This window comes from Ensifer sp. NPDC090286 (assembly GCF_044769565.1).
Taxonomy (GTDB): domain Bacteria; phylum Pseudomonadota; class Alphaproteobacteria; order Rhizobiales; family Rhizobiaceae; genus Ensifer.
Window position 1 is genome coordinate 1003366 of sequence record NZ_JBIVYF010000001.1, and the last position, 54939, is coordinate 1058304.

At 63.0% G+C, this 54939-nt stretch carries 54 protein-coding genes and 1 riboswitch (1 of these 55 only partly in view); of the genes, 26 read left to right on the forward strand and 28 right to left on the reverse strand.

All coding sequences use genetic code 11. From position 1 onward, the window contains the following. From ACIQUG_RS04920 to ACIQUG_RS04930, 3 genes are all read right to left on the reverse strand, one after another. Positions 1 to 122: the beginning of a cobyrinate a,c-diamide synthase gene (locus ACIQUG_RS04920; protein ID WP_402318021.1), read on the reverse strand. 1183 nt of this gene lie to the left of the window's left edge; 122 of the gene's 1305 nt are visible here — the first part of the coding sequence; the start codon lies at positions 120 to 122; its stop codon lies off the left edge, out of view. Next, on the reverse strand, positions 119 to 961 hold the full coding sequence (cobA, locus tag ACIQUG_RS04925) for a uroporphyrinogen-III C-methyltransferase (protein WP_402318024.1): 843 nt from the start codon (positions 959 to 961) through the stop codon (positions 119 to 121). The genes ACIQUG_RS04920 and cobA overlap by 4 nt, the downstream gene beginning before the upstream one ends. 127 nt (positions 962 to 1088) lie before the next feature. Continuing rightward, a complete protein-coding gene (locus ACIQUG_RS04930; protein WP_402318027.1) occupies positions 1089 to 1553 on the reverse strand; it encodes a cobalamin biosynthesis protein in 465 nt (154 codons plus the stop codon). Positions 1554 to 2012: 459 nt separating this feature from the next. Here ACIQUG_RS04930 and ACIQUG_RS04935 point away from each other — a divergent pair, with 459 nt between their 5' ends. Next, positions 2013 to 2798: a TSUP family transporter gene (locus ACIQUG_RS04935; protein ID WP_402318030.1), complete on the forward strand. Its 786-nt coding sequence runs from the start codon at positions 2013 to 2015 to the stop codon at positions 2796 to 2798. Positions 2799 to 2978: 180 nt separating this feature from the next. Here ACIQUG_RS04935 and ACIQUG_RS04940 read toward each other — a convergent pair whose 3' ends face one another. Then, positions 2979 to 3479, reverse strand: a complete 501-nt coding sequence (locus ACIQUG_RS04940; protein ID WP_402318033.1) for an HD domain-containing protein — start codon at positions 3477 to 3479, stop codon at positions 2979 to 2981. 784 nt (positions 3480 to 4263) lie between these two features. Between ACIQUG_RS04940 and ACIQUG_RS04945 the strand changes: the two genes are divergently transcribed. Then, a complete protein-coding gene (locus ACIQUG_RS04945; RefSeq protein ID WP_402318036.1) occupies positions 4264 to 4857 on the forward strand; it encodes a methyltransferase family protein in 594 nt (197 codons plus the stop codon). Between the two features lie 18 nt (positions 4858 to 4875). On the opposite strand, the gene ACIQUG_RS04950 is transcribed toward ACIQUG_RS04945, so the two are convergent. The 8 genes from ACIQUG_RS04950 to ACIQUG_RS04985 all read right to left on the reverse strand — a co-directional run bounded on the left by ACIQUG_RS04950 (position 4876) and on the right by ACIQUG_RS04985 (position 16923). Next, positions 4876 to 6336 carry a hypothetical protein gene (locus ACIQUG_RS04950; protein ID WP_402318040.1) on the reverse strand — a complete coding sequence of 487 codons (1461 nt, stop codon included), beginning with the start codon at positions 6334 to 6336 and terminating at the stop codon, positions 4876 to 4878. Between the two features lie 275 nt (positions 6337 to 6611). Further along, positions 6612 to 7982: a hypothetical protein gene (locus tag ACIQUG_RS04955; RefSeq protein WP_402318043.1), complete on the reverse strand. Its 1371-nt coding sequence runs from the start codon at positions 7980 to 7982 to the stop codon at positions 6612 to 6614. 165 nt (positions 7983 to 8147) lie between these two features. Further along, positions 8148 to 8573: an EamA family transporter gene (locus ACIQUG_RS04960; RefSeq protein ID WP_402318046.1), complete on the reverse strand. Its 426-nt coding sequence runs from the start codon at positions 8571 to 8573 to the stop codon at positions 8148 to 8150. After that, on the reverse strand, positions 8573 to 9217 hold the full coding sequence (gene cobO / locus ACIQUG_RS04965) for a cob(I)yrinic acid a,c-diamide adenosyltransferase (protein ID WP_043617391.1): 645 nt from the start codon (positions 9215 to 9217) through the stop codon (positions 8573 to 8575). Before cobO ends, ACIQUG_RS04960 begins: the two co-directional genes overlap by 1 nt. 135 nt (positions 9218 to 9352) lie before the next feature. Continuing rightward, entirely contained in the window at positions 9353 to 13135 is a 3783-nt protein-coding gene (gene cobN / locus ACIQUG_RS04970; RefSeq protein WP_402318049.1) for a cobaltochelatase subunit CobN, read from the reverse strand. Positions 13136 to 13237: 102 nt separating this feature from the next. After that, the gene (gene cobW, locus ACIQUG_RS04975; RefSeq protein WP_402318052.1) at positions 13238 to 14302 is read right to left on the reverse strand and encodes a cobalamin biosynthesis protein CobW; all 1065 of its coding nucleotides are present in this window, start codon (positions 14300 to 14302) and stop codon (positions 13238 to 13240) included. A 3-nt stretch (positions 14303 to 14305) separates the two neighbouring features. Continuing rightward, positions 14306 to 14830, reverse strand: coding sequence for a bifunctional adenosylcobinamide kinase/adenosylcobinamide-phosphate guanylyltransferase (gene cobU / locus ACIQUG_RS04980; protein ID WP_402318054.1), 525 nt, complete (start codon positions 14828 to 14830; stop codon positions 14306 to 14308). 134 nt (positions 14831 to 14964) lie between these two features. Beyond that, a riboswitch (cobalamin riboswitch) is annotated at positions 14965 to 15419 on the reverse strand. Between the two features lie 331 nt (positions 15420 to 15750). Continuing rightward, positions 15751 to 16923, reverse strand: a complete 1173-nt coding sequence (locus ACIQUG_RS04985) for an MFS transporter (protein ID WP_402318057.1) — start codon at positions 16921 to 16923, stop codon at positions 15751 to 15753. Positions 16924 to 17024: 101 nt separating this feature from the next. Here ACIQUG_RS04985 and ACIQUG_RS04990 point away from each other — a divergent pair, with 101 nt between their 5' ends. Continuing rightward, on the forward strand, positions 17025 to 17555 hold the full coding sequence (locus ACIQUG_RS04990; RefSeq protein ID WP_402318060.1) for a CGNR zinc finger domain-containing protein: 531 nt from the start codon (positions 17025 to 17027) through the stop codon (positions 17553 to 17555). A gap of 25 nt (positions 17556 to 17580) precedes the next feature. Here the strand turns inward: ACIQUG_RS04990 and ACIQUG_RS04995 are convergent, their stop codons facing one another. Both ACIQUG_RS04995 and ACIQUG_RS05000 read right to left on the reverse strand, forming a co-directional pair. Next, a complete protein-coding gene (locus ACIQUG_RS04995; protein ID WP_402318063.1) occupies positions 17581 to 18201 on the reverse strand; it encodes a class I SAM-dependent methyltransferase in 621 nt (206 codons plus the stop codon). Between the two features lie 155 nt (positions 18202 to 18356). Further along, positions 18357 to 19814, reverse strand: a complete 1458-nt coding sequence (locus ACIQUG_RS05000; RefSeq protein WP_402318066.1) for a cobyric acid synthase — start codon at positions 19812 to 19814, stop codon at positions 18357 to 18359. A gap of 250 nt (positions 19815 to 20064) precedes the next feature. Between ACIQUG_RS05000 and ACIQUG_RS05005 the strand changes: the two genes are divergently transcribed. The 4 genes from ACIQUG_RS05005 (at position 20065) to ACIQUG_RS05020 (ending at position 24237) form a co-directional block, all read left to right on the forward strand. Beyond that, entirely contained in the window at positions 20065 to 20208 is a 144-nt protein-coding gene (locus ACIQUG_RS05005) for a hypothetical protein (protein WP_089044242.1), read from the forward strand. A gap of 786 nt (positions 20209 to 20994) precedes the next feature. Continuing rightward, positions 20995 to 21993, forward strand: a complete 999-nt coding sequence (locus tag ACIQUG_RS05010) for an ABC transporter substrate-binding protein (protein WP_043617415.1) — start codon at positions 20995 to 20997, stop codon at positions 21991 to 21993. A 293-nt stretch (positions 21994 to 22286) separates the two neighbouring features. After that, entirely contained in the window at positions 22287 to 23198 is a 912-nt protein-coding gene (locus tag ACIQUG_RS05015) for a proline/glycine betaine ABC transporter permease (RefSeq protein ID WP_043612801.1), read from the forward strand. Beyond that, positions 23191 to 24237 carry a glycine betaine/L-proline ABC transporter ATP-binding protein gene (locus tag ACIQUG_RS05020; RefSeq protein WP_192446390.1) on the forward strand — a complete coding sequence of 349 codons (1047 nt, stop codon included), beginning with the start codon at positions 23191 to 23193 and terminating at the stop codon, positions 24235 to 24237. Before ACIQUG_RS05015 ends, ACIQUG_RS05020 begins: the two co-directional genes overlap by 8 nt. A gap of 159 nt (positions 24238 to 24396) precedes the next feature. Here the strand turns inward: ACIQUG_RS05020 and ACIQUG_RS05025 are convergent, their stop codons facing one another. Beyond that, on the reverse strand, positions 24397 to 25248 hold the full coding sequence (locus ACIQUG_RS05025) for a D-alanyl-D-alanine carboxypeptidase family protein (protein WP_371742513.1): 852 nt from the start codon (positions 25246 to 25248) through the stop codon (positions 24397 to 24399). A 380-nt stretch (positions 25249 to 25628) separates the two neighbouring features. Here ACIQUG_RS05025 and ACIQUG_RS05030 point away from each other — a divergent pair, with 380 nt between their 5' ends. Both ACIQUG_RS05030 and bmt read left to right on the forward strand, forming a co-directional pair. Next, entirely contained in the window at positions 25629 to 26987 is a 1359-nt protein-coding gene (locus tag ACIQUG_RS05030) for an O-antigen ligase family protein (RefSeq protein WP_402318071.1), read from the forward strand. Between the two features lie 65 nt (positions 26988 to 27052). After that, positions 27053 to 28069, forward strand: coding sequence for a betaine--homocysteine S-methyltransferase (gene bmt / locus ACIQUG_RS05035; RefSeq protein WP_043624801.1), 1017 nt, complete (start codon positions 27053 to 27055; stop codon positions 28067 to 28069). A gap of 90 nt (positions 28070 to 28159) precedes the next feature. On the opposite strand, the gene ACIQUG_RS05040 is transcribed toward bmt, so the two are convergent. From ACIQUG_RS05040 to ACIQUG_RS05050, 3 genes are all read right to left on the reverse strand, one after another. Next, positions 28160 to 30127, reverse strand: coding sequence for an acyltransferase family protein (locus ACIQUG_RS05040; protein WP_402318075.1), 1968 nt, complete (start codon positions 30125 to 30127; stop codon positions 28160 to 28162). A 167-nt stretch (positions 30128 to 30294) separates the two neighbouring features. Continuing rightward, positions 30295 to 31425 carry an aminotransferase class I/II-fold pyridoxal phosphate-dependent enzyme gene (locus tag ACIQUG_RS05045; RefSeq protein WP_402318077.1) on the reverse strand — a complete coding sequence of 377 codons (1131 nt, stop codon included), beginning with the start codon at positions 31423 to 31425 and terminating at the stop codon, positions 30295 to 30297. Between the two features lie 105 nt (positions 31426 to 31530). Further along, positions 31531 to 32166 (reverse strand): transcriptional regulator, encoded by a 636-nt coding sequence (locus tag ACIQUG_RS05050; protein ID WP_402318080.1) that lies wholly within the window; start codon positions 32164 to 32166, stop codon positions 31531 to 31533. 235 nt (positions 32167 to 32401) lie between these two features. Here ACIQUG_RS05050 and ACIQUG_RS05055 point away from each other — a divergent pair, with 235 nt between their 5' ends. Then, positions 32402 to 32749 (forward strand): hypothetical protein, encoded by a 348-nt coding sequence (locus ACIQUG_RS05055; protein ID WP_402318083.1) that lies wholly within the window; start codon positions 32402 to 32404, stop codon positions 32747 to 32749. Between the two features lie 336 nt (positions 32750 to 33085). On the opposite strand, the gene ACIQUG_RS05060 is transcribed toward ACIQUG_RS05055, so the two are convergent. The 3 genes from ACIQUG_RS05060 to ACIQUG_RS05070 all read right to left on the reverse strand — a co-directional run bounded on the left by ACIQUG_RS05060 (position 33086) and on the right by ACIQUG_RS05070 (position 36631). Beyond that, a complete protein-coding gene (locus tag ACIQUG_RS05060) occupies positions 33086 to 35248 on the reverse strand; it encodes a von Willebrand factor type A domain-containing protein (RefSeq protein WP_402318086.1) in 2163 nt (720 codons plus the stop codon). Between the two features lie 2 nt (positions 35249 to 35250). Next, a complete protein-coding gene (locus ACIQUG_RS05065; protein WP_402318088.1) occupies positions 35251 to 35778 on the reverse strand; it encodes an RNA polymerase sigma factor in 528 nt (175 codons plus the stop codon). A gap of 103 nt (positions 35779 to 35881) precedes the next feature. Beyond that, positions 35882 to 36631, reverse strand: a complete 750-nt coding sequence (locus ACIQUG_RS05070) for a phosphodiester glycosidase family protein (protein ID WP_402318091.1) — start codon at positions 36629 to 36631, stop codon at positions 35882 to 35884. 156 nt (positions 36632 to 36787) lie between these two features. Between ACIQUG_RS05070 and ACIQUG_RS05075 the strand changes: the two genes are divergently transcribed. Next, entirely contained in the window at positions 36788 to 37174 is a 387-nt protein-coding gene (locus tag ACIQUG_RS05075) for a hypothetical protein (RefSeq protein ID WP_402318094.1), read from the forward strand. A gap of 51 nt (positions 37175 to 37225) precedes the next feature. On the opposite strand, the gene ACIQUG_RS05080 is transcribed toward ACIQUG_RS05075, so the two are convergent. The 3 genes from ACIQUG_RS05080 to ACIQUG_RS05090 all read right to left on the reverse strand — a co-directional run bounded on the left by ACIQUG_RS05080 (position 37226) and on the right by ACIQUG_RS05090 (position 40293). Further along, entirely contained in the window at positions 37226 to 37753 is a 528-nt protein-coding gene (locus ACIQUG_RS05080) for a hypothetical protein (protein ID WP_402318097.1), read from the reverse strand. 153 nt (positions 37754 to 37906) lie between these two features. After that, a complete protein-coding gene (locus ACIQUG_RS05085; protein ID WP_402318100.1) occupies positions 37907 to 38611 on the reverse strand; it encodes a ferredoxin in 705 nt (234 codons plus the stop codon). Positions 38612 to 38718: 107 nt separating this feature from the next. Beyond that, a complete protein-coding gene (locus ACIQUG_RS05090; protein WP_402318103.1) occupies positions 38719 to 40293 on the reverse strand; it encodes a trimethylamine methyltransferase family protein in 1575 nt (524 codons plus the stop codon). Positions 40294 to 40627: 334 nt separating this feature from the next. Here ACIQUG_RS05090 and ACIQUG_RS05095 point away from each other — a divergent pair, with 334 nt between their 5' ends. Continuing rightward, the gene (locus ACIQUG_RS05095; protein WP_034788208.1) at positions 40628 to 41323 is read left to right on the forward strand and encodes a B12-binding domain-containing protein; all 696 of its coding nucleotides are present in this window, start codon (positions 40628 to 40630) and stop codon (positions 41321 to 41323) included. Positions 41324 to 41491: 168 nt separating this feature from the next. Here the strand turns inward: ACIQUG_RS05095 and ACIQUG_RS05100 are convergent, their stop codons facing one another. Next, positions 41492 to 41650 carry an entericidin gene (locus ACIQUG_RS05100; protein WP_205238593.1) on the reverse strand — a complete coding sequence of 53 codons (159 nt, stop codon included), beginning with the start codon at positions 41648 to 41650 and terminating at the stop codon, positions 41492 to 41494. 39 nt (positions 41651 to 41689) lie between these two features. Here ACIQUG_RS05100 and ACIQUG_RS05105 point away from each other — a divergent pair, with 39 nt between their 5' ends. The 13 genes from ACIQUG_RS05105 to ACIQUG_RS05165 all read left to right on the forward strand — a co-directional run bounded on the left by ACIQUG_RS05105 (position 41690) and on the right by ACIQUG_RS05165 (position 52085). Beyond that, positions 41690 to 42310: a DUF1638 domain-containing protein gene (locus ACIQUG_RS05105; protein ID WP_402318107.1), complete on the forward strand. Its 621-nt coding sequence runs from the start codon at positions 41690 to 41692 to the stop codon at positions 42308 to 42310. Between the two features lie 99 nt (positions 42311 to 42409). Further along, on the forward strand, positions 42410 to 43411 hold the full coding sequence (gene dmeF, locus ACIQUG_RS05110; protein WP_402318109.1) for a CDF family Co(II)/Ni(II) efflux transporter DmeF: 1002 nt from the start codon (positions 42410 to 42412) through the stop codon (positions 43409 to 43411). Between the two features lie 21 nt (positions 43412 to 43432). Beyond that, complete coding sequence (locus ACIQUG_RS05115; protein ID WP_043619696.1) at positions 43433 to 43708, forward strand: metal/formaldehyde-sensitive transcriptional repressor; 276 nt, start codon at positions 43433 to 43435, stop codon at positions 43706 to 43708. Between the two features lie 48 nt (positions 43709 to 43756). Then, a complete protein-coding gene (locus ACIQUG_RS05120; protein WP_402318112.1) occupies positions 43757 to 44530 on the forward strand; it encodes a pyrroline-5-carboxylate reductase in 774 nt (257 codons plus the stop codon). A 190-nt stretch (positions 44531 to 44720) separates the two neighbouring features. Further along, positions 44721 to 44900, forward strand: a complete 180-nt coding sequence (locus tag ACIQUG_RS05125) for a hypothetical protein (protein WP_043623762.1) — start codon at positions 44721 to 44723, stop codon at positions 44898 to 44900. Between the two features lie 45 nt (positions 44901 to 44945). Then, the gene (locus ACIQUG_RS05130) at positions 44946 to 45749 is read left to right on the forward strand and encodes a formyl transferase (RefSeq protein ID WP_402318115.1); all 804 of its coding nucleotides are present in this window, start codon (positions 44946 to 44948) and stop codon (positions 45747 to 45749) included. Positions 45750 to 46089: 340 nt separating this feature from the next. After that, entirely contained in the window at positions 46090 to 46392 is a 303-nt protein-coding gene (locus ACIQUG_RS05135; protein WP_060520592.1) for a virulence factor, read from the forward strand. After that, positions 46385 to 46987 carry a methylenetetrahydrofolate reductase C-terminal domain-containing protein gene (locus ACIQUG_RS05140; RefSeq protein WP_402318118.1) on the forward strand — a complete coding sequence of 201 codons (603 nt, stop codon included), beginning with the start codon at positions 46385 to 46387 and terminating at the stop codon, positions 46985 to 46987. The genes ACIQUG_RS05135 and ACIQUG_RS05140 overlap by 8 nt, the downstream gene beginning before the upstream one ends. Beyond that, positions 46984 to 48075 (forward strand): methylenetetrahydrofolate reductase, encoded by a 1092-nt coding sequence (locus ACIQUG_RS05145; protein ID WP_043623773.1) that lies wholly within the window; start codon positions 46984 to 46986, stop codon positions 48073 to 48075. Before ACIQUG_RS05140 ends, ACIQUG_RS05145 begins: the two co-directional genes overlap by 4 nt. A 95-nt stretch (positions 48076 to 48170) precedes the next feature. Next, positions 48171 to 49136, forward strand: a complete 966-nt coding sequence (locus ACIQUG_RS05150; protein ID WP_192446417.1) for a methyltetrahydrofolate cobalamin methyltransferase — start codon at positions 48171 to 48173, stop codon at positions 49134 to 49136. 38 nt (positions 49137 to 49174) lie between these two features. Next, positions 49175 to 49477, forward strand: coding sequence for a hypothetical protein (locus ACIQUG_RS05155; RefSeq protein ID WP_402318121.1), 303 nt, complete (start codon positions 49175 to 49177; stop codon positions 49475 to 49477). Positions 49478 to 49524: 47 nt separating this feature from the next. Next, on the forward strand, positions 49525 to 49857 hold the full coding sequence (locus tag ACIQUG_RS05160) for a hypothetical protein (RefSeq protein ID WP_402318124.1): 333 nt from the start codon (positions 49525 to 49527) through the stop codon (positions 49855 to 49857). Between the two features lie 155 nt (positions 49858 to 50012). Then, a complete protein-coding gene (locus tag ACIQUG_RS05165; protein WP_402318127.1) occupies positions 50013 to 52085 on the forward strand; it encodes an ASKHA domain-containing protein in 2073 nt (690 codons plus the stop codon). Positions 52086 to 52193: 108 nt separating this feature from the next. On the opposite strand, the gene ACIQUG_RS05170 is transcribed toward ACIQUG_RS05165, so the two are convergent. Next, a complete protein-coding gene (locus tag ACIQUG_RS05170; protein WP_402318130.1) occupies positions 52194 to 52580 on the reverse strand; it encodes a hypothetical protein in 387 nt (128 codons plus the stop codon). 378 nt (positions 52581 to 52958) lie between these two features. On the opposite strand from ACIQUG_RS05170, the gene ACIQUG_RS05175 reads away from it, so the two are divergent. Next, positions 52959 to 53270 (forward strand): hypothetical protein, encoded by a 312-nt coding sequence (locus ACIQUG_RS05175; protein WP_402318133.1) that lies wholly within the window; start codon positions 52959 to 52961, stop codon positions 53268 to 53270. 114 nt (positions 53271 to 53384) lie between these two features. On the opposite strand, the gene ACIQUG_RS05180 is transcribed toward ACIQUG_RS05175, so the two are convergent. Together ACIQUG_RS05180 and ACIQUG_RS05185 are read right to left on the reverse strand one after the other, a co-directional pair. Beyond that, positions 53385 to 53630 carry a hypothetical protein gene (locus ACIQUG_RS05180; RefSeq protein ID WP_402318136.1) on the reverse strand — a complete coding sequence of 82 codons (246 nt, stop codon included), beginning with the start codon at positions 53628 to 53630 and terminating at the stop codon, positions 53385 to 53387. Positions 53631 to 53720: 90 nt separating this feature from the next. After that, positions 53721 to 54665, reverse strand: coding sequence for a hypothetical protein (locus ACIQUG_RS05185; protein WP_402318139.1), 945 nt, complete (start codon positions 54663 to 54665; stop codon positions 53721 to 53723). Positions 54666 to 54939: the final 274 nt, after the last annotated feature.

Here is a 54939-nt window from a genome sequence, read left to right on the forward strand (position 1 = left end):
TCCGGCCCCGCCTTGCCGGGCGCGATCGCCACGCCGCGCTTCTTCAGTGCGCGCATCAGCCCGAGCGTCACCGTCGTCTTGCCGGAGCCGGACGATGGGGCGGCAATCAGCAATCCGCTCATGCCGGGTTCCTGAGAATGCGATTGGCGAAGGGGTCGGCAGCGAGCTTGCGCCCGTCGAGCGCGCCGATCCAGTCGAGTGCTGCGCGCAGTCGCACCACCTCGCCGACGACGACGATCGCCGGCGGCTCCAGGCCTGCCGCCGCGACATCGGCCTCGGCGCGCGACAGCGTCGTTTCCAGCACTGTCTGCTCCGGCGTTGCCGCGTTGCAGACGAAGGCGACCGGCTCTTCCGGCGAGCGACCGCCGGCAATGAGGTTGGCGGTGATGGCGCCGATATGCTTCATCGCCATGTACATGACGATGACGGGCGAGCCGCTGGCGATGCCCTGCCAGTTGATGCGGTCCGGCACCAGGCCGGAGGAATCATGGCCAGTCAGGAACGTGACGGCGTGGTTGACCTCGCGGTGGGTCACCGGAATGCCGGCATAGGCAAGGCCGCCGATGCCGGCGGTGATGCCGGGCACGATGCGGAAAGGAACCTGATGCTCGACCAGCGTCAGCGCCTCCTCGCCACCGCGGCCGAAGACGAAGGGATCGCCGCCTTTGAGGCGCAGCACCCGGTTGCCGGCGCGCGCGAGTTCGACGAGGCGAAGCGAGATGTCGCGCTGCTTCGGCGACGGCTTGCCGCCGCGCTTGCCCGCAAACTCCAGCACGGCACCCGGCCGCGCGAGCTTCAGGCAATCCTCGTTGACCAGCGCATCGTGCACGATCACATCCGCCTGGCGCAGCGCATTGGCCGCATGCAGCGTCAACAGGCCGGGATCGCCCGGGCCGGCGCCGACCAGCCAGACCGAACCTTTTTCGAGCGCCGGCAACCCGGCAAAGAGGTTGTCGATCATGCGTGCTGTCCCACCTGTATTTCGGCGCCGCCCAACGACGCGCCTGACGCGATCTCTAAAGAACCGGATTCCATTCCTGAGCAAACCCGGACAAAAGATTGATTCAATTCAACAACATAAGCGCGCATCAGACAGCCTCCGCCGCCGGGATGCGTTTTTCAGCGAGCAATGTCGCCGGGCCGGCTAGGGCCGCCGTCGCATGGGCGGAGACGATCTTCGACACGATCAGAACAGCTTCGCTGCCGGCGCCGACCAGCGCTGCCCCCTCGGCAACACCATGGCAACCGGTGTAGGCAAAGACGATCTCCGAGGGATTGGCGAGCCGCGAAGCTTCGGCTTCGAGCGTGGCGGCATCGTAGAACGCGGCCGGAACCGCGAAATGTCTGGCAGCCGCCAGGATCGCCGGTTCCTCGGCGCGGGCATCGAGCGAGGCGACCAGCCGCAGATCGCTGACCACAGCACCAGCATCGGCAAGCGCGCGCTCGGCAAGGGCGATCACCTCGTCGGCCGGCGTGCGACGCTCGCAGCCGAGGCCAAGCACCAGCCCGGCTCCTGCTCTTGTCCTCTCTGCAGCATGTTGGCCCGATGGCATCGGTGGCCGGCTCCTTCGTCGGTTCTCCTTAACGAAGCGCCGGCTGGGACGAATGGTCCCGGCCGATCTGGACAGCACCGGCTGATGGCCCCCTGGCTGGGTCGGCCGCACCGGACGCTCTTTCAGTCCGCCGAAGCGGACGCCGTCGCATATCCTTCATTTTTACCGGAGCGCGGAAGGCCGGTCAAACCGGATTGCGCCATCGCCATGTCGCGTTTGAGGAAGACCGTCATCCGCGCGCACCATCGCAATGACAGCCCATCTTCGGCGGCGGTGCGCGCAAGAGCGTCTCCATCCAGAAAGCCAGCGACTCAGGACAAGGCTTTGAATCTCTGCCGGTTTCGCAGTTCCGAAGTCTGCGTGAACAGCGACACAGCAACAGAAGGCTTTGCAAATCGCGCCGGGCTCTGACACAAGGCGGAAAATCCCGCCTGACATCTCCCCCTTTGAGTCCCCGCCGTGCAAGATCTCGCCTTCCACCTGCTCGCCTTCCTGTTCGTCGCCGCCTTCATTGCCGGCTTCATCGATTCGATCGCTGGCGGCGGCGGCATGATCACCATTCCGGCCATGTTGATCGCGGGCATCCCGCCCTTGCAGACGCTCGGCACCAACAAGCTGCAGGGATTGTTCGGCTCCGGCTCGGCGACGCTGTCCTATGCCCGGCGCGGCCATGTGAATCTGAAAGAGCAACTGCCGATGGCGCTGATGTCGGCGGCCGGCGCCGTGCTCGGCGCCCTGCTTGCGACCATCGTCCCCGGCGACGTTCTGAAGGCGATCCTGCCCTTCCTGCTGATCGCCATTGCGCTCTATTTCGGCCTGAAGCCGAACATGGGCGACGTCGACCAGCACAGCCGCGTCACGCCCTTCGTCTTCACGCTGACGCTGGTGCCGTTGATCGGCTTTTACGACGGCGTCTTCGGCCCCGGCACCGGCTCCTTCTTCATGCTCGGCTTCGTCACGCTTGCCGGCTTCGGCGTATTGAAGGCGACGGCGCACACGAAGTTCCTCAACTTCGGCTCCAATGTCGGCGCCTTCGGCGTCTTCCTCTTCTTCGGCGCCGTCCTCTGGAAGGTCGGCCTGCTGATGGGCCTCGGCCAGTTCCTCGGCGCCCAGGTCGGCTCGCGCTATGCCATGGCCAAGGGCGCCAAGATCATCAAGCCGCTGCTCGTCATCGTCTCGATCGCACTCGCGATCCGGCTGCTCGCCGATCCGACGCATCCCTTGAGGATCTGGCTGGGGCTTTGAGGCGCCGGTGCGGTCGCCAAGTTCTGCGCCGTCCTAATCGGCGCGCGGGTCGAGCCTACGAGGCGCGTGGACCACACCGGCGAGCAGAGACCGCAAGCGCACGTCCGTTCTGCAATCCTCGATGACCGCCGGGCCGGATCGACAGGGCGCGGAGAGGCTTGCCGATAAACGGCAGAAGTCTCATTCCGGCGCCAATGCACGGGCCTTTGCGAGAAGGGTTTCGTCGCCGTCACCCAAGACTTCCAGTAGGCGCTTCATCTCAGCGCCGAACACTTTCCAGAAATTCGGATCGCCGGTTCTGATCGCTGTCGCATTGTCGATCAGGTCGGCGAGCTTGATGGTTTTCGCCGCCGCTGGCGCCAGTGCAAGGTGCTGGCGATCCAGTTCCTTGCGGACCTGTCGGTTGCCGTGGAACGGGGTGGATACATCGGTGAGCCACGCAACCAGCGTTGCGACCTTGGGGCCGAACGCCTCCTTGATCTCCAACAGCGTCGCGTCGGTATCCTCGACCGTATCGTGAAGCAGCGCTGCGGCGATCATTTCGGGCGTATGGGGAACGCTTCGAACGATCTCCGCCACCGCAATCGGATGAACGATATAGGGCCGACCGTCATATTTGCGCTTCTGCTCCCCATGTGCTCGGGTCGCGAACTGAAGCGCACTGTTTTCGAGGTCGGTCATTTTTCTGCGTTCAACGCCGGCTTCCATCACTCAAACCCAATCACAAGCCATTAGAACGAACCAGGCGACCTGCGCGTTCTAACGCGTCAGGTTGCATCGAACGGCGCGCTTGCCGGCCCGCGCGAATGTCGCGGGCGATCAACGTCTGACAGTTATGCCAAGATCCGGCGCACCGGATTTCGACCAGCACGAGCACTGTTCTCCGACGGGACCTGCGCCATAGCCGCATTCGTTGTCCCGGGTCTTGCAGAGCCGTGGGCGGCGCGCTTCGGCGAGCGCCTTGGCCTTGGCTTCATCCGCGGCCCTTTGCTTGCGCGTCGTTTTGGTTTTCGGTTTCGCCTTCTGGCTGGCCGACGTTTCCTGGGCCCGTGACGCACCGCTCTTCACGGTTTGCGCCTGCCCCGCCACGCCTGATGACAAGAACAGCAAGATCGATGCGACACCAAGTGCAGCTTTGAGAGTATTCTTCAAGGTTCACCCGTATTTAGCCTGTCGACGCTCTAACATGGGTGCGGCCTCCTGCCTATACAATCGCCCGGCGGAAGGAGCAGCCGTCAAGGCTCGAATTTTGCCACCCTTCCGACACGGCGGACGACGAGGACAGCCTCCAGACCTCGGCAAAAGATCCGGTAACCATGACGAAAGTCGGACAAGCCCGGCACTTGCACCTCTAGCCACTAGAGATTTCAAGATAATCCAGAATGCTTCGCCAGGCAGCCGCTCACAGGGAGAGCCTACCCGGCGAACGCGCCTGTCTTGTCACTCCGCTCGCTCCAGAGGTTTCATGTCCACCACCCTTCCCGCCATGCTGATGCTCGTCGTCGGATTGTCCACGCTGGCGCTGGCGATCCTCCGCCGCGGACAATCCGGCCGGTCGCCGGTCGTGCTGACCTATGGCGACGATGCCGAGGGGTTTGCGGGCAAGCTTTTCCGCCTGATCGTCGCAGCGCTGGTGATCCACCTTTTGGCAGTCGCCATGCTCCCGGCATCCGTCGATGCCGCCCTCGGACGGATTCCGGCGCTCGATACGCCCCTCCTTCACGCCGTCGGGCTGGCGCTGATGACGCTCGGCGGCGGGCTGACGATGCTGTCGCAATGGGCGATGCGCCATTCCTGGAAGATCGGCATCCCTGAAAAGCAGGATACGCCGCTTGTGACCAACGGCCTCTATGCCTTCTCGCGCAACCCGATCTATGTCGGGATGGTGACCGCGCTGATCGGCACGGTGCTGGCGGTGCCCAACGTCGTCTCGGTGGCGCTGGCGCTCTCGGCCTGGATCTCGATTTCCTACCAGATCCGCATGGAGGAAACCCACCTCGCCCGCGCCTTCGGCGACGCCTACGATGCCTATTGCAGGCGTGTCCGCCGGTGGGTGTGACCTCGGAATGCTGCCGCCTCAGGCGGCAGCATTGCCCACCTCGACTGCGCGGCGTGGTCGCTCACGGTCGATAAAATAGAGGGCCGCAAGCGCAGCCACGAGGCCAGGCAAACCAAGCTCGAAGAAGGACGCGAACGAAATCGGCATGGGCGTCGACATGACGTAATCGTCGAGGCTGTGGCCCAGGCTGCCCGTAAACAGGAACATCAAGAACAGCAGGGGGATGAAACCGATTGGCCCCACCACAACTGCCGCAAGCAGGAAGCGTAACGCCAGCGCTTGCAGCGCCACGACTGCCCAGATCCTGTAAGCGATGGCCCAGATTTCGGGATCGAATGCCCGCAACCGCCCGATGAACGTGGCATCTGGAAATGTCCACGGCGAGGCAGCGGCGAAGACGCCATAAGCGAAGGCTGCGATGAGCGGTGCGACGAGACCGGCGACGATCAAGGGGCGCGCCAACGCCCATCCCCTCAGCCGCGCCTCTGCCCACGTGTCTCCCAAGGTTTGGCGGCGTCGATCGGGAAACCATATCGCCGCACAGGCGGCCGCAGACAGGGCGCCGGCGGCCCCGCCGATCAGCGGCAGATCCGATTGTGTTTCAGCATTGCCCTCCGAAGGAACGAACAGAAGCAGGAATATCGCGCCGGCATGAAGGCCGACGCAGAGTGCAGCTGGCCAGGCTGACCAACGGGAGCGCCTGAAGACGAGCGTGAGCATCAGAGCCGCGGAGACGGCGGCGGCAAATGTCCCGCCGTAGTAGAGCCTCAGCACGAACCACAGCAATGGCAGCACCCTTCCGTTGGCGTTCCCGGGGGAAGAAAGCACATCCAGGAGAAAGGCTATCGGAAAGACAACGATGACCGGACCCAATGCGGTCGTGAGCCAGAAATAGCGCTCTTCACGATTGGCTTTGCCCGTCTGCCCATTCGCCTCGACGGCCGGCGAAGCAGCGATCTTTCCATCCGCGGCTTCGATGCCGCCTGCCTGTGGCTTTCGTCCCTCGCGATACAACCAAAGCGCCGCACTGATACTTGCCACCAGCGCGCCAATTCCAGCTGGAAGGAGGACATAGAAAACGGCCTCTTGCAGCAAGCCGATGATGGCCGCACGCGCGTCGCCTGGCCAAACAAAAGAAGGTTCATTTTCGCTGGGATCCCACATCGCCACGGTAGACGCAATTACGTAAACGAGGGCAAAGCCAGCCATCGTTACGAAAGCACAAGCGGCGGAGAGTGCTGGAAGCTGCCACCTTTCATGGAGAAACCGCCGGAGGGTGACCGTCAGCCACGCCGAACTCATCGCAGGCAAGGCGCAGAGAAATGGTACGACAAACATTAGAACCGGAAGACCGGCAGTTTCCGATGCCGCTAAACAGCCGACGACCGTGCCGGCCGCCACGAATGCCGCCGCGACCCATGTCGAAAACGGCACATATTCCCGCGCGAGGCGCCCACGCCAATTCTCCATGACATCCATGCCGCTTTCCCTCGCCAACGCTCAACCCTGTCGTGCAGGCAGGATTGTCGTAAATCTACGAACATTTCAAGAACATTGTACTTAGCTGCCGGTATCGCGGTCAGATTCGCGCCGCTCGCAAGCCGCGATTGTCGAAGCCGCACTGCCGGTCCCCAAGACACCCGAAGAGCTGTGCCCGCGTCCATGAAAGCGTCTGTCCGCCCGGTCGCCTTTCGGTTGGCCCAGGATGCCGACAACGGCGCGTCCGCTGGTAGGCTGGATCGCGAACTTCGTCCTCAGGCAGCGACGCTCTCCACATTGGCCGCTTCGCGCAAAGGGCCGCGGCGGATCAGAACGACGGCTGAAAGGCCGGCAACGACGCTGGTAAGACCAAGCCCGAGGAAGGTGGCCGCCGATATCGGCACGATCTGCCGAAGGATGTCCTCGCTCAGGCTATGTGCCATTGCGCCGCCGACGAGAAAGGCTGCAAGCGAGAGGATGACGATGGCGACGCCCGGCCGGGCGGCCCTGTCTTTGAGAAACTGGTCGAGCATCATCGTCATCAAGGCCACAACCGCCCAGACCCGATAGTTCAAGACCCACGTCTCCGCCGCGCCAACCTGCCCGCCTCCATTGAACAAGCCCTGCGGCGCGATGCCAAGCATTTGCGCGGCGACGGCGAAAACACAGCAAGCAAGCGCGGCAGCCGCAGGTGCCACAAAGCCGGCGATCAAGAGCGCGCGCATCAATGCCCGCAGCGAAGCACCCTGTTGCGCAGTCTGCGCGCCGAGGCCACGGCGATCGGGGAACCAGATGGCGGTGCAGATGGCAGCCGACAGGGCACCAACAATGCCGCCGAAAGGCAGGAGAAGCGCCTGATTGCTGGTGGTGTCATCTGCATAATCGAACAGAAGCGTAAAAATCGCACCGACGTGCAAGCCGATGAACACGGCGACAAGCCAGGCCGAGCGGCGTGACCGACTGGATACGAACGCAAGAACCAGCGCGGCGCTGACTGCTGCCGCATAAGTGCCGCCGAAGTAATATCTCAGCATGGCCCACGGCAGTTTCGATGCGCTGGGAGCGGTTTCCGGACCGAAGATCATCTCCAGCAATATCAGGGGAAGGAAAACAACCGTAGGCCCGATGAGAATCGATAGCCAGAAGTAGCGTTCGTCTGCCCGCGATTGGCGGCTGCGACTGTACGGCTCGTGCGCGACAACCACCGAAGGCATCGAAGCGGCCGTCCCGCCCGGTTCGCCATCAGCGCCATTGCGTTGCACCCGCCTGTCTCGCAGCAGCCACAGCCCCAAGGTCGCCCCGGCCATGAGCGCACCGGCGACCGAGAACATCAGCAGATCGGACGCCGGTCCGTAACGCGCCAGCACCGCATAAGGCACCGCATATCCACCGGGGTCCCAACTCGCAAAATACGTGGTCAGAGTGTAGACGCCGACAAACCCGGCAACCGTGCCGAAACCACAGATGCAGGAAAGCGCCAGCAACTGCCAGGTATTGCGAACCGGTCGGCTGAACGCGACCGTCAACCGCGCCGCGACCATTGCCGGAAAGATACCGAGGAAAGGAACGACAAGCTGAAAGGGGCAGAGCGAAGCCGATGTCGCGAGGCGGACGGCTGCCCAGATGACCGCCAGCGCAGCCGTCACTGACGCTGCAAAGGAAGAATAGTCCGTTTCAAGGGGCTTGCGTCCATCGTCACCAAATCGCATGCCGTCCTCCCACCACCCACAACCATTTCGTGTATCAGGATTGCGGCTTGATTGAGGCGAACATTAGGGGAACAAATTCACGGGAGGCAGGCGCGCAGAAACTCAGAAAACTGCGATCAACAATGCCCCTGTCGCAATGAAGGCGACGCCGATCCAGTTCATCAGGTTGAGCTTTTCGCCAAGGAAGAGCACGCCGAAGATCGCGACCATGACGATCGAGAGCTTGTCGATCGGCGCCACGCGGGCAGCATCGCCGAGCTTCAGCGCCCGGAAATAGGCAAGCCAGGAGGCGCCGGTGGCAAGGCCCGACAGCGCCAGGAACAGCCAGGTGCGCCCGGGGATTTCCGATGGCTTCTGCCACTGTCCGGTGGCCGCAACGATGGCGGCGATCACGCAGAGGATGACGACGGTGCGGATCAGCGTCGCGAAGTCGGAGTTGATCTGCGCAACCCCGACCTTGGCAAACACGGCCGTCAGCGCAGCAAAGGCCGCCGAAAGCAGCGCCCAGAACTGCCAGCTCTGGCTCATCAGAACTCCACGCCCTGCTGCGCCTTGATGCCGGAGCGGAACGGATGCTTGATCAGCTCCATCTCGGTGACGAGGTCGGCGATCTCGATCAGATCCTCCTTGGCGTTGCGGCCGGTGAGCACCACGTGGGTCATGTGCGGCTTTTCCTCTTTCAGGAAGCGCACGACCTCGGCGACGTCGATATAGTCGTAGCGCAGCGCAATGTTGATCTCGTCGAGCAGCACCATCGAGTTGCGCTCGTCGCGGATCAGTTCCTTCGCCTTTTCCCAGGCCTTTTCCGCCATCGCCACGTCACGGGCGCGATCCTGCGTTTCCCAGGTAAAGCCCTCGCCGAGCGTATAGAACTGGCAGACATCGCCGAAATGCTTCTCGATCAGCTCGCGTTCGCCGGTCGCCATAGCGCCCTTGATGAACTGCACGACGGCGCAGGGCATACCGTGGGCGATATGGCGGAAGATCATGCCGAAGCCGGCGGTCGACTTGCCCTTGCCCTTGCCGGTGTTCACGATGATCAGACCCTTCTCGTCGGTCTTCGTCGCCATGATCTTTTCGCGTGCCGCCTTCTTCTTCGCCATCTTCATGGCGTGGCGGGCATCATCCTTCTCGGCCGGGGCTTCGCCGCCTACTGTCGTCTCGTCGCTCATGATCACTCCCTCGGTTCTCAAGTCGGGACGGACAGCTGCCCTCGTCCCGCTTCGGTTCCTTCACTGAACAGTGAAACGGAACCAGGTCTTTGTTTCCAAGCAATTCCGGACGGAAAACCGCCCTCCGGAACCGCTTTATTCGTTGCCGGCGCGAAGCCGTGTTGCGGCGTTGCTGATGCCCGCGAGTTCAAAGCGCGCCGAGTTCGAACGCGGCGTCCAGAGATTGCGGTCGATCGCTTCGAGAAAGCGTTCGGCAAGCTCGACAAAGGCGGCCGGGTTCTTGTCGCGCAGGAAATCCGCCACGCGCTCGTCGACGACGAAGGCTTGATAGGCCGCCTCGAAATGATGGTCGCGCACGGCCCCCGTGGTCGCCGCAAAGGCGAACATATAGTCGACCGTGGCGGCGATCTCGAAGGCGCCCTTGTAGCCATGGCGCATGACGCCATCGATCCATTTCGGATTGACGACACGCGCCCTGACCACGCGGCCGATCTCTTCTTCCAGCGAACGGATGACCGGCTTTTCCGGCCGGGAATGGTCGTTGTGATAGATCGCCGGGCGGTGTCCGCCGAGCTGTTCGGCGGCAGCGCTCATGCCGCCTTCGAACTGGTAGTAGTCGTCGCTGTCGAGCAGATCGTGTTCGCGGTTGTCCTGGTTCTGCACCACCGCCTCGATCGTGCGCAGGCGTTCTTCGAAGAGGTCGCGCTCGGCCTTGCCCTCTTCGCCGGCGCCATAGGCATAGGCGCCCCAGGTGAGATAGGCCTCGGCGAGATCGGCCTTGGTTTCCCAGCCCTTCTCGTCGATCAGCGCCTGCAGGCCGGCACCATAGGCGCCGGGCTTGGCGCCGAAGACGCGGTAGGAGGCGCGGCGCGCAGCCTCGGCCGCATCGACACCTTCTGCTTCCAGCCGCAGCGTCTCTGCGCGCATGCGCGCGGCGATCATGTTGTCGGCATCGTCCTCTTCCAGCGCGCCGACGGCGCGGATCGCCTTGTCGAAGAGCGCTATCTGATCCGGGAAGGCATCGCGGAAGAAGCCGGAAATGCGCAAAGTCACATCGACGCGCGGGCGGCCGAGCACCGCAAGCGGGACGATCTCGTAGCCCATCACCCGGCGCGAGACCATGTCCCAGGTGGGTTTGGTGCCGATCAGCGCGAGCGCCTGGGCGATGTCGTCTCCGCCGGTGCGCATGTTCGCCGTGCCCCAGGCGGTCAGCCCGAAGGAAGACGGCCACTCGCCATGATCCTGCAGATAGCGGCGGATCAGCAGTTCGGCCGATTTCTTGCCGAGCTCATAGGCAGCGGGCGTCGGCACCGCACGGCTGTCGACAGAGTAGAAATTGCGCCCCGTCGGCAGCACGTCCGGCCGCCCGCGCGTCGGCGCGCCGGAGGGACCGGGGGCGACGAAGCGGCCGCTGAGACCGGTGAGGAAACCGGCCATTTCCGCAGCGCCCGAGCCCGAAATCGAGGGCTTGAGGCGGGTGTCGATCTCGTCGAGCACGGCGCGGGTGTTGGTCCAGCTTTCCGGGCACACCAGTTCGCCGGCAACGAGCTGTGCGGCCAACAACTCGATCCGCTCGACCGTATCGCCGGCGGTGCGCCACGGGGCGTTCGATAGGTCGGCGAGGATGGACGGTTTCGGACCGGTCCAGGTATCGGACATGACGCAGTCGAGCGGGTCGAGGACGAGCCCCGCATCCGCTGCGATCGCCCGCTGCAGGCTCTGGTCGCCGCCCTCGCCGGGGCCGCGCGGTACGCGCGCCAATGCTACGGTGAGATCCGTCAACAACCGCCCCTCCGGCGCCACGCCGAAGATGTGCAGGCCGTCGCGGATCTGCATTTCCTTGAGGTCGCAGAGATAGGCGTCGAGTTTTTCCAGCGCCTTGTCGTCGCTGTCGCCCTTGTGAATGCCGGCGTCGCTGTCGAGGCCGATGTCGCGCACGAGGTCGAGGATCTGGCGGCTGAGCAGACGCAGGCGCCGCGGGTCGCCGCCGGCCGCGTCGTAGTACTCGTCGACCAGCGCTTCCAGGTCCTTCAGCGGCCCGTAGGATTCGGCGCGCGTCAAAGGCGGCGTCAGGTGATCGATGATGACCGCGCTGGTGCGGCGCTTGGCTTGCGTACCTTCGCCCGGATCGTTGACGATGAAGGGATAAATGTGCGGCAGTGGACCGAAAATCGCCTCGGGATAACAGGTCTCCGATAGCGCCAGGGCCTTGCCCGGCAGCCATTCGAGATTGCCGTGTTTGCCCATGTGCACGATCGCCTGCGCGCCGAACTGCTGGCGGAGGAAGGCGTAGAAGGCGAGATAGCCATGCGGCGGCACGAGGTCCGGCGAATGGTAGCTTTCCTTCGGATCGATGTTGTAGCCGCGCGCCGGCTGGATGCCGACGATCACCTCGCCGAAGCGGGCGAGCGGCAGCGCGAAGGCGCCGTCGAGGAAGAAGGGATCGGCCTCCGGTGCACCCCAGCGGCCCGCGACTTGATCCTTTATCTGTTTCGGAAGCGAATCGAAGAAAGATTTGTAATCGTTCAGCGAAATGCACTCGCGGATTTCGCGATCATGGCTTGCCGAATTGGTCGGGCCGGCCATCAGATACCGGATCAGCGCATCACCGTCGTCGGGAATATCGGCAACGCCATACCCCTCTTTCGCCATCGCCCGCAGCACTTCGACGGTGCCGGCCGGCGTGTCGAGCCCGACACCATTGCCGAGGCGACCGTCGCGGTTCGGATAGTTGGCCATGACGATGGCGATACGGCGCTCGGCCGGCTCTGCCCGACGCAGCTTCGCCCAGTTGACCGCAAGATCAGCGGCAAAGCGCACGCGGTCTTCGAGCGGCTCATGCCCGACGATATTGGCCTCGACCTTCGCGTCGTAGATCGATGCCGCCTTGAACGAGACGGCACGGGCCAGGATGCGGCCATCGACCTCCGGCAGGGCGACATTCATGGCGAGATCGCGGGCCATCAGCCCCTGTGGCGACGTTTCCCACTGCGCCCGCGACGAGCCGGAGAAGATCACCTGCAGGACAGGCGCCCCGGTCGATTCCAGCACGGTCGGTTGACGATCGGCACCGGGCGACGAGACGGCAAAACCGGTGGCGTTCATCACCACGTCGGGTGCTGCTTCAGCAAAGATCGCTTGCAGCGTGCCGACGGAAACGGCATCCTTGAGGCTGGAGACGAAGACCGGCAGCGCGCGGACACCTTGTTCCGCCAACGCGTCGATCAGCGCCTCGACCGGCCGTGTCTCGCCGCTCTGGACGAGGGCGCGGTAAAAGCAGATGGCGATGGTTGGTTCGAATTCCACCCTGTCCGTCTTGTCGACATCAAAGCCGGCGACGACCTGCAACCACTCAGAAACGCCGATCACACCCTTACCCGGCCACCAGATTCCGGCCTTCAGGAGCGGCTTGGCCGGCTGCGGCTTCTCGGCACCGGTGACCAGCGCCGCGGCATAGTCGAGGAACAGGCCGGCATTGTCGGCGCCGCCTTCGGTAAAATAGGCCCAGAGGCGCTGGCGGTCGTCGGCTGCGACGGTGGAGAATGGTTCCAGCCCCGGATCCGGCTTGTCGTCGCCCGGCAGCACCGCGATCTGGAAACGGTGGGTGACGGCAGCCGCATGCAGGGCTTCGAGCAGATAGCGGAAATAGCTGGCGCCACCGAGCGGACGGACGACGATCAGCTTGGCGTGGCGCGCCGTGCGCTCGACATAGGTGTCGACCGACATCGGGTGCATCAGGCTCATGAGGCTGGCGATGCGCAGGCTCAAGCCGCCTTCGCGGCGACCATGGGCTGCGGCGATCGAGGAAAGCTCGGTGTCGGCGGCCGACAGGAACAGGATATCGGCCGGCGTTTGCCCAAGGTCGATCGCTTCGTTGCCGTCGGCGATCGTTCCTTTCTGGGCGAGAAGCAGATGCATTCGTCTTGTCCGTTCGGGCAATCCCGGCGGAAACGCTGAAAGCGGCCTCCGCCCGAAACTGCATTATTTCAATGCGTTAGGTCATTTCACTCAAGAAACGATCTAGACCAGCGCGGTGATCGCGGCGCGTACCGCCTGCTCGTCCATGTCGTGCAGGCCGATGACGACGAGGCGCGTGCCACGCTTCTCGCCGGCAGCCCAGGCACGATCATAATACTGGTCGACGCGGGCGCCGACCGCCTGGATCAACAGCCGCATCGGCTTGCCGGGTACGTCGGCGAAGCCCTTGAGACGCAGCACGTCATGTTCTGCGATCACGCCCTTCAGACGATCGATGAAGGCGACCGGATCGGCAATCGCGCCAAGCTCGACGACGAAGCTGTCGAACTCGTCGTGGGAGTGCTCTTCGCCGGCCTCGTGCTCCATCTCGTGGTGCGACTTGCGGTTGGCGATATCGCTTTCCGTGCCGACACCGAGGCCGAGCAGGATGGCGGCGGCGACTTCGCCGTTCTTCGCCTCGATCATCGCAGGCTTGCGACTGGTGCGCGAAGAGACCTCGTCGCGCACGGCCTTGAGGCCGGAGGCGTCGATGAGGTCGGTCTTGTTGAGAACGATGAGGTCGGCAGCGGTCAGCTGGTCCTCAAACAGTTCCTCGATCGGGCTTTCGTGATCGAGATTGTCGTCCTCGACGCGCAGCGCATCGACCTTGTCGTGGTCGTCGGCAAAGCGGCCGGCGGCAACGGCCGCACTGTCGACCACGGTGACGACGCCATCGACGGTCACTTCGCTGCGGATATCCGGCCAGTTGAAGGCGGCGATCAGCGGCTGCGGCAAAGCGAGGCCCGAGGTTTCGATGATGATGTGATCGGGACGGTTTTCGCGCTCGAGCAGCTTGGTCATGGTCGGGATGAAATCATCGGCAACCGTGCAGCAGATGCAGCCATTGGTGAGCTCGATGATATCGTCCTCGGTGCAGGCCTCCGCACCGCAGCCCTTGAGCACGTCGCCATCAACGCCGAGATCGCCGAACTCGTTGATGATCAGCGCGATGCGCTTGCCGTCGGCGTTCTGCAGCAGGTTGCGGATCATCGTCGTTTTGCCGGCGCCAAGGAAGCCGGTGATGACGGTCGCCGGGATCTTGCCCTGGTTGGCTCTCGCAGTGGTCATTTTTCAACCCTTCATTTTCAGCGGCAAACCGGCCGCGACAAAGTAAACTTCAGCGGATTTCTCCGCAACGATCTGGTGAAGCCGGCCGGCATGGTCGCGGAATTCGCGGGCCATGCGGTTCTCGGGCACGATGCCGAGGCCGACCTCGTTGGAAACGAATACGAGACGCGCCTGCGCCTCAGGCAGATACGCGGCAAGGGCGGCGAATTCCGCCGCGATGTCGCGCTCTTCGAGCATGAGATTGGTGACCCACAGCGTCAGGCAGTCGATCAGGACCACGTTAGCCCGATCGTCGATGCTTCTCAGCACGCCGACGAGATCGACCGGCTCCTCATGCGTCGTCCAGCCTTCGCCGCGGCTTATCCGGTGGTGGTCGATGCGCGCGCGCATTTCGTCGTCCCAGGCGCGTCCCGTGGCGACATAATGTCTGGTGAGGCCGGACGCTTCGACGAGCCTCTCGGAAAAGCCGGACTTGCCGGAGCGGGCGCCGCCAAGAACCAGCACGGGTCCGTCGCTGAGACTGCTCATCGCCGCTGCCTCAACATGCCGAGATCAGCGGCAGGCGGCAACGGCCGTCGGGCGCGCCAAGGGCGCGTTCTTGAAAACATCTGCGAGCCAAAACAACCTCCGTGATGGCGTTGGAGACAAACGTCCCCTCGGGCGGAATGCCCATGTCGGATGGCAGGTCTCCTGGCTCACGGCGTCACGGGGCCAAACATCGCCTCGCCCTCAAAGGGCAAGGTTCCGATGTCAGGACCCGAACGGCCCGCCTCACCTTCCCGGCGTTTTTCCGACAGCGAACCTTTTGCACGTCATCTCCGACGCACGGGCGCTGCGGGCGGCTTCGTGAAAGGCGGACGATTCGTAGAAGAAGAGGCGTCCAACCCGGCTGATCACGATGCCACACCAGTGGCTTTTCCGGCTTGATCCCCGACCTGCCCCGGTTGCCCATGCAACCGGCCGACAACCCGGCACCAAACCCGATGGCGAACCCTGACCGTTCTACAGTCGCGGGGTCGGCTGCGATAAGGATGCCCGACTTGGGTCCATCCGTCACATTCCCAATTATTCCCCCGTGTCGCCACGACGCGGAGGAACCATCCAACAGCCGATGATTAGGAACCGGACCGCGCAAAGTCAATCGACGCATGCGACGCCTCCCCGGCCGAGTTGCGCCACGCGACGATTTGTCGAGCCGTGAACGGACGGCCGCGGCCCGCCAAGAACGGTCGCGTATCCGCCTGCCTTCCACCCGTGGTTCGAGCCCTTACACTCTCATTCTGTGCCAAATCGCTATCAGAATGCGCCAATGCGCCCTCAAGCTCTGGCGCACCTCTGTTCCGAGGCAAATTCGCCAGCATGATGATCAACATCCGCAAATGGTTCGGCGATCGCGCGTTCGACCGCATGGTCCTGTGCACCGTGCGCCAATCGGCCCCACGGGAGCGCTACTCTTTCGGTTGAGGATTGACGATTTTCAGCCAGCACGTCGCAATCACCGCTGTGGTCGAGACTGCGGCTGCGGCCAGATAAATGGCGCTCGCCCCCCATCCTTCGCCGAGGCTTCCGAACAAAAGCGTGCCGAGCCCGTAGCCCGCCCACATAAAGCTGGTAAGCCAGCCAAACGCCTCGGTTCGATCCTCCGGTCGGGCACTCAGCCCGACAGCGAGCTGGCCGAGCGCATCCCGGGCTCCGCTGAAAACCCCGGCACCGAGATAGAGCAGCAACAGAAGCCAATGGTTTGACGTCATGCTCATCAAGATGAAAAAGCAGGCCGTCACCAGGTGAAAGGCAATCATGCCGCGCTTCACCGATGGTTGTGCGCGCAGCGCGCCATAGAAAATGCCGCCGAAAACCTCGCCGGCAGCAAATCCACCGAGAAGAACACCTGCCAGGGTGGCTGTGACGCTCGCCACCGCGCCAACCTGCATGGCACCAATCGTAAAGGTATCGAGGGCGACGATCGCCAGAAGCAGCGCCAGCGGAGCGTTCGCCAGGACGGAGAACAGCCTTCGCGGACGACGCTCGGTGGCCCTCCTTGCCATGGGACTGTTGGCGATCAGCATGTCGCCAACGACCTTTGCGACAGCGCACGACCCCACGATCATGTTTGGCGGCATCACATAGAGCAAGGCACCGACCAGGATGGGCCCGAATATGAAGGTGCTCGAGTTGATGACTGTATCGAGCGCGTAGGCACTTGATAGATTGCTCTCGGGCACGAGATGCGGCCAGCTGGCCCGGACGACGGACCCCGATGGCGGCGTCGTGGCACCCAGGGCCGCGGCAGCCAAGAGAAGATAGGCGGCTGGCAACTGATGAACGAGCGCGAAGACCACCGTCACATAGGACAGGGTGTGAAACCCGACGAACACAAAAAGAGTTGGCCGCGAACCGAAACGATCGACGAGGCGGCCGGCAGCGGGGGCGACCAAAGCCAAGGAAACGGCGTGCGCGAACAGGACGGCGCCCGCATCCACGACTGAGCCCGTGCTTTTCGATACCGCGATCAGAAGGGATAGGCTCAGCATCGACGTGGTCATTCGACTTATCGATGTCGCGATCACGAGACGGACGACACCATCCCCGCGCAGCACCGCAGCATAGCTCTCACCGACCATTCTTGCGTTACCTTCGTAATCCGAATAGTTAGTAACGAGTACACAACCGGATCGTTACCTGTCAAATGCAGCTTACAAGTAACTCACAGCGCCAGGCCGCCTTGGCCGCGACTTTGGTAAACCTCACACTGGACGGTCAATCGGGCGGCCGCGCCTATGCTGGCTTGACAGCCGACGCGCTGAAGCAGGCGTTTGCCGAACAGCTCAACCCATCGATGAGCAAGCGCGTTCTGCCCGTCGTCGATGGCGGCGCGCGATTGCGGTCGGTCGCAACGGACCTCGGCCCGGTGTTTGAGGCCGCCACGGACGAGACCGCTGCGGCGACGCTGAACCACCTGATGAAGCGCTACGCCCCTCGCCCCTATCTCGTGGCCGACGTCGACCAGCCCCATCACCTGCATTTCCATGGAGACGGCGAAACGATCATCGAGGCGCTGGCAGCCGAGTTCGTGGTTTCCCTGGCGCTGCTCATGGACAGGTTCGGCAGTCGGCGCTTTGGACGGTGCCATGCGAACGGGTGTGACCGCGCCTACATCGACGTGACGCGAAATGGGTCGAAGCTGTACTGCTCCGACGCGTGCACGGCACGTATGAAGATGGTCGAGTATCGCGCACGCTTGCGCAAAGGCTGAACGGCGCAGGATCAACCCACGCGGTCTATACCCGCTCAAACACGCTGAACTGGAAGGACTGGATCGTATTTCCCGGCGTCCGGTGCTGGTGCTCGATATGCTCGACCAGGCGGAAGGACGGCCCGACCACTTCGGCAAGGGCTGCCGGGTCGTAGCGCACCACCGGCAGGCCGCTGCAACGCTCGGGACCATCGGGGGCGAAGGTGGCGATGATGGCGTGTCCGCCGGGCACGACGGCACCGGTCAGCCGCTCGATATAGGCAGCCCGGTCGCTGGCGTCGGTGAGAAAATGAAAGGCGGCGCGGTCGTGCCAGAGATCGTAACGGCGGTCCGGCCTCCACGTGGTGACATCGGCCGCGATCCAGTGCACGTCATCGGCGCGGGTGCCGAGCCTCGCCTTGGCGGCATCCAGGGCGGCCGGCGACAAATCGAGCACAGTGATATCGCTCATGCCCGCAGCGATGAGCGCATCGACCAGCCGCGAAGCGCCGGCGCCGATATCGATCAGCGACGACGAAGCCATCCGCGCATGCCGGCGGATGAGATCGAGGGAGACGGCAGGCGTATCCTCAAACCAGCTGACGCCCGCCTCGCCTTTCGACTGATAGGCCTTGTCCCAATGGGCTCGTCTGGTTTCGTCCTGCATCGTGTTCCCTGCCCGGGAACGCACGACCGTGACGGGCGCTCCACCTTCCTCCATCCATTTTACAGCGGATTGCCCGGTGACGTTGGGCGGTTTCCGTCGGGCCTTTGCTGACACCGGCAAGCCTCCGCCGACCGCACTCGATACCGTTCTCTCGGCTAACGACCGAGCAGCCCGTCCAGCCAGCGCCGGTCGAGCACCGCCTCCAGTTCGCTCGCGACATCGTCGAGCGCGCCATCCACCGACTGGCGGTAGTTGCTGGCGCCGCCCTCGATGCCGAAACTCTTCAGCAGCGCGCCGCGATAGGCGTCGCTGGTGAAGAGCCCATGCAGGTAGGTGCCCATCACGCGGCCATCGGCCGAAAGCGCGCCATCGGCGCGATTGTCGATGCGCACCGAGGGCCGATCACAGTCGGCACCTTGCGTCTTCCCCAAATGGATTTCGTAACCCTCGAGCGCCACGTCATGCTCCAGCGACCAGGCGCGGCTGTTGCGCACGGTCTTTTCCGGCGCCATCTCGGTCTCGACGTCGAGCAGCCCGAGGCCCTCGACCGCGCGCTCGCCACCTTCGATGCCGAGCGGATCGGTGACGCGCCGGCCGAGCATCTGGTAGCCGCCGCAGATGCCGATGACCCGGCCGCCGCGCCGCACGTGCCGTTGAAGGTCGCGGTCCCACCCTTGAGTGCGGAAATCGATGAGATCGCCGATGGTCGACTTCGACCCGGGAATGACGACGAGGCCGGCATCCGAAGGAATGGGACTGCCCGGCCGCACGAAGACGAGATCGACCTCCGGCTCGGCGGCGAGCGGATCGAGATCGTCGAAATTGGCGATGCGTGACAGCACCGGCACGGCCACCTTCAGCGCCCGCCCTTCGCCGCGCGTCAGCTTCTCCAGCACGACGGAATCTTCCGCCGGCAACCGCGCCGCCGCCTTCAACCAGGGCACGACGCCAAAGCAGGGCCAGCCGGTGAAGCGGTTGACGGCGGCAATGCCGTCGTCGAACAGCGTCACGTCGCCGCGAAACTTGTTGATGAGATAGCCGGTCACCATGCGCCGGTCTTCCTCGGACAGGATCGCATGCGTGCCGACCAGCGAGGCGATCACCCCGCCGCGGTCGATGTCGCCGACAAGTACGACCGGCACGTCAGCCCGTGTGGCAAAACCCATGTTGGCGATGTCGCCGGCGCGCAAGTTGATTTCGGCCGGCGAGCCGGCGCCTTCGACCACCACGAGATCGGCACCGGCCGATATTTGTTCGAAACTGTCCATCACGGCGCCGAGCAGCTTGGGTTTCAGCGCCTGATACTCCCGCCCCCTGGCCTGCCCGGCCACCTTGCCCTGGACGACGATCTGGCTGCCGACATCCGACTGCGGCTTCAACAGGACCGGGTTCATGTGCACCGACGAAGGCACGCGCGCCGCCAGCGCCTGCAGCCATTGGGCCCGGCCGATCTCGCCGCCGTCGTCGGAAACGGCAGCGTTGTTCGACATGTTCTGCGGCTTGAACGGACGGACCTTCAGGCCCTGGTTGGCGGCAAGCCGGCAGAGCCCCGCCACCAATACCGATTTTCCGACATCCGAGCCGGTTCCCTGCAACATGATCCTGCGTGTCATGCGGCCATCGGTAACACTGAAACGATGAGCGGCAAAGGTCTGTTTCGACACGATTTCGCCGCAATTGACAAAGCCCTTTCACGCATTGTTTCGTGCTTTCGCAAGGCTTGTCGAAAATGTCGCGCCCGGTAGCCAGATTGCGACATGGCGTGACGAGTTTGGCATTCAATTTTTTGCAGCGCACACCTATATCAACGGCATAGCAACACGCCCCGGAGGATAGGCCTCCGGCCTCTCAAGGTTCACGTCCATGCTGTATATTTTCAGCAAGCCCAATTTCGTTCAGATCGCCTGGAACTCCAAGGTTCCGTCCAGCCAGTCGCGCGTGCGCAACCTCGTCGTCGACGCGCCCTTCGGTCCGCTCGGCGTCATCCGCACGTCGAACGTCGGCTAAGGCCAGCGATCGGGGCGAATGCCCCTTCGAGCTCTCCTCCCAGAGCCTCCTCGACCGCCCCCTCCGGGGCGGTTTTTTTATGCCTAGCATTGGCCCTGAAATGCGAAGGCCGCATCAACCTCGCCAAGAGGGATGCGGCCGCCAAAATACGCCTGGTCACTTCGGAAAAACACACCGAAGGTTCGCTCAAAGTCCGGGACGCACAAACCTGATCCGGACCGGCGGCAGTCCCCCGCCGCGAGAAGAACAATTAGCTGGACATCGTTACCGGATGGTTATTGAGGATTTAACCAAAGATGAATTCCGGACTTTTTTGTAAATTTTTCGCGACATGCGCGCCGTTTGGCATGACGCAATCACGACAGGAAACGTCAGGATCTCGACAGGGTTTCGAGGCCCGTGGCGTCCAGCGCCATTTTTTGCGGCAAGAATTGTCGCTATTGCTTAAATTCGGGGTCCCTCACGCACAAAATGCGCACTCCCGCGATGTCGCAGACAGAACGCGCGAGACCCGGCGCCTCCCGGTCAACCGATTGAAGAGGTTGATTTCTCAGCGAGAAACCTTAGGCTTGGCTTGCGGTATAAGAGGAGATTGGCTGGCGACAGGGTTCCGCGGCCAGGGCTGAAAACGAACTCCCGCACCGTCCGCAGCAAGGGTGAACCTTGGCTTGATTGATGCCGAACCCCCGGCTGCATCGTTGTTTCGGGTGACGGAGGATGTGTCGCGTCCGCCGTGGATTCCCGTTTGGATCTTGGCTGCAAAATAAGACTGGGAGGTCTTGCAACATGAAGAAACTCCTCGCTTCCACCATTCTCGCCGCTGGCCTTTACGCCATGGCGGGTTCCGCGCAGGCCGCGGAATGCGGTGAAGTCAGCATTGCCGAAATGAACTGGGCTTCCGCAGGCGTTGCCGCCCAGGTGGACAAGTTCATCCTGGAAAACGGCTACGGCTGCACGGTGACGCTGGTCACCGGCGATACCATGCCGACCTTCGCCTCGATGAACGAAAAGTCTCAGCCGGACATGGCGCCCGAACTCTGGGTCAACGCCGTGCGCACGCCGCTTGACGCCGCGGTCAAGGAAGGCCGCCTCATCGAAGCCGCCAAGATCCTCAGCGAAGGCGGCGTCGAGGGCTGGTGGATCCCCAAATTCCTCGCCGATGCGCACCCGGATATCAAGACGGTGCAGGACGCGCTGAAGCATCCGGAACTCTTCCCGGCGCCCGAGGACTCGTCGAAGGCCGCCGTTCACAATTGCCCGTCGGGCTGGAACTGCCAGGTCTCGACCGCCAATCTCTATCGCGCGCTGAACGCCGAGAAGGACGGCTTCCTGCTGGTTGACACCGGCTCGGCCGCCGGCCTCGACGGCTCGATCGCCAATGCGTTCGAAAAGAAGACCGGCTGGCTCGGTTACTATTGGGCACCGACCGCCATCCTCGGCAAATACGAAATGACCCGCCTCTCCTTCGGCGTCGATCACGACAAGGCCGATTGGGACGCCTGCACCGCCGTGCCGGATTGCCCGAACCCGAAGGTCAATTCCTACCCGGTTTCCGACGTTTACACCGTTGTGACCAAGTCCTTCTCCGAAAAGGCCGGCGTCGCCATGGATTACGTCAAGGCGCGCAAGTGGGACAACGGCACGGTCAACAAGGTTCTTGCCTGGATGGACCAGAACCAGGGCACCAACGAGGACGGCGCCAAGCACTTCCTCGCCGAGTTCCCTGATATGTGGACCCAGTGGGTGAGCCCGGAAGTGGCCGAAAAGGTCAAGGCAGCGCTCTGATCGAAAGTGACGGCAGGCGGACCGTCGAATCGGCCGCCTGCCCGTTCCGGCTTTGATGCCGGGACTAAGGAACGATGGGGCGTCCTTGCGGGTTTCGTTTGAACGTTCATCGTCCCAGAGGCGGCGAACCACGGGCCTTCGCGTCGCTATCAGGTAAGCGGACGCCACATTTCGCTGCCACAGTTTACGTGCCGGGACCCAAAGAGGTCACCCAAGTGTGCGCCGTCATCGACCCGTTCGATGCCGAGACGCGGCCGGCTTTAAAAAAACTTCCGGCCAAGAAGGGGAAACAAATGGCCTCCATCTGCAGTGTCTTGCCAGCGTTGCTTTGCAAGTTCCCTGCCATTGACGAGAGCACGATCCGGCTCGCCCGAAAGGCTGTCGACGATAGCTTCAAGGGCTTCGTGCGATCCTATGGCAACGCCATCGACACGGTGGTCCAGCCGCTTCAATGGTTCCTGAACTACCTCGAAAGCCTGTTTGTCGGTTCGCCCTGGATCGTGATCTTGGCCGTGATGATCGCGATCGTCTATTTCGGCAGCCGCAACATCAACGTCACCATCGGGACGGCGCTGTCGATGATCGCCATCGGCCTCGTCGGGCTTTGGAACGACACCATGGTCACGCTCGCCATGGTCACCGTCTGCACGCTGATCTCTATCCTCATCGGCATTCCGATCGGCATCCTGATGGCGCGCTCGGACCGGGTCCAGGCCTTCGTCAATCCAATCCTCGATGTTATGCAGACGATGCCGAGCTTCGTCTACCTCATCCCGGTCGTCATGATCTTCGGCATCGGCAAGGTGCCGGGCCTGATCGCCGTTGTCATCTATGCGGTGCCGCCGATGATCCGGCTGACCAATCTCGGCATCCGCCTCGTCGACAAGGAAGTGCTGGAAGCGGCCGACGCCTTTGGCTCCTCGACCTGGCAGAAATTGAAGAACGTGCAGATGCCGCTGGCGTTGCCGACCATCATGGCCGGCATCAACCAGACGATCATGATGTCGCTGGCGATGGTCGTCGTCGCATCGATGATCGGCGTCGGCGGCCTCGGCAAGAACGTGCTGCAGGCGATCGCCAACCAGTTCTTCACCGTCGGCTTCCTCAACGGCTTTGCCCTTGTCGGTATCGCCATCATTTTCGACCGTACCAGCCAGGCCTTCGGCAAGCGGCTGCAAAAGCACTCGGAGGTTATCCATGGCTAGTCACGCGATCGAGGTGAAGAACCTCTACAAGATCTTTGGCCCGCGCGGCGTCGATTACGTCGACGCCGTCAAGAAAGGCATGGGCAAGGCCGAGCTCAACGAGCAGCACGGCCACGTGCTCGGCCTGCAGGACATCAACATCTCCATGCCCGCCGGCAGCGTCATGGTGGTCATGGGTCTCTCGGGCTCCGGCAAGTCGACGCTGATCCGCCATATCAACCGGCTGATCGACCCGACCGCCGGCGAAGTGCTCTATGACGGCGTCGATGTCTGCAAGATGAACGACAACGACCTGCGCGAATTCCGCCGCCACAAGACGGCGATGGTGTTCCAGAAGTTCGCGCTGCTGCCACACCGCACCGTGCTCGACAACACGGTCTACGGCCTCGAAATCCAGGGCGTGGATCGCAAGGAGAGCGAGAAGCGTGCCCGCGGCTGGATCGAACGCGTGGGCCTCAAGGGCTTCGAAAACCACTACCCGAACCAGCTTTCGGGCGGCATGCAGCAGCGCGTCGGTCTCGCCCGCGCACTCACCAACGATGCCGATATCCTGTTGATGGACGAAGCCTATTCGGCGCTCGATCCGCTGATCCGCGTCGACATGCAGACGGTGCTGCTCGACCTGCAGAAGGAACTGAAGAAGACGGTCGTGTTCATCACCCACGACCTCGACGAGGCGCTGCGCCTCGGCGACAAGATCGCGATCCTGCGTGACGGGCGCGTGGTGCAGCAGGGTACTGGCCAGGAAATCGTGCTGTCGCCGGCCGACGACTACATCACCGCCTTCGTCAAGGAAGTGAACCGCGGCCGGGTGATCAATGTCGAGACGATCATGCGGCCGATCTCGGGCAATGCCGAAGGCGTACCGCTTGTAACCGGAACGGTGCTGGAATCGGCAGCCCGCACCATGACGGCCGCCCGCGTTGGCGTTGCCCATGTGGTCGATGAAAACGGCCGCCCGATCGGCGCCCTCGACCTTTCGACGGTCATCGCCGCGATGGTGACGCCGGTCAGCCACGAGGATCGCGCTGCGGCGTAAACCTCGGAGGTATCACGCCTGACGACTGCCCCTCATCTGCGCGACGAGGAAAGCGCCCTCATCCGCCTACCGCCACCCTCACCCCGCTTGCGGGGAGAGGGTTAGTCCTCGGATTGAGCCCAATGAGAGGGGCAATCTCCACGCCCAAGCGCTGAATACTCAGTTCGTCGTGGTCGTCGCCGTGGTTGCCGCCACCGGCTCGGTGACGCTGGCAGCGCTCGCGTCTTCCTTCGGCGGCAGGAACTTGTCGAGCAGCGCGATCATGTCGTCGTCGCGCGACTGTGCCGTCTTGCCGCCCATGACGACGGCGACGAGGCGGGTGTCGCCGCGCTTGGCGGAGGTCACGAGATTGTAGCCGGAAGCGTCGGTGTAGCCGGTCTTGATGCCGTCGACGCCCTCGTAGCGCTTCATCACGCCGTTGTGGCCGCGCAGCTTCATGCCGCGAAACTCGATCGTCTTGTTGGCGAAGAGCTGGAATTCCTGCGGGAAGTCGCGCATCAGCGCGAGGCCGAGCGTCGCCATGTCGCGCGCGGTGGTCACCTGCGCCGGATCTGGAAGGCCGTTGGCATTCTTGAACACCGTGCTGGTCATGCCGAGCGTCCGGGCCTTGCTCGTCATCATCTGGCCGAAGGCCGCTTCCGTTCCGGCCAGTTGCTCGCCGATGACGACGGCAGCGTCGTTGGCCGAAAGCACGACCATGCCCATGACGGCTTCACGCACGGTAATCTGGCGTCCGGCGCCGACAGCGAGCTTGAACGGCTCCAGGCTGTTTGCGCGCTCGGAAACCGTCAGCTTCTGGTCCCATTGCAGGGTGCCGTTGCGCAGCGCTTCGAACGCGAGATAGATCGTCATCATCTTCGTCAGCGAGGCCGGGAAGTTCAGTTCGTCGGCATTGTCGGCCTCGAGGATCGAACCGGTGTCGGCGTTGACGACAAAATGGGCCTGCCCGGCGGCGGCAAAGGATGCGCTGCCAAGCAGCAGGCTTACGGAGACCGCGGCGGACGCGACCATACGGATAAGGGACTGCATATCGTGTTTTCTCGTTTCGACGCTATCGAACGACCTCGGGACGAAAATCGTGATCGAATTATGGAAGACGGACCGCGAAATACGGCAAGGCCGCGTTTTCCACACGGCCGACATACCCTAGCCTTTTAAGGGCCCGGCGACCGGGCGGCAAGCACCTGCGGCAATCGGCGCGCAAATAACAGGGCCAGCGACGCCGCGACGATCTATCCCGGCCGGGCGGCCCGGCCGCCGTTTCACCGAGGTTTAACCTGATTGCGCCAAGGTGCGGGTCTCCCAAGGCCGGCCCTGTCCGAACGGCAGGACGGCCGGGGGCCATGATCAACGATGCCGAACCGCGTCCCAGTCATTCGTTTTAAGCCGCCATGCACCCGAACACCGCCACGGCAGACACCTCCACCGCGCGCCAGCGCGTGCCGGAGGCGTTCGATGCCGGGCTGGCGGAACTCGTCAACGGCCTTGCCGCGCTGCTCTCGGGCCTTGGACTGTTCCTCATCGTCTTCACCCTGATCCCGTTTCAGGGCACGGTGACGACGGATCCGAACGCGGCGAACGAAGGCAACATCATCAACCAGGTCGGCTACCTGGTGCTCGGTGCCGTCTATCTCTTCGCCATGCTCCTGACCGTCGATCGGCGGGTGCTCGCCCGCCTCGTCTCTCCGGCCTGGATCGCGATCTTCGCCATCGCCTATCTCTCCTGCCTGCAGTCCTACGACCCGGCGGCCTCGGCCCGCGGCCTGACGCTCAGCCTCGTCGCCATGATCATGGTGGCGGGCGTGCTGGTGCTGCCGAAGAGCGAGCGCGATTTCGTCAGTGCCGGCGCCAATGCGATCCTGTTTCTGATCCTGATCGACTATGCCGCTCTCTTCGTGGCGCCCGACCGCGCCATCCATTCGGCCTTCGGCGACGAGCCCTGGCACGCCGGTTTCTGGCGCGGCCACCTCTTGCACAAGAACGTCTCGGCACCGGTCTTCTCCATCCTCTGCATGTTCGGCATCTATTGCCTGCGCGCCGGCGCGCCGCTTCGCGGCTGGGCGATCACGTTGCTTGCCGCCAATTTCGTCCTGCACACCGGATCGAAGACGACGATCGGTTTCCTGCCGATCGCGATCGGCCTCGTCCTTGCCGGTCGCGCGGTGCGCAGCCCGGGGCTGATGATCCTCGCCCACCTCGCCATGTCGGTGCTGGTCTTCGGCCTGACGCTCGGCACCATCTATTCCGACACGCTGCTTTCGATCACCAAGCTGCTGCTCGACGATGCGACCTTCACCGGTCGCGACGACATCTGGAAATTTGCGAGCGCCAGCATCGCCGAGCGCCCCTGGCTCGGCCAGGGCTATGCGAGCTTCTGGCTCTCGCCGGTGATCATGGGCATGGAGGCGAATTTCGAGGCGAGCTGGGACGTGCGCGGCATCGTCACCGGCCACAACAGCTATCTCGACGCGGTGCTGATGTTCGGCCTGCCCGGCGGCATACTGATGACCGCGCTGCTCTTTATCAAACCGCTCTTCGACTATGCGCGGGCCTATCGCCGGCAGCAGGGCCGCATCTTTGCCGATTTCTGCGTCATGGTGGTGATCTTCATGACCTACAACGCCATGCTCGAGAGCTTCTTCTTGAACCGCGCCGATCCGATGTGGCTGCTGACCGCACTCGCCGTCTTCGGCCTTGGGCTCGCCGGCCGCATGAGCATGCGCGCCGAACCGGAAACCTCCCATCGCTGAACGCTTGCCAAGACATAAAGATATCTTTATATCTTGTTGCAACTTCTTCTAGCCGGGAAAAACCGATGACCGCAGCATCCAATGCCCTCTCCGCTCTGCTTGCCGAAAAAGGCGTGCTTCTCGCCGACGGTGCCACCGGCACGTCGCTCTTTGCCATGGGCCTCGAGGCCGGCGAAGCGCCGGAACTCTGGAACGAGACGAAGCCGGAGAACATCACCAAGCTGCACCAGGATTTCGTCGACGCCGGCGCCGACATCATCCTCACCAACACCTTCGGCGGCACCCGCCATCGCCTGAAACTGCACCAGGCCGACGACCGCGTGCATGCGCTGAACAAGCGCGCCGCCGAGATCGCCCGCGCCGTTGCCGACAAGGCATCGCGCAAGGTCATCACCGCCGGCTCCGTCGGCCCGACCGGCGAACTGCTGATCCCGCTCGGCGCGCTTTCCTACGAGGATGCGGTTTCAGCTTTCGTCGAGCAGATCGAAGGCCTGAAGGCCGGCGGCGCCGAAGTCGCCTGGATCGAGACCATGTCCTCGCCGGACGAAATCCGTGCTGCCGCCGAAGCTGCCGCCAAGGTCGGCCTTCCCTACGTCTATACCGGCTCTTTCGACACCGCCGGCAAGACGATGATGGGCCTGCATCCGAAGGATATCCACGGCGTTGCGACCGACTTCGGTGACGGCCCGGTCGCCGTCGGCGCCAATTGCGGCGTCGGTGCCTCCGACATTCTTTCCTCGCTGCTCGACATGACCGAGGCCGCACCCGGCGCGACCGTGATCGTCAAGGGCAATTGCGGCATCCCGGAATTCCGCGGCTCCGAGATCCACTATTCCGGCACGCCGCCGCTGATGGCCGAATATGTGCGCCTTGCGGCCGATGCCGGCGCCAAGATCATCGGCGGCTGCTGCGGCACCACCTGCGGCCACCTCGCCGCCATGCGCGTGGCGCTCGACGAACATGTGCGCCGCGAGCGCCCGACGCTGGACCTGATCATCGAAAAGATCGGCCCGTTGCGCAACAAGACCGCCAACGAAACGGCGGCGGCACCCGCCCGCGAGCGCCGCAGCCGCCGCGCCTGATCAAGCCAGGCACGGCAGACCAACAAGCAAACGCCCCGGCATCGAAAGATCCGGGGCGTTTTCGTTTGTGCGTCGATGTGGCGGCTGTCCCTAAAGGGCGGCGTTGTCGAAGGCTTTGCCGTCCGTTGCCCGCTCGGCCACGGGGCTGCCCTTCGCCGCCCCGATGAAGGCGCGGTAGAAATCGAAGGCGCGCCCCATCTGGCGGGAGCCTTCCTTGGAGAAGTGCCCAAAATCCTCGAAGAGCGCGACGCCCTTGTCCTCGATCTTGCAGCTGTCGTCGTCGCAGAGATAGTCCATGAAGCTGACGACGGGATACTCGTCGGCGATATCCGCAACCACGTTCAGAACATCGCGGTCATATTCGCGAACGGTCTTCAGTGCCGGCTCGCATTGCTGGTCCGACAGGCCGAGCAGACGGGCTCTTGCGACGCAGAGCCCGGTATCGCGGCCATCATGCGGCGTCGGCGCGACGAAGACGGGTTCGAAGCCGTTCGAACGCAGCCAGGCAAACGTTGCCCGCAGACCGTCGATGAGAAGCTTTGTCTCGGTCGTCACTTCGTTGCGGCCGTCGACCAGCACCTTGTCTTCCTTCAGGTACTGGCTGAGCTGCGAGGACAGCACGACGTAGCGGATCGACCGGTTGGCAAGCAGAAAACGGCGGACCTCTTCGTTGTAGCGGGCGCAGTCGTCGGACCAGTCGCGACCGAGCCGCGGCATGATCGGCGACAGGTTCAAAAACGGCCCGCAATTGTTCTTGGCAAGCTGCACCAGCCGCACGTCCGGCTTCGAAGCGATGATGCCGTCGACAAGGTGCCGAGCGAAAGAGTCGCCCCAGACGGCGACTTCCGGCGTCGGGCTTGAGGCGCAGCGCAAGTCGGCGACGGCGTCGCATTTCTTGCCGAGGCCGACGCTCGGCTCCGAGAGTTGCGCAAGCGCGCGGTTCCTGGCGGCGAGACCGTCGGAACCGTCGAGCGTGAAGCCGAAGGCGATCGCGACCGACCCGGCGGCAAATGTCGCGCCGAAAACCGCGCGGCGGCTGAAGCGCCCCGGCTTGCGGAAGGGCTGCTCGACGAAACGCCAGCTGAGATAGGCAAGCACGAAGCACAGCGCGACCAGCAGTGCGTAACCTTGAGCCGGGATTTCCTCGATTGCCCTCAGCCGCGCAAAGGCAAAGACCGGCTGGTGCCAGAGATAAAGGCTGTAGCTGATGAGCCCGATTGCGACCAGCGGCTTCAGCGAGAGCAACCGACCGACGACGGTATCGCTGCGGCCGAAGGCCAGAACCAGCGCCGTACCCAGCACCACCGGCACGGTCGTCCAGCCGGGATAAAAGGCCGATTCCACCACGAAAACGTAGCTCGCGACGATCGCCAGCAGGCCGAGGCCAGAGAGAAGCTCACGGCTGCCTTTCGAAAGATCGAGCTTTTCGACGCCGACGAGCGCAAGCAGCGCGCCGACGCCAAGCTCCCAGAACCGGCTTGGCAGCAGGTAGAAATTCGCGGCCGGGTCCAGGTTCGCAAAGATCTGCGTTGCCGCAAAACTCAGCAGCACGAGCGCGGCAACCACCTTCAGCAGCGTTGCCCGGGAGTAGCGGTGAAGGAGCAAGAGAAGCAGCGGGAAGACCAGATAGAACTGCTCTTCGACCGCCAGCGACCAGGTGTGCAGCAGCGGCAGCAGCGCCGTGCTCGGCGCGAAATAGCCGGTCTGGTCCCAGAAGAAGAAGTTCGAGGCGAACAGGTTCACCGCATAGAGGCTCTTGCCGAAGCTGTTGAGCTCTCCCGGCAGCATCCACATCAGCGCGAAGGGGATGGAGACGGCGCAGACCAGCAGCAGCGCCGGCGCTAGGCGGCGGGCACGCCGCTCGTAGAAACGGGCGATGCTGAAGTTTCCGTCGCCGATTTCGCGGTGGATGATGGCGGTGATGAGGTAGCCGCTGATGACGAAGAAGACATCGACGCCGGCAAAGCCGCCAGAGACAAGGCCGAAACCGGCATGGAACAGCAGGACCGGGACGACGGCAAGCGCGCGCAGTCCATCTATTTCGGGTCTGTATCGCATCAGCAGAGGAAACACTCGGGTGGCGGGGGCCGCTCGTTAACACAATCTTGACAATGGAACCATTGTCGCGCGGTCCGTATCCACATGCGTGCGTTCTAAAACTCCGGGGCATGTGCCCCGGAGCGGGACCTGCGGTGACTGGCAGGCCGAAGATGGCGACACTGGGGCTATCGGTGAATATGCCGGCGCCAGGCTGCGAGCCCGATCTCGATATCCTTGCGACCGAAACCGACGCGGAAGCGATCGGTCGCGACCGGCAGCAGGTCGGAAACAAAGAGGCTCGACGGCAACAGCAGCACGCCCGCCTCTTCCACCAGCCCGCGGCAATGGTTCTCGACGCCGTCGGCGCCCAGATACCGGGCAAAGCCGACGCAGCCGCCGTCAGGCGCCTGCCATTCATAGAGGTCAGGGAATTCGGCAAAGAAGGCGCCGAGCTTCTCGAGATTGCCGGCGACCAGCGCCCGGTTGCGATCGAGGATAACGGCACGCCCCTTGAGTGCGATCGTCGCCAGCACTTCCGACGGCCGCGAATTGCAGATCGACAGGTAGTGCTTCATCTTCTCCATGCGCTCGAGAAGCGCATGATCGCGGCAGGCGATCCAGCCGATCCGGAGGCCCGGCAGGCCATAGGCCTTGGACATGACGTTGAGCGAGATGCCGCGCTCGAAAAGTTCCGCCGCCTGCGGCAGGCGCAACGAGGCGTCGCGCTCCAGACCGCGATAGACCTCGTCGCTGAAGAGATGGATGCCGCGCTCGGCGCAAAGCGTTGCGAGCGCCGCGAAGGTCTCCTGATCGGCAATCGCGCCGGTCGGGTTGTTCGGAAAGTTGACGCAGATCAGCTTCGTGTTGGGGCGCAAGGCCGCACGCACGTCGGCGATATCGAGCCGCCAGTTGTTCTCGGGGCGAAGGGGCACGCCGGTCACGGATCCGGCGATCGTCACCGGCAGGGTCTCCATCGACTGGTAGTTCGGCACTGTCACGATCGCATGGTCGTCGGCTTCGAGCAGCGCCAGCATGGCGCAGTAGAGCCCCTCTTCCGCGCCGGCAAAGCAGAGGATATCGGCAGACGTCAGCCCGTCATAGGTCGCAGAGATCGCTGCTCTCAGCGCCGGCGCGCCATAGGTCTCGGTATAGCCGAGCGTGATGTTGTCCCAGGCGGCGCGGTCGTCGTCGTCGGCGAGCGCCAGAAGATCGCGCATGCTGGTCGTCTGGCTGTCGCTCGCGGTCATATGGTGGCGGGCGCTGAACTCCCAGCGGGAAAAATGGGTTTCGAGCCGGAAATCGGGCAAGGTCGTCATCGATGGTTCCTCCTCGCGCGGCTGAGGCGCACGCGAACGGTTATGGGTCAGGCAAGTCCGGAGAGCCGCGAACCGGTCTCCATGCGGAAACAGTGCGAGTTGCAATCAGGGCGCCTCGCCGCGGGCGGCAGCGAGATAATTGTAGATCGAGGCGCGCGAGGCGCCGATGAGGCCCGCAAGGTGATCGACGGCGTTGCGCGTCTTAAACAGCCCGCGTTCGTCGAGCGCTGCCACCAGCGCCACCCGGTCGCCCCGCTTGAGCGCCGAAAGCGCCAGCCCCCGCTCCTTCAGCCAGCCATGCAGCGTCGCGTTGATCTCCTCGCGCCAGTCGCGCGAAAACAGCGCCTGCGGCTTGGGCTGCTCGGCGCCGGCAAAGGCAGAAAGCAGCTTCACCGCCTGATCGATCATCGACATGTCGAGATTGATGCAGAGCAGTCCGATCGCCTCTCCCGCGCCGTTGCGCAAAACGGCCGAGATCGACTTGAAGCGCCGGCCATCCGCACCGGTCTTCTCGTAGGGACCGAGCACCGCGTCGGAGCTGCCGAGGGCTGCGAACTCCTCTTCGATCAGCGAATCCTCGCCGACCGCCCGGCCGGAAAAGCAGTTCCAGATCCCCGCGATCGTACCGGTCTTCAGGTCGTGCAGCACCACCTCCCCATGCGGGTAAAGAAGCGCGCTGATTGCAGCGGCGGTCGGCGCGTGCGTGGCAAGGATGGAGGCGAAGGCGGGTGCAATGGTCATGGGTCGCATATGCCTACACTTGGATTATTTGTCAATATTGGACTATATGTTCATATTTTGCATATTCTTCGCCGCTTGCACACCCGTGGCCGGTGGCCTATCCCCGATGAAAGAGAGATTCGTTGCTGCCTGTTTCCGCCGCCAAAGGAACGAGATCGTGCAGCAGCTCAACGTGGCACAGCGCCCTTTGCGTCCCGCGGAACGCACCGCGCGGCCGCAGACGGGAGACAGTGACATGAACGCCGGCCCAGCCTCCTTTCCCGACCGGGACACCGTCGCCGAAAAATTCGGCGCCTTCGGCGAGGCCGAGCAGTCCTTCCTGCGTTTGCTGATGGAAAATCCCGAGCAGGACGAGCGGCTGGTGGACGGGCTCTACCGCCACCTAGACATCGCCTCGGAGGCGAAGTTCCTCAATTCTCTGAAGCTCGAAAAACTCGGCCAATGGCTCGGCAGCCACGCACCGGCACGCCTGCAGATGCGCCTGATGGAAGCCGGCCGCTCGAGCCAGCATGCGGCCTACCAGGCGTTCAAGGCCGGCCTTTCAAAGGCGGGTGGCTTGGATCGGGCCTTTCCCAAGGCCTGAACGTTCGCGTCGAAAGCGGCGCGACAACGACCATTCCCTCGTACCACGCGCCGGCATGACCGTGACGCAGCGCTCGCGCCCGACGCCCCTCACTGTGCTGTCGGACATCTCTCCCCGCAGGCGGGGAGAGAGCCGCTAGGCGCACCCTCCGCTGCCAGACCTCAAGGTCAGCGACAATCTCAGCCTTCACGATGGGGAAACGGTCGCCACTCGTTCCCTTCTCCCCGCCATAACGGGGAGAAGGTGCCGGCAGGCGGATGAGGAGCAAACCCTCACCGCAGAGGTGGCGGGTATGTCCTCACCACGCGGTTGAGGACTGCCCCGCCCCACTCGACATCACTTCCCGGAACCGCCAAGCCCCTTGGCCAGCCGCGCCAGATTGACGAACTCGGCGCGATAGCCGAACGGATCGGCGCCCTTGGCGGCCGATGCGAGATCTATGACTGAGTCATAGGAATAGTCGGCAAGCGCCGTTACCCCTGCAAGCTTCTGCCCGAAGGCGGCCACGGCCACCGAGAAGCGGACATCATTGGACGCCTCGGCAAGCGACGGCACCGCGTTCGTCTCGGTTACCGGCGTGGTGATCAGCTCGCTCTTGTCGCCATCCGGCTTCTTGTAGCGGATCTTCAGGAAGGCAAGTTCGCCGCTGTTTCCTGTCGCTTCAGCCGCCGGCTTCTCTGCCGTCGCATAGCGCAGGTCGTCGTTCAGCACCGCCGGGCTGCCCTTCGGCGTCACCTCGTAGATCGCGGTCACGCTGTGACCGGAGCCGATGTCGCCGGCATCCACCTTGTCGTTGTTGAAGTCCTCGCGCTTCAAGGCACGCGTCTCGTAGCCGATCAGCCGGTATTCGGCGATTTCAGCCGGATTGAATTCCACCTGCAGCTTGACGTCCTTGGCGATCGGGAAGAGCGAAGACCCCGCCTCCTCTACCAGCGTCTTCTGCGCCTCGGCCAGCGTGTCGATATAGGCGGCCGTGCCGTTACCGTTCTGGGCGATCGTCTGCATCAGCGCGTCGTTGTAGTTGCCGCGACCGAAGCCGAGCACCGACAGGAAGATTCCGCTCTTACGCTTCTCTTCGATCAGCCGCTTCAGGTCTTCATCGCTCGACGGGCCGACATTGAAGTCGCCGTCGGTCGCCAGCATGATGCGGTTGACCCCGCCCTTGACGAAGGCTTTTTCGGCAAGCCCATAGGCCGCGTCGATGCCCTCGGCACCGGCTGTCGAGCCGCCCGGTTGCAAGGTATCGATGGCTGCCAGGATCTTCGCCTTGTCTTTCACCGCCGTCGGCTCCAGCACCGTTCCGGCGTTGCCGGCATAGGTGACGATCGAGACCGTATCCTCGGGCTTCAATTTCTCGACCAGCAGCCGGAAGGCGCTCTTCAGCAAGGGCAGCTTGTCGGTCTCGTCCATCGAGCCGGATACGTCGATCAGGAAGACGAGGTTCGCCTTCGGCGCTTCCGCCGGCACGACGTCGTAACCCTTGATCGCCACATGCATCAGCCGCGTGCCGCCGTTCCAGGGCGTCGGCGTCAGCGTCACCGTCGCCCTGAAGGGCTCGGCAGCGCTCGCAGGCCGCGGCCAGTCATAGGGGAAGTAGTTGACCATCTCCTCGACGCGCACGGCATCGCGCTCCGGCATCTGGCCTTCCATCAGCGAGCGACGCACGAAGGCATAGGACGCCGTATCGACGTCGACCGAGAAGGTCGAGACCGGGTCAGTCGCGACGCTCTTCACCGGATTGCTGTCGGCCTTGCCGAAGCGCTCGCGGTTTTCCTGGGGTGCGGCAACGAGGTCCTCCTGAACCGTCGGCGCCGGCAGATAGGTCATCTGCGGTTGCGCACCACCGACGGCCGAGAGAGGAGCCGCACTGTCGCGCGCAATGCTGTTGGCCATGGCGTCGGCCTCGGCGGCGGGCGCGGCCGCCTCGCTCTCCATCGTCATGCGTTTGGCACCGTGTGCTCCCGGCTCTCGCCGGATGAGCAAATTTGCAATCTCGTCGGCGTCGAACTTTTCCTCGGACGTGGCAGCACGAGATTGCTCCTCCGCGCGTGCTTTCTGCTCGGCGGCAATCTGATCGGTCGCCGCGCCGGAAGCCTGTTGTTCCCGCGCCCGTCCAAGATCGCCCTCCGGCGTCGCCGCAGGCAGCGCCGGCTTCGGTGTCGGTTGCGGTGCCGTTTTCTCCTTCAACGCGATCTCCTGTGCCGGCTCGCCGAAGGGCGCACCGTCGCGTGTCAATTCGAGTGTGAGAAAGGCGGCGGCAGGCACGACCAGGAGAGTGGCGAGCGCCGATCCTGCAAGCAGTTTCCGGTTCATGATAGGGCTCCATATCCGGTTGAAGATGGAGCTTTGACGAACCGGCCGAACCGATCCTTGGGTGGCATTCGAATTTTCTTCGGCATCGTCGAAGGCCTGCATGGCCAAGGCAAGCGCACGGGCGCGCGCTTCCGGCGAAGCCTTCGGCGGATCGATCCGGCCAAGCTTTTCGAAATCGTCGCTCATGGTCACACTGCCTCCTTGCCAAGCAATGTTTTGAGCCGCTTGCGCGCCTCATGCACATGCCAGGATATGGTTGCTTCCGAGCAGCCGAGCACGTCGGCAGCAGCCGCGTGGTTCAAGCCTTCGGCATAGACGAGCAACACCGCGTCGCACTGCTTTTCCGGCAGTTCGCGCACCGCTGCCCAGAGCGCCTCGCGCTGCTCCTCGTCGGGATCCTGCGGCGGCGCGGCCGTCGCCTGTTCGTTCGCATAGGCTTGCAGCTGCCGGTCACTGCGCGCCTGCCGCCGCCGATGGTCGCGGGCGGCGTTCAGCGTCAGCGTATAGAGCCAGGTGCGAAACCGGCTGGTGCCACGAAAGCCACGGATCGCAGACCCTAAGCGAAGGCAGACATCCTGGGCGATATCTTCTGCATCCGAGCCATTGCCGGACCAGCGCCACGCGACCGCATGGACAAAATCATAGTGTCGTTCGACCAGTTGGCCGAAAGCCTGCCGGTCTCCGGCGACTGCCTTTTCGACGAGTTCAGCGTCCAAATCCGTGCCCGCCCTCACCCTCATTTGAACCTTAGACGTTGCAGGCTGCCCATTCCTTGGGTGCGAGGCACATTTTTTTCGACCGGCGTCGGAATTTTCCCGATCAACGGGGAAATTTTCCAACGACGGCGATGATCGGCCCCATTGGAAACAGCCGGTCGTGGCGGTTGATGTCGGGCGCATAGACGCTGGAAATCGTACCGTCGAGAAAGAGCGCGTTGGGGCAACCCAGCGTATCGCGAAACAGCGTCGCGAAATCGTGGAAGCGCACCGGCCGCTTCGAGACCACGAAAACCACGTCGCCCTCGGTCGTCACGCCGACGCCGTTGCGGGTCTTGTAGCTGGTGCTGTCGGGCAGGAAGCGCGGATGCAGCTTGCCGTCGATGACCAGCATCGGCCCGGACTGCGTGGCAAACCGCGGTGTAAGCTTGGCATCGCGATAGGCATCTGCCGCCATCACCCCCGCCCTGCCGTCACCGACATAAAACACCCCGTTCGGCAGCAGGTGGAAATTGCCCCACCCGGAATTGGTGTTGAGCGGCGCCTGCTCGCGCCCCTCTTCGATATGCAGGCCGACCGGCGACAGATCGTCGTGATACATGCCGCCGTTCATGGCGAAGCTCATATATTCTTCGCGATGGCGCAGTTCGAGCGACAGCGCCCGGAACGAGCGGAAGGGCACGCCGGCCTGATCCTTGTTGTAGAGGCGGACATCGCTCGTTGCGGGGTCGAAGCTGCAGGCGAGATAGTCCTGGCCAAGATGGCTGACATCGCGGCAGGCACCGAGCGCAGGCCCGGCAAGACCGGCCGAAAGAACGGCACCGACGAGAAAGGGTTTTGGAAAAAGCGGCATGGCGAAAGGTCCAATCGAATCAGGCCTCAAGCATCACGGAGATTGCGGCGGTTCTGGCGCAGGATCAGGGAAAGACCGCCGTAAACTCATTGCAGAGACAGCGCGCTTCGAATCGTATCAACTGAGCGCAACTCAACTCCAGCCTGTAGGCTCACGATGACGTTCACCAGCCTAGCACGCATAGCACTCTACGCGGTTGCCGTAGGTTCAGGCGCCGCCGCGACGGCGGAGGAAACCAGTACCGCGGCGGCCGAACAGGTGACCATCCCGGCGAGATGCCTGCTGCAGGTCAAAGGCGTCAAGTATATTACTGGCACCTGCCAGTTCTGGCCGACTGGCGAGGGAGACTTTGTCCTCCATGGCGGCGACTATTTCACCTATGTCTTCATGTCGGATGAGGACGGACCCAACATGGCCATAGCCCATTGGAATGCGGATCCGAGTTCCACGCATGCCCATAGCCCGCTTGGAAAATTGAAGCGTGACGGCGCATGCTGGGTCAGTGATACCGTCCGGATATGCGCCTGGAAGCTTGAGAAATAATCCAGCCACATCCCGACTGAACGACTTGGTCTGAAGGCGGCGGAGTTGGCTTCAGCCGCCCGCGATCATCCCCAGGGCGATAACCAGCCCGTAGCATCCAGCCGTCGCCGCCAGCCCGAAGATCACGCAAAGGCAGGCAAAGCCGCCGACGCCCGCAAGCACATAGGATTTGGGATCGCGGTTCAGCACATCCTGCGACAGGGACAGAAGCAGCCGCTTTTCCCGCAGCGTCGTTGCCACCTTCACCGCATGGCGCCTGGCTTCCTTCTGGACCTCGCCGTAATTGTTGCCGATCGCGAGAAAGGTGAGAAGCAGGCCGAGCGCGCTGACGGTAAGCGCAAATTTCCTCAGGATGTCGATGGCATCGGGCAGAAGATCGCCGGCGAGAACCGAGCGGTCCACCAGTGCATCGAAGCCGGCGATACAGGCGGTGATGACGGCCGCATGGCCGGCGCCGATCGCCAGAAGGCGCTTGAAAGCGTCCTCCAGAACCTGGCTGTTGGCCGCGTGAATACTGTCAAGCCGAGATATCTGCGCCTGCACGTCCTCGCGCGACAGATGCGGAGGATAGTTGCTCACGGATACGACTGGGCTACCTCTCATACGATGGACTCCAACGCCACGCCGTCCAGATCGTTATAAATTCGATAATATTACCTTTCCACGACACCTCCAATTTTAGTCATTTTGGAGATTTGCACCATCTTTGCGCGCCAGAGTGGAGACCGGCGGTCACACTTCAAGCGCAGACATATGGAAGCGCAACTGCTCGGGCGGGTAGCGATACTGGCCGCCGGCGGGACAGGCGTCACGCGAGAGACAGCCGCTTGTGAGACAACCTGCCCTGCCCGCATCCGTGCGCAGATGGCTGCGACAGAGCCCGACGTCGAAGCGCTCGCCGGCGAGCGCTGCGGCCGGACAGGCGGAAATGCAGGGCTTTTCCAAGCAACGGTCGCAGGGGTGTTCCGTCGCGCGCTCGCCCGTGAAATCAAGCGGAATGTCGAAGCCGAGTGCTGCGCGATAACCGTGCCAGAGCCCGAAGCGCGGATGGATGAGGATGCCCAATGGCGACGGTTTCAGGTCCTCGGCCCGCATCGCCCATTCCTGGAAGGGTTGCCAGGGCGGGTCGGACGGAAAATAGGCGGTAGCACCGCAGGCTGCGGCGATCGGCTGGATCACCGCCTTCGACCAATTGTCGAGCGGGTCGGTGCCCCCGTGATCAGCCAGGCTGCAGCGCCAGGCACTGAAGGGCTGCCACAACGAGCCGCCGATATTGCCGATCAGCACCACGCTTGCCGCCGGACGGCCATCGGAAAGCAGCGGCGCAGCCTCACCGGAGGCGAAGTTCACGGTTCCGCGCAAAAAAAGACCGTGCGGCGCGAGCGCCGCACGGATCGTTTCGAGTGTCTTGTCCGCATTTGCGGAAGGCGCCGTCATTTCGGTTTCGGCCCCTGATGTTCATAATGCGGGCGCCAGACCTCCTTCTGGATCATGTCAGCCACCTGCGCCGCGCCGCCTTGCTCCCTGGCTCGCTCGGGACCCTTTCAGGTGAAAGCGTCCGGCATCGAGTTCTTGCGGCTCTCGATGAAGGCTTTGAGCTTTTCGTCGATTTCAGGATCGAGGTAAGGCGCCTCGTAATGTTCCAGCCAGCTGCGGCAGAGCGCATTGGCGCGCTGTTCGATGCGCTTTTCGCCTTCCACTTCCCACTGTTCGAAGGAATTGTTGTCGGCGAGCGGCGAACGGTAGAAGGCCGTCTGGAAATTGGCCTGGGTGTGGGCGCAGCCGAGATAGTGGCTGCCCGGGCCGACTTCGCGGATCGCGTCGAGCGCCTGGGCGTTTTCCGAAAGGTCCACGCCTTCGGCCATCTTCTGCATCATCCCGAGCTGGTCCTGGTCGATCATGAACTTCTCGTAGGACGAGATCAGACCGCCTTCGAGCCAGCCGGCCGCATGCAGCACGAAATTGGTGCCGGCAAGCAGCGTCATGTTGAGCGTATTGGCCGATTCGTGCGCTGCCTGCGCGTCCGGAACCTTGGAGCCGCAGAGCGAACCGCCGGTACGGAAGGGAAGCTTGAGGCGACGGGCGAGCTGGGCCGCCCCATAGGAAACCAGCGACGGCTCCGGCGTGCCGAAGGTCGGCGCGCCCGACTGCATCGAGATCGAGGCGGCAAAGGTGCCGAAGAGCACCGGCGCGCCCTTGCGGATGAGCTGGGTGAAGGAGGCACCGGCGAGAACTTCCGCCAGGATCTGCGTCAGCGTGCCGGCAACCGTCACCGGGCTCATGGCGCCCGACAGGATGAAGGGCGAAAGCACGCAGGCCTGGTTGTGGCGAGCATAGACCTTGAGCGCGCCCACCATGGTCTCGTCGAAGACCATCGGCGAATTGGCGTTGATGAGGTTGAGCGTCACGCAGTTGTTTTCGACGAAGTCGTCGCCGAAGACGATCTTGGCCATCGCGATCGTGTCTTCCGCCCGTTCCGGCGCCGTCACCGAGCCCATGAAGGGTTTATCGGAATATTTGATGTGGCTGTAGACCATATCGAGGTGACGCTTGTTCACCGGAATGTCGACGGGCTCGCAGACCGTGCCGCCGGACGAATGCATCGATGGCGCCATATAGGCGAGCTTCACGAAATTGCGGAAATCCTCGATCGTCGCATAGCGCCGCACACCTTCAAGGTCGCGCACGAAGGGCGGACCGTAGACCGGCGCGAAGATCGTTGCCTTGCCGCCAACCTTTGCGCTGCGCTCGGGATTGCGGGCATGCCAGGTGAATTCGGAAGGTGCCGTCTTCAGGAGTTCGCGGCAAAGACCTTTCGGAAAATGCACGCGCTGGCCGCGCACGTCGGCGCCGGCCTGCTTCCAGAGTTCGAGCGCCTCGGCGTCGTCACGAAATTCGATGCCGATTTCCTCAAGGATGGTGTCGGCATTGCGCTCGATCAGCTGCAGGCCCTCTTCATCCAGAACCTCGTATTCGCGAATCTTGCGCTGGATATAGGGCAGAGACGGCCCCGGGCCGCCGCCGGTGCGCGATGCGCGCCGCGCCGCTGCTCCCCGTCCCTCGCCGCGTGCGCGGCGACCGCCGCCTTCAACCGCGCCCTGATCTGTCACGTCGCTCATTCGCTTTTCCTCTCCCGCGCATCACTTTTTGCGCCTTCAAGCATCAATTTGCCCTAATGCTACCAAGCATCGGGGGCCTTGCGGGTCTCAATGCGCCAAGGCGTGGCGCAACTCGAACACTGCCGAGCGGCGACAAGCGGGCGCAAAAACCGCGTGGCGCGAATATATTGTTTTTGTTAAGAATATACAGGCGGCAAAAGAAGCCGCCCTCCCGTCGCTTTTTGTCATATGCGACGTCGCTTTCGAAAACAGATTTTTAGACATCGACCGCTATGGATTGATGGACGCGTCCGAAAATTTCGCGCGACCGTGCCAGGAACCGAGGAACCCCAATATGGCAGACGATGAAATCATTCTCGAGGACCTTTCCGACGAAGAACTCGTGCAGCAGATGCACGACGACCTCTATGACGGCCTGAAGGAGGAAATCGAGGACGGGACCAACATCCTGCTCAAGCGCGGCTGGACGCCCTATGATGTCCTGACCCAGGCGCTGGTCGAAGGCATGCGCATCGTCGGCATCGACTTCCGCGACGGCATCCTGTTCGTGCCGGAAGTGCTGCTCTCGGCCAACGCCATGAAGGCCGGCATGACCATCCTGCGCCCGCTGCTCGCCGAAACCGGCGCGCCGAAGCTCGGCAAGATGGTGATCGGTACCGTCAAGGGCGACATTCACGACATCGGCAAGAACCTCGTCGGCATGATGATGGAAGGTGCTGGCTTCGACGTGGTTGACCTCGGCATCAACAACCCGGTCGAAAACTATCTCGAAGCCATCGAGCGCGAGCAGCCGGATATCCTCGGCATGTCGGCGCTTCTGACCACCACCATGCCCTACATGAAGGTCGTCATCGACACGCTGAAGGAAAAGGGCCTGCGCGACGATTACGTCGTTCTCGTCGGCGGCGCGCCGCTGAACGAGGAATTCGGCAAGGCCGTCGGCGCCGACGCCTATTGCCGCGATGCGGCGATCGCCGTCGAAACCGCCAAGGACTTCATGAAGCGCAAGCACAACCGCCTGGCCGGCTGAGCTTCGGACGATCCGAAATGACAAAGCCGGCCGCAGAGGTGACATCCGCGGCCGGCTTTTTAATGTCCGGCAGGCCCGCTGCCCGGGCGCAATGCACCCTATCCGCTCATCGTTTCGCCGAAACCGGGAACCGACATGCGCTGGGAAGCGGCGCTCTTCGAGGCAGCGTTAATTGACGGAGTTGGCCACCTTCTTGCCGGCCGACTGTGTCGCGTTGACGGTGTTTGCAGTATCCTGCCCGATGCCGCGGATGGTGTTGCCGCAGGCGCTGAGGGTCGAGAGCGCGACGAGAACGGCGCCGATGGTTGCAAGGGTCTTTACTGTCATGGTCAGGTTCCTTCCCGCTGAAAGCCAATTGGACTCAAGATGGAAAAAATATCGCCGGCAATAGAACGTGCACAACCGAAAAAAGTTCACGTGATCGGTTGCGGCGCCATCGCCCGCGAAATCCTGGCGATCTGCGAGGCGAACGGGCTCGCCCATATCGACCTCAACTGTCTGCCCGCCATCTGGCACAACACCCCCGACAAGATCACGCCGGGCATTCGTGACGCCATCGCCAAGGCCCGGGCGCAAGGGTTTGAGCGCATCTTCGTCGCCTATGCCGACTGCGGCACCGGCGGCCAGCTCGACCGGTTGCTGGAGGAAGAAAAGGTCGAGCGCATCCCCGGCCCGCACTGTTATTCCTTCTTTGCCGGCAACGACGATTTCGCCCGCCGCTGGGACGACGACATCACCGCCTTCTTCCTCACCGACTTCCTCGCCCGCCAGTTCGAAGCCTTCGTCATCGAACCGCTCGGCCTCGACCGGCACCCGGAGCTCCGGGACATGTATTTCGGCCATTACCGCAAGCTGGTCTATCTCTCGCAGCAGGAAGACGCGGGCTTGCAGGAGAAGGCCAAGAAGGCGGCCGAACGACTGGGCCTCGAATACGAATACCGCTTCACCGGTTATGGCGACCTGACGACATCGCTTCTGAAAGCTTGAATTAGCGACATCATCAATTTGAAATCGCAGGCCCGAAACAGAGACTTTACGCTGCGCTCCATATAGGATACCCCCCTATATCATATTGGAGGCATCGACATGGGCAATCACGAGCACGACCATCATCACCACCACGCTCACCACGGGCATACGCATGACGAGGCGCGTGTGCTTGCAGCGCACCACGATCATGTCTTCCTTGGCGGCAATCATGAGCGCAACGAGCGGCGGACCTGGATCGTCATCGCGGTGACCGCAACGATGATGGTGGTCGAGATCGCCGCCGGTCAGGTCTTCGGCTCGATGGCGCTGGTCGCCGACGGCTGGCACATGTCCACCCATGCCGCCGCGATGCTGATCGCAGCGCTTGCCTATCTCTATGCGCGCAAGCATTCGAACAATCGCCGCTTCACCTTCGGCACCGGGAAACTCGGTGACCTCGCCGGTTTTTCCAGCGCCATCGTGCTGGCGCTGATCGCGCTTCTGATCGGCTGGGAAAGCCTGCGCCGCCTCAACGCTCCCGTCACCATCGATTTCCGCGAGGCGATCCTCGTTGCCGTTGCCGGCCTCATCGTCAATCTCGTCTGCGCCTGGCTCCTGAAGGACGACCACGGCCATCACCACCACGATCACCATGGGCATTATCATGGGCACCACAATGGACAGCAGGGCAGGCAGGATCGAAACCTGCGCGCCGCCTATCTGCACGTGCTTGCCGACGCGCTGACCTCGGTTCTTGCGATTGTCGCCCTTGGCCTCGGCGCGATCTACGGCTGGCTATGGCTCGATCCCGCCATGGGCATCGTCGGCGCGCTCGTCATTGCGCGTTGGTCCTTCGGCCTCATCCGTGACACCGGCGCGACCCTGCTCGACTATATCCCCGAAGGCGAGGATCTGCCGGAAGAGATCGGCGAGATCGTTGCCAGGGAAGATGCCGAAATCGTCGACCTGCACATCTGGCAGCTCGGGCCCGGCCACCACGGCGCGATCGTCTCGATCGTCGCCGACAATCCGCGGGCGCCGTCCTATTATCGCGGGAAGCTTGCCGCCATCCACGATTTGTCGCATGTGACCGTCGAGGTGGAACCACGGGCCGCATAGCGCCCGAAACCGGAGTATCCGATGACCCATACGATCCGCGAGAAGCAGAAACTCATCAACCGGGTCCGCCGCTTGCGCGGCCAGATGGAGGCGGTCGAGCGGATGCTGGAAGAGGAGAAGGGCTGCGCCGAGGTGATGCAGGTGATCGCCGGCATACGCGGCGCGGTCAACGGGCTGATGGCGGAAGTCGTCGAAGACCATATCCACATGCATCTGGCCGCAGCCGACCTGTCGCAGAAGGACCGGGATGAAGCGGCAGCTGAACTGGTGGACGTGGTGCGCGCCTATATGAAATAGACGCACAGACTGGTCGAACCGACGCAATTTCAGGCAACAGGAACTTCCATGAAACTCGGCTTCATCGGCACCGGCGCCCTCTCCTCGGCGATCGTCACCGGCCTCAAGACACTTGAGGGCGACACCACCTCTGTCGTGCTATCGCCCCGCAATGAAGAGATCGCCTCCGGCCTTGCCGCCCGATTTGCCGATGTGCGGGTTGCCCCGGACAACCAGGCGGTGCTCGACCAATGCGACACGGTTATGCTCGGCGTCCGGCCGCAGATCGCTCGCGATGTCCTGCCTGCCCTGCGCTTCCGCCCGGATCACCACGTCGTCAGCCTGATCGCGACCTTCTCCCGCGACGAGATCGCCGCCATGGTCGGCCCGGCAAAGCGGGTGACCAAAGCCTTGCCGATGCCGATGATTGCGATCCGTCAGGGGCCGACGATCATCTTCCCGCCGGATCCGGATATGGCAGCCTTCTTCGTCCGGCTCGGCACGGCAATCGAGGTTGCAAGCGAAAGCGAGTTCGATGCGCTGAGTGTGGCGACCGCCACCTATGCGAGCTACTTCAAATACCTGGAAACGATCCATAGCTGGCTAAAGGACAACGGCGTCGACGACGCGAAGGGCCGCGACTATGTGGCCAGCCTGTTTGGCGCACTCGGCCAGGCACCGGCAACGACGCCGGACGCAAGCTTTGCCCATCTGGCCGAGGACTACGCCACCCGCGGCGGGATCAACGAACAGGTGCTGCGGGAATTGACAGAGCACGGCACCTTCGAAAAGTTCAGGGAAAGTCTCGGGGCCATACACCGGCGGATCACCGCGGCGTCGTGACGATCCGAAGGGCCTGAGAAATGCCCCTCATCCGGCCTGCCGGTCACCTTCTCCCCGCAAGCGGGGCGAAGAGAATTTGCAGCACTTTCGCAAATTGCAACGAAAAATAAGCCCTTCCTAATCCGCATATCTGCGCTACCCTACGTTACATCCCGGTGCGCAACAGCTGCGTCTGGGACGGGAGGCGCCAGTGAAATTGCTCGACTACCTGCCCTACGCCATCGGCTGCGCCGCCGGGCTGCTGCTCTCGCTGGTCGTCGGCGCAGTCTGCAGCCTTTCGGATGACGTGAAGATGGTCGAATCCGTGGCGCTCGTCGTGCTCGGCGGCGGTGTCGCCGAATGGTACTGGAACCAGTTAAGCCGGCGGTAACGCGCAAGCCTTCATAACTCGGCCCTGTTCATCCGCGGGGCCGCCATGACCGAAATCGCCAGCCACAACCAAGCCGCAGGCAAGCGCCCGGGCCGCGTCGTCGTGGTGACGGCGGGCGGCGAAAACCCATGGATCATGATCAACGCGCTCGCAAGCCGCTTTGCCGAGGTGGCCGTCGTGGAGGAGCAACCGGAATCGAAGGGCCTGTTCCTACGCCGCCGCGCCCGCAAGCTCGGCTGGCTGACGGCGCTGGGGCAACTTTCGACCATGTTCGCCTCGCGATTCGGCAAGCGCTTCACCCGAAAACGCGCCGAAGAGATCCTCGCAACCTACAAGGTCTCGGGAAAACCCGATCCCTCAATCCCGGTCAAATACATCGCCTCGGTGAATGACGCCGACGCCATAACGCAGATCCGCGCGCTCGAACCCGACGTTGTCTTCCTCATCAGCTGCCGCATGCTGAAAGCAGCGACGCTGGCGGCGATGCCCTGCCCGGTCCTCAATTTCCACGCCGGCATCAATCCCGCCTATCGCGGCCTGATGGGCGGCTACTGGGCGCGGGTCAACAACGACCTCGAAAACTTCGGGGCGACCGTGCATCTGGTCGATGCGGGCGTCGATACCGGCGGCGTGCTCTACCAGTCGCGCCAGAAGCCCGCCCATGACGATACGATGCACACCTATCCGCTGCTGCAGACGGCCGCCTCAACGGAGATCGCGATTGCCGCGGTCGCAGATGCGCTCGACGGAAATCTGCGGACCGTCAATGTCGCAGGTCCGTCACGGCAATGGTATCACCCGCCGATCTGGACCTGGGTGTGGAACGGCCTGACGCGTCGGATCTGGTAGGCGAAATCCCTTCGCTTGCATCGGCCGGCTGCAGCCTAAAAGCCTGATACTGCGGGCAATCCACGACCGCGGCTCCTGCCCACAACAAGCGGCTCAACTGCGACTTGCGCATCACCGCCAAGACGTCTGATATGGCATCTGCGCGAGCGTCGTTTTTGGACATATCCGACGTCGTGGCGAGATGAGCCCGGACGCCGGGACATGCGCATTGTCGCACTACAGCGCCGCGCGTCTGATGAGACGCACAAAGGTCGCTTTAGCGCTTAGGAGTGCTGCATGTTTTCGGCCTTTGATCGGCACCGATCAAAGGAAACATGCAGGGGGAGGAGAACAACACCCGATGGCAGATCGCATTATCGTCTACTGGCGCGACATTCCGGCCCAGGTCATCATCAAGAAGGGCCGCACGACGGCAAAGCGTGAACTGTCGCTGCGCTTTACCGAGGCGATCGACATGTGCGCGATGCGCACCGGTGCTGCCGAAACCGACGACTACCTCGCCGAATGGCGCAAGGCCGATCCGGTGCCGGTCTCCGACGATCTGGAAACGGAAGCCGACCAGGCTGCCGCCGAACTCGAAGCCGCCTATGACCGCGAACGTCTGGTGGCGCTCGTCAAGGCCGGAGGCCGCGACAATGGCTGATGCCAAACCATCAGGCGAACCGAAGATCCTGAAGGGCAACGCCGCTCCGGGCGCCAAGGCCGCGACCGGCGCCTTCACACCGTCAGGCGTGTCGCCGAGCCGCCGCTCGCGCCACAAATACACCGTCCGCCTCTGGGCGGTCCGCAACTCGCGCTTCCTCGAATGGTTCTACCACCGCTTCGCCGACCTGTTCCTGCTGCTTCATCCGCTCTGGAACGCGCTTGGCTACGGCCGGGTCGAGCGTCCCGTGACCTTCGTCGAGCGCCACGTGAAGGGCTTCCTCTTCGACTGTCGCATGTGCGGCCAGTGCGCGTTGTCTTCAACGGGCATGTCCTGCCCGATGAACTGTCCGAAGCAGCTGCGCAACGGCCCCTGCGGCGGCGTGCGCGCCAACGGCAATTGCGAGGTCGAGCCGGACATGCCCTGCGTTTGGGTCCAGGCCTGGAAGGGTTCGCAGAACATGGAGAAGGGCAACGCCATTATGAACGTGCAGAAGCCGGTCAACCAGTCGCTGCGCGAGACCTCGTCCTGGCTGCGCGTGACCGCGGAAGCAGCAGCGCGCCGCGATGCGGCATCCAAGGAAGGCCAGGCATGAGCCCCGACTACAACCCGCACGATCCCGGCGCGCCGCTCGATCCGCTGCCCGGCCACTCCTCCCGCGGCCGGCTTGAACGGGTCTTGCGCCGCGGCGAGTTCGCCGTCACCGCCGAGCTCAACCCGCCCGACAGCGCCAACCCGCAGGACGTCTACGAGCGCGCGGCGATCTTCGACGGCTGGGTCGACGGCATCAACGCGGTCGATGCGTCCGGCGCCAACTGCCACATGTCCTCGGTCGGCATCTGCGCGCTGCTGACGCGCATGGGTTATGCGCCGATCATGCAGATCGCCTGCCGCGACAAGAACCGCATCGCCATCCAGGGCGACGTGCTCGGCGCGTCCGCCATGGGCGTGCAGAACATCATGTGCCTGACGGGCGACGGCGTGCAGGCCGGCGACCAGCCGGGCGCCAAGCCCGTCTTCGACCTCGACTGCATGTCGCTGCTCGAAACCGTGCGCATCATGCGCGACAATTCGAAGTTCCTCTCGGGCCGAAAACTGACGACGCCGCCGCAGGTGTTTCTGGGCGCCGCCATCAACCCCTTCGCGCCTCCTTATGATTTCCGCCCCTATCGTCTCGCCAAGAAGATCGAGGCGGGCGCGCAGTTCGTGCAGAGCCAGTACTGCTTCGACGTGCCGATGTTCCGCGAATACATGAAGAAGGTGCGTGACCTCGGCTTGCATGAGAAATGCTACATCCTCGTTGGCGTCGGGCCGATGGCGTCGGCCAAGACCGCCCGCTGGATCCGCTCTAACGTGCCGGGCATCCATATTCCCGACAGCGTGATTACCCGCCTGGAGGGCGCGCAGGACCAGAAGAAGGAAGGCAAGCAGCTCTGCATCGACATCATCAACGAGGTGAAGGAGATCGAGGGCGTCTCCGGTATCCATGTGATGGCCTACCGCCAGGAAGAATATGTCGCAGAAATCGTGCATGAATCGGGCGTCCTGAAGGGCCGCCAGCCCTGGAAGCGCGAGACGCTTCCGGCCGATCAGCTCGTTGCCGAGCGTCTGGAGCAGATCCGCGAAGGCAAGGAAGAAAACCAGCAGCAGATGGCCGAGGCGGCAGCCCACCATCCGCACTGAAGAGACAGCAGACAAAACCGGCGCCGGTCTCCGACGCCTATCATCGATCTCCAGGGCGTGATTACATAGCCCACCGCCAGGACAAAGGACCCTTAATGACCCGCACAATCGTCGCCTCCGCCACCCGCGAGATCATCATCGGCTTTGACCAGCCGTTCTGCGTCATCGGCGAACGCATCAACCCGACCGGCCGCAAGAAGCTCGCCGCCGAGATGATCGAGGGCAACTTCGACACCGTCATCAAGGATGCGCTGGAGCAGGTTGCAGCGGGCGCGACCATGCTCGATGTCAACGCAGGGGTCACCGCCGTCAACCCGAACGAGACCGAGCCGCCGCTCTTGGTCAAGACGCTCGAAATCGTCCAGGGCCTCGTCGACGTGCCGCTGTCGATCGACAGTTCCGTCACCGCCGCGATCGAGGCGGCGCTGCGCGTCGCCAAGGGCCGACCGCTGGTCAACTCGGTCACCGGCGAGGAAGAAAAGCTCGAAGCGATCCTGCCGCTCTGCAAGAAATACGACGTGCCGGTCGTTGCCATCTCCAACGACGAAACCGGCATCTCCGAGGATCCGGACGTGCGCTTTGCCGTTGCCAAGAAGATCGTCGAGCGCGCCGCCGACTTCGGCATCAAGCCACATGACATCGTCGTCGACCCGCTGGTCATGCCGATCGGCGCCATGGGCACCGCCGGCCAGCAGGTCTTCGCGCTGCTCAGGCGTCTGCGCGAAGAGCTGAAGGTCAACACCACCTGCGGCCTCTCCAACATTTCCTTCGGCCTGCCGCACCGCCACGGCATCAATGCCGGCTTCATCCCCATGGTCATCGGCGCCGGCATGACGTCGGCGATCATGAACCCCTGCCGCCCGCAGGAAATGGAAGCCGTGCGTGCGGCGAACGTCTTGAACGGCACCGACCCGAACTGCACCCACTGGATCAAGACCTACCGCGACCACAAGCCGGCCGAGGGTGGCCATGTGGTTGCTGCCGCGCCGGCGGCCGCCAGCGGCGGCGGTCGTCGCGGTGGCCGCGCGGCCCGCACCGGCGGTGCGGCGGCGAGCGAGTAGTTCCTGGATCGGCGCTGATCACTCGAGGGAGAAAGACGATGAGAAGCCAGTTGCGCCTCCTTGCCGTCGTTCTCCCTCTGGTCATTATCGCCAGGTACACACTGTTTGACGATGCGGCCGAGTTTCAGCGGTTCTACGCCGCGCTCCGGACCTATGGTGCACCCGTGATCATCGTGACGGCTGCCGTGCTTGGAACAATAATGATCGCCACCGTCACCAGGAAGGTCTATCTCGGTCCGCAGGAGCAGGTGATCAAGGCTTGCCTTTGGGGCAGTTCGGCCGTGCTGGCCGCGACTCTTGCCTATACATTCGCAGTCGTAAAACTTGCCGGGGCGCCGTAGCAACGCACGTCGGTTCATCCATCCGCCAACGCAAAGTGGAGATCACCATGACACGCAGCCTTCGCCTCGATGCCGCATCCCTCTGGTTCGGAGCCCCCTTCGTGATCGCCGTCCGGCTGCAGGAAATGCAGATGGCGGCACTCACCGGCAGGACGCAGGACGTGACAGAGCTGCATCGCATGGTCTCCGAAAAGATGGCAGCCACGGCCGAAAGCGTCATGGCCGTCAACATGGCGCTGTGGAAGGCCGCCTTTGACAACACCGTGCGGCTGATGACCGGCGGCATGGCGTCGGGCCACGGAACGGCGATTGCGTCGGCAGCGCTCAGGCCCTATGGCAAGCGGGTACGCAGCAACGCCCGGCGGCTGTCGCGCAAGTAAGCCTGACCCGCCGCCAAGCCTTGCACCTAACTGTTTGAAACAGATGCTTCCATGTCGGGATTGGACAACTATCGGGCGCCGGTCCGGTGCAGTCTGAAACCGTTTATTCGTGCTTCGCTTGCCCCAGTGAAGCGACCTGATGAAAGACCCCGAGCATGCGCATCGAAGGCACTTCCGAGATCGAGACCAATATGAGCGAAGCCGCGCAAAAGGAACCTCTGGTGCTGTTCATGCCCTCGGGCAAGCGCGGCCGCTTCCCGGTGGGCACACCGGTTCTCGATGCGGCGCGCAAGCTCGGCGTCTATGTCGAGAGCGTCTGCGGCGGCCGCGCCACCTGCGGGCGCTGTCAGATCGAGGTGCAGGAGGGCAATTTCGCCAAGCACAAGATCGTCTCTTCGCTGGAGCACATCTCGGAAAAAGGCGCCAAGGAAGAGCGTTACGAGAAGATCCGCGGCCTGCCGGATGGGCGGCGCCTGTCCTGTTCCGCCCAGATCCTCGGCGACCTCGTCATCGACGTGCCGCAGGATACCGTCATCAACGCCCAGGTGGTGCGCAAGGCCGCGACCGACCGGGTGATCGAGCGCAACGCCGCCGTCCAGCTCTGCTATGTCGAGGTGGACGAGCCCGACATGCATAAGCCGCTCGGCGATCTCGACCGCCTGAAGGTGATGCTGGAGAAGGACTGGGGCTGGAAGGATCTTTTGATCGCGCCGCACCTGATCCCGCAGGTGCAGGGCATCCTGCGCAAGGGCAACTGGGCGGTGACCGCCGCCATCCACCGCGACATGGATAGTTCGCGCCCCTTCATCGTCGGCCTGTGGCCGGGCCTCAAGAACGAGGCCTATGGAGTTGCCTGCGACATCGGCTCGACGACGATCGCCATGCATCTGGTGTCGCTGCTATCGGGACGCATCGTCGCCTCCTCGGGCACGTCCAACCCGCAGATCCGCTTCGGCGAAGACCTGATGAGCCGCGTCTCCTATGTGATGATGAACCCGGATGGTCGGGAAGCGATGACCAAGGCCGTGCGCGAGGCCGTCAACGGCCTGATCGGCAAGGTCTGCGCCGAGGGCGAAGTCGACCGCCACGACATCCTCGACATGGTTTTTGTCGCCAACCCGATCATGCACCACCTGTTCCTCGGCATCGACCCGACGGAGCTTGGCCAGGCGCCGTTCGCGCTCGCCGTTTCCGGCGCGCTGCAATACTGGGCGCATGAGATCGACATCGACGTCAACCGCGGTGCGCGCCTCTACATGCTGCCCTGCATAGCCGGCCATGTCGGCGCCGATGCCGCGGGCGCAACCCTCGCCGAGGGACCCTATCGCCAGGACAAGATGATGCTGCTCGTCGATGTCGGCACCAATGCCGAAATCGTGCTCGGCAACAAGGACCGCGTCGTCGCCGCCTCCTCGCCGACGGGTCCTGCCTTCGAAGGCGCGGAAATCTCGTCGGGCCAGCGCGCCGCCCCCGGCGCGATCGAGCGCGTGCGCATCGACCCCGCAACGCTGGAGCCGCGCTTCCGCGTGATCGGCGTCGAAAAGTGGTCGGACGAGGACGGCTTTGCCGAGGCCGCAGCCTCTGTCGGGGTCACCGGCATCTGCGGCTCGGCCATCATCGAGATCGTCGCCGAAATGTACCTCTCCGGCATTATCTCCGAGGATGGCGTCGTCGATGGCGCAATGGCGGCAAAGAGCCCGCGCATCATCCCGAACGGTCGCACCTTCTCCTACCTGCTGCATGACGGCGAGCCGCGCATCACCGTGACGCAGAACGACATCCGCGCCATCCAGCTCGCCAAGGCAGCGCTCTATGCCGGCATCAAGCTCTTGATGGAAAAGCAGGGCGTCGACCATGTCGACACCATCCGCTTCGCCGGCGCTTTCGGCTCCTTCATCGACCCGAAATACGCCATGGTCCTGGGTCTGATCCCGGACTGCGACCTCGACGACGTGAAAGCCGTCGGCAACGCCGCCGGCACCGGCGCGCTGATGGCGCTGCTTAACCGCGGCCACCGCCGCGAAATCGAACAAACCGTCAGCAAAATCGAGAAGATAGAGACGGCGCTTGAATCAAAGTTTCAAGAGCATTTCGTCAACGCCATGGCGATGCCGAACAAGGTCGACAGCTTCCCGAAGCTCGCGACGGTGGTGACGTTGCCGGAGCGCAAGGTGAGCGCTGATGATGGCGAAGGTGGTGGTCGGCGGCGGCGGAGAAGCCGGGAGTAGGCTCGAGAGGTCGGGACGCGCCGAGTAAAGGTTCCCGATCTCCATCCCCTTAAACTGAAACAGCCCCGCGCAGGTTACTGCATGGGGCTGCGCTGCGCGCTTTTGGCGTTAGCGGGCGACCAGCCCCTGAACCGGAACACCGTTGAAATTGGCGGTGCACGGTGTGCCTATAGGGTTTGGCGGACCGTAGACCGCACCCCACGGCGTCACACAATAGTTGCCCCATGCCATCTGGGGGAAGCGATTGTTCATCGGCGCCGGTTGAAACTGCCCTCCGCCGGCTGGCTGCGCGAAGCCGCCCGGCACGCTCGGAACGGCATTGTCCAATGGGTTGCCAAGACCCTTGTGAACCTGATCGAGGCCATTTGCAGTGTCCTGATTGATGACGCCCGCTTGGCACAGAACGTCAGCCAGAAAACCTGATGAACAGTTAGCGGAAGCTTCACTTCCAAGAAGAGAACACGCAGCTACCATAGAGACCATAATCTTGTTCATGATTTTTCTCCCTAGATCGCAAATAGTGTTGGCAACGTTTTTTACTTATCCTCGACCGCCACTACAAAGCGGATGAACAGATTTGGTCTGTTCATGCGTTACAACATATACCCGCAAGAAGAATTTAGACGTTACTAATGGAACACGGAGAAAATTTATCGCACGCGAAGGCGCGTTGCGTAGACGGAATGTCGCGACAAAGGACACCTGATCGCCGATCAGAAAATTCACGAGCAGTGGCTGGATCGCATGCAATTGGCCGGCCTAGCGCCACCCCACCCTCACCAGACGTGGACACTCGATATTTGAGCTTGCCTTAATTCCGGCGGCGGGCGACGGTCTGATGAAACCTATTCCTTGAACTGGCATCCAAAACCTATGAACGACAAGATTCTCGACACTCTCACCGGCATGTACTTCACCGTCGACGATCCCGATGGCACCTATGGCACCGGCCAGATCATCCGGCTTGCTGCCGAAGGCATCTACTTCATCCGCTACGACGGCAACGAGGTGGAACTGCCGATGGAACTCGTCTCGATCGGCGAGATGCTGCAGACCACCGAAGAAGACTACAAGCTCTGGCGGTTCTTCGACACGACCGAGGAGCGCGACAAGTGGATCGAATGGCTGGACGCGCCGTCGAAGCCGCGCGTCGTTTCGCTCGTGCGGCCGACGCCGACCAAGTAGGCGTCCCGACGCCAAAGGAAAGCACCCATGTTCGCTATGGCCATGGGTGCTGGCACGACGTCAGAATCGCGACCGGCGCAGTGCTCGCCACGAACTGACGAAACGTTGGGAAATTCAGGCCGCGTCGGATGTCTGGTGACAGGCCGCCTGTGCGTGGGCGAGCGGTCGCGTGCTCGGCGCAGGCGTCACCACCGGGGCGGGCTCGGTCTCAGCCTGCTGCGTTTTTTGCCAGTCGCGCAGCTTGCGCCACTCGCGCCAGATCTGGCGAACGTCCTCAAGAAGATTAAAGGGAGGCGGGGTCGCGGCAAGTGTGCCGGACGCTGTCGATGGTTCCAACTGCTGTTCGGCTGCGGTCGACATCGTCAATCTCGCTTTCGCTTGTTGGTCTTATTGCTAAAAATTATACCGGAAATTTCGTCAACCTGTCAAACTTCTGCAAATTCTGCCGGCCTATTCGTACGAATAGGATAATAAGGACGCAGAAAACATGACGATATAGAAGTCGATCGGAACGAACGCACGCTTGCCGCCGCAAGATACATTGATGATTGCGCGCGTTTTTCCTTCACTTATAACGGGTATGCACATCAGTGACGGATGCTTATCGAGATCAACACTGTAGTCGAATATCAAACCGACGCAGCGATAGGTGCTCATGTTGATCCCGGCCAGGTGCTTTGTCGACGGGATGTAGATCGGCGCCTGCTTGCGGTATGATGCGCCGGCCGCACTTTTCTCCACGGATAGCCTTGCGTCCTTGACGTCCTCGAAAAACGCCGGAGGATAGGCGCAGACGATCGGCATGGTTCCGGTCGCCTCGTCCACCTCCATCATCGAAAAGCAGAACGTCTTGTTCTTGCGGCCGACGCCGAGAATCTTGCTCGTCGTCTCCATGACCAGATCGAAGAACTGCTTTTTGTCGACTCGGCCGGACCTCAGATAGGTTCTGGAACTGGCGAGCAAGGCCGCCATCTCGGCCGGCATCGTCGCTTCCCTTCCGCGAATTCTCCATTCCTTCCAGTGGTGGCGCACGACCAGCACCGCCAGCACCACGATGACCACATCCACCCAGAACGGCAGGATCGGCAGGACCGGAAGAGACCCGATCACCCGCCCCCAAAGCCCCTCGGGCGCACCGGCGTTCTCGTCGGGTGCGTGTCCGGCCGATTGGTGGGTGACGAGACGCAGAAATGCCAGGAGCACCTCGAACAAAATGTAGGCGCTGGCCACGAACAGGACGCCGGACGCAGTCTGGCCGAAGACCGACTGCAGCCAGAAGCGAATACGAAAGCGTATTGCGTAGATCCAGCACCAGACAAGCCAGCAAAGCGTTCGAATGCCCTCGAATTCTTCAGGAAAGTACCGGCGCAGAAAAAGCGGCGAAATCACCGCCACGGCCAGAAATACATATAATACTATCCACATCGTCAATCTGCCCGCGGATATATAAGAATATTTTAATGTTATCAGGCATCCGCAGAAGAGTGAAGAACGAAGCGGATCGCAACGAGCAGCGCGCAACCGCGGCAGGGAATGTTTCTGGCGGTTCGCGCGTGAGCGTCTCGCGGGCCCTGCGACGCTGCATTGACGCGCTCAGGCGTTATTGCTGAACTTCTTGACATTGTTACGCAATGGCGCCCCCACCCGCTGGCAACGCCGCAGTTTTGCT

Excerpts from the sequence above, each read along its gene's own strand:
- cobA (WP_402318024.1), bottom strand. The coding sequence starts at position 961 with ATGATCGACAACCTCTTTGCCGGGTTGCCGGCGCTCGAAAAAGGTTCG.
- ACIQUG_RS04930 (WP_402318027.1), bottom strand. The coding sequence starts at position 1,553 with ATGCCATCGGGCCAACATGCTGCAGAGAGGACAAGAGCAGGAGCCGGG.
- ACIQUG_RS04940 (WP_402318033.1), bottom strand. The coding sequence starts at position 3,479 with ATGACCGACCTCGAAAACAGTGCGCTTCAGTTCGCGACCCGAGCACAT.
- ACIQUG_RS04945 (WP_402318036.1), top strand. The coding sequence starts at position 4,264 with ATGTCCACCACCCTTCCCGCCATGCTGATGCTCGTCGTCGGATTGTCC.
- ACIQUG_RS04950 (WP_402318040.1), bottom strand. The coding sequence starts at position 6,336 with ATGGATGTCATGGAGAATTGGCGTGGGCGCCTCGCGCGGGAATATGTG.
- ACIQUG_RS04960 (WP_402318046.1), bottom strand. The coding sequence starts at position 8,573 with ATGAGCCAGAGCTGGCAGTTCTGGGCGCTGCTTTCGGCGGCCTTTGCT.
- cobO (WP_043617391.1), bottom strand. The coding sequence starts at position 9,217 with ATGAGCGACGAGACGACAGTAGGCGGCGAAGCCCCGGCCGAGAAGGAT.
- cobN (WP_402318049.1), bottom strand. The coding sequence starts at position 13,135 with ATGCATCTGCTTCTCGCCCAGAAAGGAACGATCGCCGACGGCAACGAA.
- cobW (WP_402318052.1), bottom strand. The coding sequence starts at position 14,302 with ATGACCACTGCGAGAGCCAACCAGGGCAAGATCCCGGCGACCGTCATC.
- cobU (WP_402318054.1), bottom strand. The coding sequence starts at position 14,830 with ATGAGCAGTCTCAGCGACGGACCCGTGCTGGTTCTTGGCGGCGCCCGC.
- ACIQUG_RS04985 (WP_402318057.1), bottom strand. The coding sequence starts at position 16,923 with ATGGTCGGTGAGAGCTATGCTGCGGTGCTGCGCGGGGATGGTGTCGTC.
- ACIQUG_RS04995 (WP_402318063.1), bottom strand. The coding sequence starts at position 18,201 with ATGCAGGACGAAACCAGACGAGCCCATTGGGACAAGGCCTATCAGTCG.
- ACIQUG_RS05000 (WP_402318066.1), bottom strand. The coding sequence starts at position 19,814 with ATGACACGCAGGATCATGTTGCAGGGAACCGGCTCGGATGTCGGAAAA.
- ACIQUG_RS05005 (WP_089044242.1), top strand. The coding sequence starts at position 20,065 with ATGCTGTATATTTTCAGCAAGCCCAATTTCGTTCAGATCGCCTGGAAC.
- ACIQUG_RS05010 (WP_043617415.1), top strand. The coding sequence starts at position 20,995 with ATGAAGAAACTCCTCGCTTCCACCATTCTCGCCGCTGGCCTTTACGCC.
- ACIQUG_RS05015 (WP_043612801.1), top strand. The coding sequence starts at position 22,287 with ATGGCCTCCATCTGCAGTGTCTTGCCAGCGTTGCTTTGCAAGTTCCCT.
- ACIQUG_RS05020 (WP_192446390.1), top strand. The coding sequence starts at position 23,191 with ATGGCTAGTCACGCGATCGAGGTGAAGAACCTCTACAAGATCTTTGGC.
- ACIQUG_RS05025 (WP_371742513.1), bottom strand. The coding sequence starts at position 25,248 with ATGGTCGCGTCCGCCGCGGTCTCCGTAAGCCTGCTGCTTGGCAGCGCA.
- ACIQUG_RS05030 (WP_402318071.1), top strand. The coding sequence starts at position 25,629 with ATGCACCCGAACACCGCCACGGCAGACACCTCCACCGCGCGCCAGCGC.
- bmt (WP_043624801.1), top strand. The coding sequence starts at position 27,053 with ATGACCGCAGCATCCAATGCCCTCTCCGCTCTGCTTGCCGAAAAAGGC.
- ACIQUG_RS05040 (WP_402318075.1), bottom strand. The coding sequence starts at position 30,127 with ATGCGATACAGACCCGAAATAGATGGACTGCGCGCGCTTGCCGTCGTC.
- ACIQUG_RS05045 (WP_402318077.1), bottom strand. The coding sequence starts at position 31,425 with ATGACGACCTTGCCCGATTTCCGGCTCGAAACCCATTTTTCCCGCTGG.
- ACIQUG_RS05050 (WP_402318080.1), bottom strand. The coding sequence starts at position 32,166 with ATGACCATTGCACCCGCCTTCGCCTCCATCCTTGCCACGCACGCGCCG.
- ACIQUG_RS05055 (WP_402318083.1), top strand. The coding sequence starts at position 32,402 with ATGAACGCCGGCCCAGCCTCCTTTCCCGACCGGGACACCGTCGCCGAA.
- ACIQUG_RS05060 (WP_402318086.1), bottom strand. The coding sequence starts at position 35,248 with ATGAGCGACGATTTCGAAAAGCTTGGCCGGATCGATCCGCCGAAGGCT.
- ACIQUG_RS05070 (WP_402318091.1), bottom strand. The coding sequence starts at position 36,631 with ATGCCGCTTTTTCCAAAACCCTTTCTCGTCGGTGCCGTTCTTTCGGCC.
- ACIQUG_RS05075 (WP_402318094.1), top strand. The coding sequence starts at position 36,788 with ATGACGTTCACCAGCCTAGCACGCATAGCACTCTACGCGGTTGCCGTA.
- ACIQUG_RS05085 (WP_402318100.1), bottom strand. The coding sequence starts at position 38,611 with ATGACGGCGCCTTCCGCAAATGCGGACAAGACACTCGAAACGATCCGT.
- ACIQUG_RS05090 (WP_402318103.1), bottom strand. The coding sequence starts at position 40,293 with ATGAGCGACGTGACAGATCAGGGCGCGGTTGAAGGCGGCGGTCGCCGC.
- ACIQUG_RS05095 (WP_034788208.1), top strand. The coding sequence starts at position 40,628 with ATGGCAGACGATGAAATCATTCTCGAGGACCTTTCCGACGAAGAACTC.
- ACIQUG_RS05100 (WP_205238593.1), bottom strand. The coding sequence starts at position 41,650 with ATGACAGTAAAGACCCTTGCAACCATCGGCGCCGTTCTCGTCGCGCTC.
- ACIQUG_RS05105 (WP_402318107.1), top strand. The coding sequence starts at position 41,690 with ATGGAAAAAATATCGCCGGCAATAGAACGTGCACAACCGAAAAAAGTT.
- dmeF (WP_402318109.1), top strand. The coding sequence starts at position 42,410 with ATGGGCAATCACGAGCACGACCATCATCACCACCACGCTCACCACGGG.
- ACIQUG_RS05115 (WP_043619696.1), top strand. The coding sequence starts at position 43,433 with ATGACCCATACGATCCGCGAGAAGCAGAAACTCATCAACCGGGTCCGC.
- ACIQUG_RS05120 (WP_402318112.1), top strand. The coding sequence starts at position 43,757 with ATGAAACTCGGCTTCATCGGCACCGGCGCCCTCTCCTCGGCGATCGTC.
- ACIQUG_RS05130 (WP_402318115.1), top strand. The coding sequence starts at position 44,946 with ATGACCGAAATCGCCAGCCACAACCAAGCCGCAGGCAAGCGCCCGGGC.
- ACIQUG_RS05135 (WP_060520592.1), top strand. The coding sequence starts at position 46,090 with ATGGCAGATCGCATTATCGTCTACTGGCGCGACATTCCGGCCCAGGTC.
- ACIQUG_RS05140 (WP_402318118.1), top strand. The coding sequence starts at position 46,385 with ATGGCTGATGCCAAACCATCAGGCGAACCGAAGATCCTGAAGGGCAAC.
- ACIQUG_RS05145 (WP_043623773.1), top strand. The coding sequence starts at position 46,984 with ATGAGCCCCGACTACAACCCGCACGATCCCGGCGCGCCGCTCGATCCG.
- ACIQUG_RS05150 (WP_192446417.1), top strand. The coding sequence starts at position 48,171 with ATGACCCGCACAATCGTCGCCTCCGCCACCCGCGAGATCATCATCGGC.
- ACIQUG_RS05155 (WP_402318121.1), top strand. The coding sequence starts at position 49,175 with ATGAGAAGCCAGTTGCGCCTCCTTGCCGTCGTTCTCCCTCTGGTCATT.
- ACIQUG_RS05160 (WP_402318124.1), top strand. The coding sequence starts at position 49,525 with ATGACACGCAGCCTTCGCCTCGATGCCGCATCCCTCTGGTTCGGAGCC.
- ACIQUG_RS05165 (WP_402318127.1), top strand. The coding sequence starts at position 50,013 with ATGCGCATCGAAGGCACTTCCGAGATCGAGACCAATATGAGCGAAGCC.
- ACIQUG_RS05170 (WP_402318130.1), bottom strand. The coding sequence starts at position 52,580 with ATGAACAAGATTATGGTCTCTATGGTAGCTGCGTGTTCTCTTCTTGGA.
- ACIQUG_RS05175 (WP_402318133.1), top strand. The coding sequence starts at position 52,959 with ATGAACGACAAGATTCTCGACACTCTCACCGGCATGTACTTCACCGTC.
- ACIQUG_RS05180 (WP_402318136.1), bottom strand. The coding sequence starts at position 53,630 with ATGTCGACCGCAGCCGAACAGCAGTTGGAACCATCGACAGCGTCCGGC.